This is a genomic window from Streptomyces sp. NBC_00887, from assembly GCF_045207585.1.
Window position 1 is genome coordinate 5826896 of record NZ_CP108788.1, and the last position, 57671, is coordinate 5884566.

Annotated in this window: 55 protein-coding genes and 1 pseudogene (2 of these 56 running past the window's edge); 32 read left to right on the plus strand and 24 right to left on the minus strand. The window is 67.5% G+C overall.

Features of this window, described 5'->3' with window-relative positions; all coding sequences use genetic code 11:
* The 5 genes from OG844_RS26645 to OG844_RS26665 form a co-directional block, all read left to right on the plus strand.
* On the plus strand, positions 1–188 hold the 3' portion of the coding sequence (locus OG844_RS26645) for a phage holin family protein (protein WP_351173499.1). Its footprint begins 190 nt before the window's first position; 188 of the gene's 378 nt are visible here — the last part of the coding sequence; its start codon lies beyond the left edge, outside the window; its stop codon occupies positions 186–188.
* A 66-nt stretch (positions 189–254) separates the two neighbouring features.
* Positions 255–1379: a cystathionine gamma-lyase gene (locus tag OG844_RS26650; RefSeq protein ID WP_406393645.1), complete on the plus strand. Its 1125-nt coding sequence runs from the start codon at positions 255–257 to the stop codon at positions 1377–1379.
* Positions 1380–1662: 283 nt separating this feature from the next.
* A complete protein-coding gene (locus tag OG844_RS26655) occupies positions 1663–2559 on the plus strand; it encodes a LysR family transcriptional regulator (RefSeq protein ID WP_406396268.1) in 897 nt (298 codons plus the stop codon).
* A 52-nt stretch (positions 2560–2611) separates the two neighbouring features.
* Positions 2612–3091, plus strand: coding sequence for an NUDIX domain-containing protein (locus OG844_RS26660; RefSeq protein WP_406393646.1), 480 nt, complete (start codon positions 2612–2614; stop codon positions 3089–3091).
* Between the two features lie 108 nt (positions 3092–3199).
* On the plus strand, positions 3200–3685 hold the full coding sequence (locus OG844_RS26665; protein ID WP_406393647.1) for a DUF2269 domain-containing protein: 486 nt from the start codon (positions 3200–3202) through the stop codon (positions 3683–3685).
* Between the two features lie 81 nt (positions 3686–3766).
* On the opposite strand, the gene OG844_RS26670 is transcribed toward OG844_RS26665, so the two are convergent.
* Complete coding sequence (locus OG844_RS26670; protein ID WP_406393648.1) at positions 3767–4186, minus strand: heme-binding protein; 420 nt, start codon at positions 4184–4186, stop codon at positions 3767–3769.
* A 98-nt stretch (positions 4187–4284) separates the two neighbouring features.
* Positions 4285–5496: an MFS transporter gene (locus OG844_RS26675; protein WP_406393649.1), complete on the minus strand. Its 1212-nt coding sequence runs from the start codon at positions 5494–5496 to the stop codon at positions 4285–4287.
* A gap of 139 nt (positions 5497–5635) precedes the next feature.
* On the opposite strand from OG844_RS26675, the gene OG844_RS26680 reads away from it, so the two are divergent.
* Genes OG844_RS26680 through OG844_RS26690 form a run of 3 tightly spaced genes read left to right on the plus strand, consistent with a single transcriptional unit; the run spans position 5636 to position 7766 of the window.
* Positions 5636–6094: a MarR family transcriptional regulator gene (locus OG844_RS26680; protein ID WP_351173517.1), complete on the plus strand. Its 459-nt coding sequence runs from the start codon at positions 5636–5638 to the stop codon at positions 6092–6094.
* A gap of 27 nt (positions 6095–6121) precedes the next feature.
* Entirely contained in the window at positions 6122–6574 is a 453-nt protein-coding gene (locus OG844_RS26685) for a GNAT family N-acetyltransferase (RefSeq protein ID WP_406393651.1), read from the plus strand.
* A gap of 28 nt (positions 6575–6602) precedes the next feature.
* Complete coding sequence (locus tag OG844_RS26690) at positions 6603–7766, plus strand: winged helix DNA-binding domain-containing protein (protein WP_406393652.1); 1164 nt, start codon at positions 6603–6605, stop codon at positions 7764–7766.
* A gap of 50 nt (positions 7767–7816) precedes the next feature.
* On the opposite strand, the gene OG844_RS26695 is transcribed toward OG844_RS26690, so the two are convergent.
* A complete protein-coding gene (locus tag OG844_RS26695; RefSeq protein ID WP_406393653.1) occupies positions 7817–9196 on the minus strand; it encodes a serine hydrolase domain-containing protein in 1380 nt (459 codons plus the stop codon).
* A gap of 98 nt (positions 9197–9294) precedes the next feature.
* Positions 9295–9879, minus strand: a complete 585-nt coding sequence (locus tag OG844_RS26700; RefSeq protein WP_406393654.1) for a dihydrofolate reductase family protein — start codon at positions 9877–9879, stop codon at positions 9295–9297.
* Positions 9880–10026: 147 nt separating this feature from the next.
* Here OG844_RS26700 and OG844_RS26705 point away from each other — a divergent pair, with 147 nt between their 5' ends.
* A complete protein-coding gene (locus OG844_RS26705) occupies positions 10027–10608 on the plus strand; it encodes a TetR/AcrR family transcriptional regulator (RefSeq protein ID WP_406393655.1) in 582 nt (193 codons plus the stop codon).
* A 24-nt stretch (positions 10609–10632) separates the two neighbouring features.
* Here OG844_RS26705 and OG844_RS26710 read toward each other — a convergent pair whose 3' ends face one another.
* Both OG844_RS26710 and OG844_RS26715 read right to left on the minus strand, forming a co-directional pair.
* The gene (locus tag OG844_RS26710; RefSeq protein WP_406393656.1) at positions 10633–11733 is read right to left on the minus strand and encodes an NADAR family protein; all 1101 of its coding nucleotides are present in this window, start codon (positions 11731–11733) and stop codon (positions 10633–10635) included.
* 96 nt (positions 11734–11829) lie between these two features.
* A pseudogene (locus OG844_RS26715) lies at positions 11830–12485 on the minus strand (maleylpyruvate isomerase N-terminal domain-containing protein).
* Positions 12486–12881: 396 nt separating this feature from the next.
* Between OG844_RS26715 and OG844_RS26720 the strand changes: the two are divergent.
* From OG844_RS26720 to OG844_RS26730, 3 genes are all read left to right on the plus strand, one after another.
* The gene (locus tag OG844_RS26720) at positions 12882–13052 is read left to right on the plus strand and encodes a hypothetical protein (protein WP_406393658.1); all 171 of its coding nucleotides are present in this window, start codon (positions 12882–12884) and stop codon (positions 13050–13052) included.
* 231 nt (positions 13053–13283) lie between these two features.
* On the plus strand, positions 13284–13691 hold the full coding sequence (locus OG844_RS26725) for a YciI family protein (RefSeq protein ID WP_406396270.1): 408 nt from the start codon (positions 13284–13286) through the stop codon (positions 13689–13691).
* On the plus strand, positions 13688–14833 hold the full coding sequence (locus tag OG844_RS26730; RefSeq protein WP_406393659.1) for an RNA polymerase sigma factor: 1146 nt from the start codon (positions 13688–13690) through the stop codon (positions 14831–14833). The genes OG844_RS26725 and OG844_RS26730 overlap by 4 nt, the downstream gene beginning before the upstream one ends.
* A gap of 100 nt (positions 14834–14933) precedes the next feature.
* Here the strand turns inward: OG844_RS26730 and OG844_RS26735 are convergent, their stop codons facing one another.
* Positions 14934–15374, minus strand: coding sequence for a hypothetical protein (locus OG844_RS26735; protein ID WP_406393660.1), 441 nt, complete (start codon positions 15372–15374; stop codon positions 14934–14936).
* A gap of 72 nt (positions 15375–15446) precedes the next feature.
* On the minus strand, positions 15447–16922 hold the full coding sequence (gene dnaB, locus OG844_RS26740) for a replicative DNA helicase (RefSeq protein WP_329209064.1): 1476 nt from the start codon (positions 16920–16922) through the stop codon (positions 15447–15449).
* A gap of 458 nt (positions 16923–17380) precedes the next feature.
* On the opposite strand from dnaB, the gene OG844_RS26745 reads away from it, so the two are divergent.
* Complete coding sequence (locus OG844_RS26745; RefSeq protein WP_406393662.1) at positions 17381–18718, plus strand: MATE family efflux transporter; 1338 nt, start codon at positions 17381–17383, stop codon at positions 18716–18718.
* Positions 18719–18865: 147 nt separating this feature from the next.
* Here the strand turns inward: OG844_RS26745 and rplI are convergent, their stop codons facing one another.
* The 4 genes from rplI to rpsF form a co-directional block, all read right to left on the minus strand.
* On the minus strand, positions 18866–19312 hold the full coding sequence (rplI, locus tag OG844_RS26750; protein ID WP_329209068.1) for a 50S ribosomal protein L9: 447 nt from the start codon (positions 19310–19312) through the stop codon (positions 18866–18868).
* Positions 19313–19330: 18 nt separating this feature from the next.
* Entirely contained in the window at positions 19331–19567 is a 237-nt protein-coding gene (gene rpsR, locus OG844_RS26755) for a 30S ribosomal protein S18 (protein ID WP_003967857.1), read from the minus strand.
* A gap of 43 nt (positions 19568–19610) precedes the next feature.
* On the minus strand, positions 19611–20240 hold the full coding sequence (locus OG844_RS26760) for a single-stranded DNA-binding protein (RefSeq protein WP_406393664.1): 630 nt from the start codon (positions 20238–20240) through the stop codon (positions 19611–19613).
* A gap of 74 nt (positions 20241–20314) precedes the next feature.
* Positions 20315–20605 (minus strand): 30S ribosomal protein S6, encoded by a 291-nt coding sequence (gene rpsF / locus OG844_RS26765; RefSeq protein ID WP_006604399.1) that lies wholly within the window; start codon positions 20603–20605, stop codon positions 20315–20317.
* A gap of 285 nt (positions 20606–20890) precedes the next feature.
* Between rpsF and OG844_RS26770 the strand changes: the two genes are divergently transcribed.
* From OG844_RS26770 to OG844_RS26780, 3 genes are all read left to right on the plus strand, one after another.
* Positions 20891–21211, plus strand: coding sequence for a hypothetical protein (locus OG844_RS26770; RefSeq protein ID WP_351173555.1), 321 nt, complete (start codon positions 20891–20893; stop codon positions 21209–21211).
* Positions 21212–21339: 128 nt separating this feature from the next.
* Positions 21340–22458, plus strand: coding sequence for a peptidoglycan bridge formation glycyltransferase FemA/FemB family protein (locus OG844_RS26775; protein WP_356423141.1), 1119 nt, complete (start codon positions 21340–21342; stop codon positions 22456–22458).
* A gap of 76 nt (positions 22459–22534) precedes the next feature.
* Positions 22535–23566 (plus strand): alanine racemase, encoded by a 1032-nt coding sequence (locus OG844_RS26780; RefSeq protein WP_406393665.1) that lies wholly within the window; start codon positions 22535–22537, stop codon positions 23564–23566.
* A gap of 42 nt (positions 23567–23608) precedes the next feature.
* On the opposite strand, the gene OG844_RS26785 is transcribed toward OG844_RS26780, so the two are convergent.
* Together OG844_RS26785 and OG844_RS26790 are read right to left on the minus strand one after the other, a co-directional pair.
* The gene (locus tag OG844_RS26785) at positions 23609–25111 is read right to left on the minus strand and encodes a glycosyltransferase family 87 protein (protein ID WP_406393667.1); all 1503 of its coding nucleotides are present in this window, start codon (positions 25109–25111) and stop codon (positions 23609–23611) included.
* A 145-nt stretch (positions 25112–25256) separates the two neighbouring features.
* Positions 25257–27947 carry a transglycosylase domain-containing protein gene (locus OG844_RS26790; protein ID WP_406393668.1) on the minus strand — a complete coding sequence of 897 codons (2691 nt, stop codon included), beginning with the start codon at positions 27945–27947 and terminating at the stop codon, positions 25257–25259.
* A gap of 387 nt (positions 27948–28334) precedes the next feature.
* Here OG844_RS26790 and OG844_RS26795 point away from each other — a divergent pair, with 387 nt between their 5' ends.
* From OG844_RS26795 to OG844_RS26805, 3 genes are all read left to right on the plus strand, one after another.
* The gene (locus OG844_RS26795; protein ID WP_406393670.1) at positions 28335–29036 is read left to right on the plus strand and encodes a helix-turn-helix transcriptional regulator; all 702 of its coding nucleotides are present in this window, start codon (positions 28335–28337) and stop codon (positions 29034–29036) included.
* A 59-nt stretch (positions 29037–29095) separates the two neighbouring features.
* Entirely contained in the window at positions 29096–30178 is a 1083-nt protein-coding gene (locus OG844_RS26800) for an inositol-3-phosphate synthase (protein WP_406393672.1), read from the plus strand.
* 122 nt (positions 30179–30300) lie between these two features.
* Entirely contained in the window at positions 30301–31590 is a 1290-nt protein-coding gene (locus tag OG844_RS26805; protein WP_406393674.1) for an MFS transporter, read from the plus strand.
* 101 nt (positions 31591–31691) lie between these two features.
* Here OG844_RS26805 and OG844_RS26810 read toward each other — a convergent pair whose 3' ends face one another.
* The gene (locus tag OG844_RS26810) at positions 31692–33134 is read right to left on the minus strand and encodes a CCA tRNA nucleotidyltransferase (RefSeq protein WP_383174791.1); all 1443 of its coding nucleotides are present in this window, start codon (positions 33132–33134) and stop codon (positions 31692–31694) included.
* Positions 33135–33313: 179 nt separating this feature from the next.
* On the opposite strand from OG844_RS26810, the gene OG844_RS26815 reads away from it, so the two are divergent.
* The 7 genes from OG844_RS26815 to trxA all read left to right on the plus strand — a co-directional run bounded on the left by OG844_RS26815 (position 33314) and on the right by trxA (position 42762).
* Positions 33314–35611, plus strand: coding sequence for a DUF6049 family protein (locus OG844_RS26815; RefSeq protein WP_406393676.1), 2298 nt, complete (start codon positions 33314–33316; stop codon positions 35609–35611).
* 49 nt (positions 35612–35660) lie between these two features.
* Positions 35661–37820 (plus strand): murein biosynthesis integral membrane protein MurJ, encoded by a 2160-nt coding sequence (gene murJ / locus OG844_RS26820; RefSeq protein ID WP_406393678.1) that lies wholly within the window; start codon positions 35661–35663, stop codon positions 37818–37820.
* Positions 37821–37950: 130 nt separating this feature from the next.
* A complete protein-coding gene (locus OG844_RS26825) occupies positions 37951–39651 on the plus strand; it encodes a serine/threonine protein kinase (RefSeq protein ID WP_406393680.1) in 1701 nt (566 codons plus the stop codon).
* A gap of 25 nt (positions 39652–39676) precedes the next feature.
* Positions 39677–40372 (plus strand): RNA polymerase sigma factor SigM, encoded by a 696-nt coding sequence (gene sigM, locus OG844_RS26830; RefSeq protein ID WP_406393682.1) that lies wholly within the window; start codon positions 39677–39679, stop codon positions 40370–40372.
* Positions 40369–41283: an anti-sigma factor family protein gene (locus OG844_RS26835; RefSeq protein WP_406393684.1), complete on the plus strand. Its 915-nt coding sequence runs from the start codon at positions 40369–40371 to the stop codon at positions 41281–41283. The genes sigM and OG844_RS26835 overlap by 4 nt, the downstream gene beginning before the upstream one ends.
* A gap of 126 nt (positions 41284–41409) precedes the next feature.
* Complete coding sequence (gene trxB / locus OG844_RS26840; RefSeq protein WP_406393686.1) at positions 41410–42381, plus strand: thioredoxin-disulfide reductase; 972 nt, start codon at positions 41410–41412, stop codon at positions 42379–42381.
* 48 nt (positions 42382–42429) lie between these two features.
* Positions 42430–42762: a thioredoxin gene (gene trxA / locus OG844_RS26845; protein ID WP_329209101.1), complete on the plus strand. Its 333-nt coding sequence runs from the start codon at positions 42430–42432 to the stop codon at positions 42760–42762.
* Positions 42763–42881: 119 nt separating this feature from the next.
* Here trxA and OG844_RS26850 read toward each other — a convergent pair whose 3' ends face one another.
* From OG844_RS26850 to rpmH, 9 genes are all read right to left on the minus strand, one after another.
* On the minus strand, positions 42882–43499 hold the full coding sequence (locus OG844_RS26850; RefSeq protein WP_406393689.1) for a GNAT family N-acetyltransferase: 618 nt from the start codon (positions 43497–43499) through the stop codon (positions 42882–42884).
* A 304-nt stretch (positions 43500–43803) separates the two neighbouring features.
* On the minus strand, positions 43804–44904 hold the full coding sequence (locus OG844_RS26855) for a ParB/RepB/Spo0J family partition protein (protein ID WP_406393691.1): 1101 nt from the start codon (positions 44902–44904) through the stop codon (positions 43804–43806).
* Positions 44901–45977 (minus strand): ParA family protein, encoded by a 1077-nt coding sequence (locus OG844_RS26860; protein ID WP_406396271.1) that lies wholly within the window; start codon positions 45975–45977, stop codon positions 44901–44903. The genes OG844_RS26855 and OG844_RS26860 overlap by 4 nt, the downstream gene beginning before the upstream one ends.
* Positions 45978–46280: 303 nt before the next feature.
* Entirely contained in the window at positions 46281–46997 is a 717-nt protein-coding gene (gene rsmG / locus OG844_RS26865; RefSeq protein ID WP_406393693.1) for a 16S rRNA (guanine(527)-N(7))-methyltransferase RsmG, read from the minus strand.
* Between the two features lie 108 nt (positions 46998–47105).
* Entirely contained in the window at positions 47106–47615 is a 510-nt protein-coding gene (locus OG844_RS26870) for a R3H domain-containing nucleic acid-binding protein (protein WP_329209109.1), read from the minus strand.
* A 14-nt stretch (positions 47616–47629) separates the two neighbouring features.
* On the minus strand, positions 47630–48883 hold the full coding sequence (yidC, locus tag OG844_RS26875) for a membrane protein insertase YidC (protein WP_406393696.1): 1254 nt from the start codon (positions 48881–48883) through the stop codon (positions 47630–47632).
* Between the two features lie 3 nt (positions 48884–48886).
* Positions 48887–49246 carry a membrane protein insertion efficiency factor YidD gene (yidD, locus tag OG844_RS26880; RefSeq protein WP_406393698.1) on the minus strand — a complete coding sequence of 120 codons (360 nt, stop codon included), beginning with the start codon at positions 49244–49246 and terminating at the stop codon, positions 48887–48889.
* Positions 49243–49614 (minus strand): ribonuclease P protein component, encoded by a 372-nt coding sequence (rnpA, locus tag OG844_RS26885; RefSeq protein ID WP_356430094.1) that lies wholly within the window; start codon positions 49612–49614, stop codon positions 49243–49245. The genes yidD and rnpA overlap by 4 nt, the downstream gene beginning before the upstream one ends.
* A gap of 18 nt (positions 49615–49632) precedes the next feature.
* Positions 49633–49770: a 50S ribosomal protein L34 gene (rpmH, locus tag OG844_RS26890; protein ID WP_078850492.1), complete on the minus strand. Its 138-nt coding sequence runs from the start codon at positions 49768–49770 to the stop codon at positions 49633–49635.
* 382 nt (positions 49771–50152) lie between these two features.
* Here rpmH and dnaA point away from each other — a divergent pair, with 382 nt between their 5' ends.
* The 6 genes from dnaA to gyrB form a co-directional block, all read left to right on the plus strand.
* Positions 50153–51949, plus strand: coding sequence for a chromosomal replication initiator protein DnaA (gene dnaA, locus OG844_RS26895; protein ID WP_406393701.1), 1797 nt, complete (start codon positions 50153–50155; stop codon positions 51947–51949).
* Positions 51950–53006: 1057 nt separating this feature from the next.
* Positions 53007–54137, plus strand: a complete 1131-nt coding sequence (gene dnaN, locus OG844_RS26900) for a DNA polymerase III subunit beta (RefSeq protein ID WP_329209120.1) — start codon at positions 53007–53009, stop codon at positions 54135–54137.
* A gap of 132 nt (positions 54138–54269) precedes the next feature.
* Positions 54270–55148, plus strand: a complete 879-nt coding sequence (gene gnd, locus OG844_RS26905) for a phosphogluconate dehydrogenase (NAD(+)-dependent, decarboxylating) (protein ID WP_018553877.1) — start codon at positions 54270–54272, stop codon at positions 55146–55148.
* Between the two features lie 52 nt (positions 55149–55200).
* Positions 55201–56331 (plus strand): DNA replication/repair protein RecF, encoded by a 1131-nt coding sequence (recF, locus tag OG844_RS26910; RefSeq protein ID WP_406393705.1) that lies wholly within the window; start codon positions 55201–55203, stop codon positions 56329–56331.
* Positions 56328–56906, plus strand: coding sequence for a DUF721 domain-containing protein (locus OG844_RS26915; protein ID WP_406393707.1), 579 nt, complete (start codon positions 56328–56330; stop codon positions 56904–56906). Before recF ends, OG844_RS26915 begins: the two co-directional genes overlap by 4 nt.
* A gap of 403 nt (positions 56907–57309) precedes the next feature.
* Positions 57310–57671: the 5' portion of a DNA topoisomerase (ATP-hydrolyzing) subunit B gene (gyrB, locus tag OG844_RS26920; RefSeq protein ID WP_406396272.1), read on the plus strand. 1708 nt of this gene lie beyond the right edge of the window; the window shows 362 of its 2070 coding nt (coding positions 1–362); it begins with the start codon at positions 57310–57312; its stop codon lies off the right edge, out of view.

Sequence of the window (57671 nt, forward strand, 5' to 3'; positions counted from 1 at the left end):
TGTTCATCCTGACCCTCGGACTGATCACCCTGGTGGTCAATGCCCTGATGCTGATGCTGACCTCGTGGCTGGCCGGTGTCTTCGACCTGAGCTTCCATGTCGAAGGCTTCTGGACCGCTGTCCTCGGCGGCCTCATCATCTCGGTCGTGTCCTGGGCACTCAACGTCGTCCTGCCCGACAACGACTGATCGGCCCCTTACTGAAAGAGTGCGGACAGGACCGGTGTGGCACCGGGGAGAGAAACGAGGGAACAGATGAGCACCACGGGCGACGGGACACGCGCCGTACGAGCGGGACTGCCCGAGCCGGAGCAGTACGAACCCACGCTGCCCGGGCCCGTCTTCGCAGCCCACTTCCATCTGTCGGGCGAGCCCGTCGGCCCCTACACCTACGGCCGCGAGACGAACCCGACGTGGACGCATCTGGAGCGGGCCATCAGCGAGCTGGAAGCACCGGGGGAGAGGGCCGAGACCACTGTCTTCGCCTCCGGAATGGCGGCCGTCTCAGCCGTTCTGCTGTCCCAGGCCCGCACCGGGGACATCGTCGTGCTCCCTGATGACGGCTACCAGGCGCTCCCCCTGGTACGGGAGCAGCTGGAGGCATTCGGCGTCGAGGTACGGACCGCGCCGACTGCGGGCGACGCCCAGCTGGAGGTCCTCGAGGGGGCGAAACTCCTGTGGATCGAGACCCCGTCGAACCCGGGGCTCGATGTCTGCGACGTTCGCCGGCTCGTCACTGCGGCACACGCGGCGGGTGCTCTGGTCGCCGTCGACAACACGCTGGCCACCTCCCTCGGCCAGCGCCCCCTGGAACTGGGCGCGGACTTCTCCGTCGCCAGTGACACGAAAGGGCTGACCGGGCACGGCGACATCCTGCTCGGCCACGTGACCTGCCGGGATCCGCACCTGTCCGCAGGCGTACGGCGCTGGCGCAAGGTCGTCGGCGCGATTCCCGGCCCCATGGAGGCCTGGCTCGCGCACCGCTCCCTGGCCACGCTGCAGCTGCGGATCGACCGGCAGTGCACCACCGCCCTGGCCCTCGCGGAGGCGCTGGCCGAGCGGGTGGAGGTGACCGGGCTGCGCTACCCCGGGCTGCCCACCGACGCCTCCTACCCGAAGGCCGTGCGGCAGATGCGGCGCTTCGGCTCCGTGGTCTCGTTCACGCTGGCTGACAAGGAGACGGCCGAACGCTTCCTGGCCGGGCTGCGTCTGGTCGACGACGCGACGAGTTTCGGCGGCGTTCGCTCCACGGCCGAACGCCGGGCCCGGTGGGGCGGCGACGCTGTCCCGGAAGGCTTCATCCGTTTCTCGGTCGGGGCCGAGGATCCTGCCGACCTCCTGGCCGATGTGGAACGCGCGCTCGACGAGGCCGCTCGCTGACCACCTGCGGGACACGAACCGAAGGCACTTCGCGGTCCGGCAGGACCGGCCCAGGACAGGCGTCCCCGTCCACCTGGCCGGTCCTGCTCGGGACGGGTGGTCCGAGCCTCCCCCCTCTTGGCTCGGACCACCCCGGCTCCTTGCGCGAAGAACCGCTTGCACAAGGCTAATTGACTCTGCGTCAGTGTCCAATCACAGTAGCGACAGCTGCCTATCGACATATTTATAGTTGTGCGGGCCGGCTGTGCCGTTCCGGAGCGTCGCGAGGGTGGAGATGCAAGCCATGGACCTGGCCCTGTTACGCACATTCGTCACCGTGCACCGGGCCGGATCCTTCACCCGGGCCGCCGCGCTGCTCGGGCTGTCCCAGCCCGCTGTCACCTCGCAGATACGCACGCTGGAGCGCCAGCTCGGCCGCCCGCTCTTTCTGCGAGGGGCCCGCGGCGTCACCCCGACCACCATCGGCGACGAGCTCGCACACCGGGCTTCGCCCCATCTGGACGCACTGGTCGAGATCGCCGGGGCCGGACTCGACGAGGAGCCGGGGGTGCGCACCCTCCATCTGGCCGGTCCCCCGGAGTTCACCGCCGTACGCGCGCTTCCCGCGCTCACTCCGCTGATCTCCCAGGGTCTCGCGCTGCGCAGCACGTTCAACGGGAAGGCCGAGGACACGCTGGAAGGACTGGCCGCCGGACACCACGACCTGGCCGTCACGACCACTCGTCCGCGGGGAGGGCTGTTCACGTCGACGACCCTCTGCGACGAGGAGCACGTCCTGGTCGCGGCGCCGCGCTGGGCCGGGCGGCTGGGGCCCGGAACGCTGCGGCACAAGGGCTCGGTGGTCCTGGAGCAGCTTCCGGTGGTCGAGGTCCACGAGAGCCTCCCCCTGGTCTCCCGGTACTGGGCCGCCGTGTTCGACAGCAGACCCGCCGCTTCCGCCACGGTGATCGCGCCGGATCTGCGCGCGGTCCTGCAGTGTGCGGCCGCGGGCGCCGGTCTCGCCGTACTGCCCCGCTATCTCTGCGAGGACGCGCTGGAGCGGGGCGAAGTCGTGGCGCTGCTCGACCCGCCGGTGCCGCCGCTGCGGACGTACTTCCTCGCCGTGCGGACCGGCACACTGCCCCTCCCTCACATTGCGCGGGCGCACGAATGCCTGGTGCGTGCAGCCGTGGACTGGTGACCGGGCCTCCTTGAGGAGTTTCAGATCGCGTTTCATGGGCCACTCTCTTGCCATGACCGAACGTCCTGTGGTCAAGCGCACCGCACGCGCCGTCCTCCTCGACGGCGATGACCTCATCCTCATCAAGCGCACCAAACCTGGGGTGGATCCGTACTGGCTCACGCCCGGTGGCGGCGTCGAGCCCGAGGACGCCACCGTCGTCGACGCCCTGCACCGCGAGGTCGACGAAGAGCTCGGCGCCAAGATCGTCGATGTCGTGCCCTGCTTCGTCGATACCGTGGAACACATCGCGGGTGGCGGCGTCAAAGGTGTGAAGGTGCAGCACTTCTTCGTCTGCCGACTGGAATCCATGGATCCGTCACGACGGCACGGCCCTGAAATCGAGGACCCCTGCGGGGAGTACGAAATCGTGCGGGTGCCCTTCAGCCGGGTCGGAATCGCAGCTGTGCACCTGGTACCGCTGTCCTTGCGCCACTACCTGGACGGCAACATCGAGGGCGTACGGGCGATGCATGCGCCCGACCTGGGCTGAAAGGCTCCAGCGCGCCGGTCCCACGGCCGTTCGTACGCCGAGGCCAGTACATGCGGATACTCCCGCCGTCAGATGACCGCTCGCTCCACGCTTGACACCGTGTTTCACGTGAAACCACTCAAGCGCCCTGTTCGCCGGAGCCTCCTCGTCGCCCATGTCGCCGTTTCCGTGAGCTGGCTGGGCCTCACGGTCGGACTGCTGACCCTCGGCCTCGCCGCGTTCCTCACCGGTGACACCTCGATGGCGGAGGCGGCCACCCGTTCCATGAAGGTCTTCGGCGACTGGCTGGTCGTGCCGGTTGCCCTGCTCTCGCTCCTGAGCGGCCTCGTACTGTCACTCGGCACCCCGTGGGGCCTGGCGAGGCACCGCTGGGTCTGGACGAAGTTCTGGCTGACTCTGGTCACGGCAGGGCTGTCGATCTTCTCGCTCCGCCCCGGTATCGATGAGGCCGCCGCCCAGGGTGTCGCGGACGTCAATCTGGTCATCGCGCCCTCGGTGGCAACGGCCACCTACCTCTTCATCACCGCGATCTCGGTACTGAAGCCGTGGGGACCGACCCGGCGAGGTCGGCGTCTGCGTGCCTCAAAGAGCTGACGCGCGCCTCGAGGGCCCGCGATACGCGAGCCCCCGAGGGCGGTGTGGACAGCGTTGCCGGTGTTCGCGCGGCAGGAATCCTCAGACGAAGGACTCGGCTGCGACGGTCGCGAACCCATGGTCCTGCTCGGGGGCGCCGCCACCGACGCCGACGGCACCGATGAGCCGACCGTCGCGATGGACCGGGACACCGCCGGCGATGAAGAGCAGCGGGCGGTCGAGTGCGGTCGGCAGCGTGTGGAAGAGGCCGCCGGGCTGGACGGCGTCCACCAGGTCGGCCGTGGGGGTGTTCAGCTGGAGGGCGGTGTACGCCTTGCGAGTGCTGGTCTCTCCAGCGATGAGAACGGCCCGGTCGTCGCGACGGAAGGACAGCAGATGACCGCCCGCGTCCAGGACGGTGACAGCGACGTTCACGGCGACTGCCTCGGCAGCACGACGAGCGGTGTCCACGAGCGCTTCGGCGTCCTGGATGGTCAGCGGGGCGAAGGTGGCGGTGCTCATGGGGGACGACTCCTTGATGCGGGGGGGGTGCGGGGGTGCGGGGTGCTTCTGGATGTGGCGGGCGGCTGCGGTGCCGGGGCCGGTGGTGACAGCGGGTGTCAGTGCCTGCTGGGGGCGACGGCCACCGGCTCGGGGGCGTGCTCGGCAACGAGTCGGCCACGGGTGACCGTGCGGCGCTCGATTGCGCCGGAGACGATGGCGAGGACCAGCGCCGAGGCCGCGAGAACGGCGCCGACCCCGTTGGGTGCGGTGTATCCGAACCCGGCAGCGATGACCATCCCGCCGAGCCACGCCGACAGCGCGTTCCCGAGGTTGAAGGCTCCGATGTTCACGGCGGAGGCAAGGGTGGGAGCACCCGCGGCCTGATCGAGAACGCGCTTCTGGAGTGGCGGCACGGTCGCGAAGCCGAGCCCTCCGATGAGGACGATCGTGACGGCGGCAGCCGTCCTGTCGTGGGCGGTCAGTGTGAACAGCGCCAGGACCACGGCGAGGGCGCCGAGTGATACGTACAGCAGCGGCATCAGGTGGCGGTCGGCGAACTTGCCGCCGAGCAGATTGCCGCCGACCATGCCGAGTCCGAACAGGACCAGCAGCCAGGTGACGGAGGACGGCGAGTAGCCGGCGATCTCGGTCATCATCGGGGTGATGTAGGTGATCGCCGCGAAGACACCGCCGAAGCCCAGAACCGTCATCGCCATGGCGAGCAGCACCTGCACATTACGGAAGGCAGCCAGCTCGTGGCGGATCCTGACGCCCTCGGGCCTGGGCTGCTCGGGCACGAGCTTCGCCACGCCGAGAAGGCCGAGGACACCGAGTCCGGCAACGATGAAGAACGTGGTCCGCCAGCCGACACTCTGGCCGATGTGGGTGCCCAGGGGGACCCCGACGACGTTGGCGACGGTGAGCCCGGTGAACATCATGGCGATCGCGCCGGCCTTCTTCTCCGGAGCGACCAGGTCGGCGGCGACGACCGATCCGATACCGAAGAAGGCTCCGTGGGCGAGCGAGGCGATGACTCGTCCGGCGAGCATCACCCCGAAGACGGGGGCAAGTGCGGACACCACGTTGCCCACGACGAACAGGCCCATCAGCAGCATCAACATGCGTTTGCGGGTGACCCTGGTGCCCAGCACCGTCATCAGCGGAGCGCCGAGAACCACTCCCAGGGCGTAGCCCGTGACCAGAAGGCCTGCGGTGGGGATCGAGACCTGGAAGTCCGCCGCAACATCGGGGAGCAACCCCATGATCACGAACTCGGTGGTTCCGATACCGAATGCCCCAATGGCGAGGGCGAGGAGCGCGAGCGGCATGGGTTCACCTTCCCTGAAGATTGCGTCTGCGCCTTACGAGCGTCAACAATAATTGCTAGCGCGGGTTAATTGCAAACGCGGGCTATTGCGTATGTGCCCTATCCTGGGATGCACGCAGCTCCGCACGGAGGAGAGACACATGACCGCGACAGATCCCGCACTGACCGCCCTCTCCCAGGGCTGGTGCGCCCTCTCGCTGCTCCACGGCAAGATCGAGGCCCACATCGAGCGGGCCCTGCAGTCCCGCCACGGCCTCAGCGTGCGTGAGTACTCGCTGCTCGACGTCCTGAGCCGCCAGCACAGCGGCACGGGCGGCCATCTTCAGATGAAGCAGGTGTCCGACGCCGTCGTGCTGAGCCAGAGCGCCACCACCCGGCTGGTCACCCGTCTCGAGGACCGCGGCCTGCTGACCCGCTATCTCTGCGACACGGACCGGCGAGGCATCTACACCGATGTCACCGAAGCCGGCCTGGCGCTGCTCGACGAAGCCCGGCCGACCAATGACACCGCGCTGCGTGCCGCCCTGGACGAGGCTGCGAAGAACCCGGAGCTCGCCCCGCTGGTCAGGACCGTCGAAGCCCTCAAGGTCCCCGCCTGACCGGGTGAGTTGCGTAGTCTGCCGATCATGAGCGATATCGCAATACGTCCCGCTGTCCTCACCGACATCCCGGCCATCGTGGCCATGCTCGCCGACGACCCGCTCGGCGCGCAGCGCGAGTCACCGGACGACCTCGCCCCGTACGACTCCGCATTCCGGCGACTGGCCGACGACCCCCATCAGCATCTCGTCGTCGCCGTGCGCGAGGAGCGCGTCGTGGGGACGTTGCAACTCACCGTGGTCCCCGGCCTGTCGCGGCGTGGTTCGACCCGCTCGATCATCGAAGGCGTCCGCATCCACGCCGCTGAGCGCGGCAGCGGTCTCGGTACTCAGCTGATCCAGTGGGCGGTCGACGAATCCCGGCGTCAGAAGTGCCGGTTGGTGCAGCTGACGTCCGACGCCTCCCGTGAGGACGCCCATCGCTTCTACGAGCGGCTCGGCTTCACCGCGAGCCACGTGGGCTTCAAGCTCGCCCTCTGAACCGGATCGTCTCCACCCCAGGGGAGCCATGCATCGCATCGATGACAACCAGCGTCGGATCAGGCTCGGCAGACGGCATCTACTGGCCCCGTCCGTGCGGGCCGACTCCGCCGTGGCCGCTGCCGACGCCGTCGTAGCCCTCCACGCCACCGACGCCGCCACGGTCTTCCTCTCCGCGTGCGCCCGGCTGTCCGACGCGAGCGCAGGGGCAGTGGAGCGCGCACTCTACGAGGACGTCTCCCTGGTGCGACTGCTCTCCATGCGGAACACCCTGTTCACGATGTCGACGGACGTCGCGCCTGCCATCGACGCGTCCAATGCACGGGCCGTGGCGGCCAAGGAGCGCCGCACCCTGCTCAAGCACCTCCGGGAGGACGGCAACGGGCTGGACGAAGCCTGGCTCTCCGCGACCGAGCAGGAGACGCTCGCCGCTCTGACGGCGCGCGGCCACGCCTCGGGGAGCGAGCTCTCCGCCGCTGTACCGGCCCTGCGCACCAAGATCACTGTCTTCCCGGGCACGAAGCAGGAGGCGGTGCAGGGAGTCGCCTCCCGGGTCATCCGCGTCCTGGCCGCCGACGGACGCATCCGCCGGGGCCGCCCCCGTGGTTCCTGGACCTCCAGCCAGTTCCGTTGGACGCCCGCTGATCCCTGGCCCACATCCGCAGTCGCCGACGCACAGGCGGAGGTAACCCGGCGCTGGCTCCGCGCGTACGGTCCCGCGACCGAAGCCGACCTGAAGTGGTGGACGGGCTGGGGCCTCCGAGAGACGCGTAAGGCGCTGGCCGCCGCCGACGCGGAGGAAGTGCTCCTCGACAACGGGGCCTCCGGCTGGGTCGCGCCGGGCGACGTGGCTCCGGAACAGCCCCTGGAACCCTGGGCGGCACTACTGCCCAGCCTCGACCCGAGCGCCATGGGCTGGTCCGACCGCAGCTTCCACCTTGCGGCCGGCCACCGTCCGGCGCTCTTCGACCGGGCCGGAAACATCGGCCCCACCGTGTGGTGGAACGGCGAAATCGTGGGCGGCTGGGCTCAGCGAGCGGACGGCGAGCCGGTGTGGCGACTGCTGTCCGACGTCGGCCGGGACGCCTCGGGCCTCATCGAGACAGAGGCATCGCGGCTGTCGGCCTGGGTGGGCGAGGCTCGGATCACACCGCGCTTCCGTACCCCGCTGGAGCGCGAACTGACGGCCTGAGCCGCCTGTCGTCGGATTCGGTGTTCCACGTGAAACACCGAATCCGAAGCTCAGAGGGCAAGTCCTCGCCAGCCGCCCTCGGCCACCCCACCGGGCACCGCTGCCCCCTTGTCGTAGGGCTCCCGTGTGAAGGCGAACGATCCGAGGTCGAGATGATCCACGGTGCCGTCGTCGGCGCGCACGACCCGAAGCGTCTCCCCCGCGTAGTAACCGTTGAGGCCGGTCCACGTGCCGTCCGGACATGCGCGGAATCGGGCACTGCGTCCGGCACCGCGCAACGGCTGAAGCTCGACGCCGCGCTCCGCAGCCAGTTTCAGGACGTAGGCATGGGTGCCCCAGTACCAGGGGCCGGCCAGCGCCAGGAGCTCTTCGTCGACGTCGGGCAGCGGACGCCAAGGCTCCGGCATCCTCGGCTCCGCTTCGGCGACGATCTGCACCAGGTCCGCGGCGACCGTGCCCGTGAGCGGGCCGGAGGTGGCATTGGTGAGCACCACGGCGGCCACATCGTCCTCGACGCTGAACCACAGGGCGGCAAGAAAGCCCGGAAGCGAGCCCGAATGACCGAGGAGCGTCCGGTCCTCCCGTCGTACGGCCTGCAGGCCGAGGCCATACGTGCCTGCCCAGTCGCCCGCCTCGGGCGGAGCCGAGGGCGTGCGCATCTCCTCGACGGACGAGGCGCGGAGAACGCGGTCGTCCCCCCGCGCCAGGAAGGAGGCGAACCGGAGGAGGTCAGTGGTGGTCGACCAGAGCTGACCGGCCGGCGCCATCAGGCCGAGGTCCTCGGTCGGCTCAGGCAGCATGACATCTGCCCAGGGGTGGACCGCCCAGCCTCCCGCATGCGGGGCCCGCGGCTGCGGAGTCGTGCGGTCCATCCCCAGTGGTTCCAGGATCTCGCGGTGCAGTACCTCGGCCCAGGGAGCACCGCGCAGCGCCTCGACGAGGGAACCGAGCAGCGTGTAGCCGGGGTTGGAGTAGTGGTGGCTGCGCCCGGCCGGGTGCAGCTGCGGCCGCTCGCCCAGAACGTCGGCGAGCTCGGGCCTGACAGTCCCCGGTGTCCGCTCCCACCAAGGTGCGGGCGTTTCCGCGGCCAGACCTGCGCTGTGGCCCAGCAGTTGAAAGATGGTCGCCTTCCCCGCTCCTGTACCCGGGACGTGCTTCTCCAGCGGGTCGTCCAGATCGAGCAGGCCCTCGTCGCGCAGGCGTAGCACGAGCACAGCGGTGAACGTCTTGGTGATGGAGCCGATTCTGAACTGTGTATCGGCATCGGGGGCATGCCCGTCGACACAACTGCGCGAACCGTTCCAGGCGATCTGCCCGTCCCGCAGAACTGCTGCGACCACTGAGGGGGTACGCCCTTCGGACTGCGCGGTGGCAATGCGGTGGAGCAGTGCACGCCGGGTACTGGGGAGCAAGGCTTCGGGTGAGGTCATGGCACTAGGACTACCCGCACCGGCACCGCCGGGCGAATCCTTATCGCTGCACGGCCGACGCAGCCCCGGCGCACATGGCACCGGGGCGCACCGACGCGTCAGCGCTTGCGGCTGTACGTCCTCACCAGCGACCCGTTTTCGAAGGTGCGCACGCCTTCCAGGGTGAAGTCGGCAGTCGCGAAGTCCGATCCGAACATCGGCATTCCGGACCCGTACACCTGCGGATAGGTTTTGATGACGAGTTCGTCGACCTCATCGATCAACTCGCCCGCAAGGCTGGATCCCCCGCAGAGCCAGATGCCCAGTTCGCTCTCCTCCGCCTTGAGTTCCCTGATCCGCCCGACCAGGTCGTCGGCCACGAGCTCCACATTCGGATCGGGGGACTCCCGCAGAGTCCTGGAGGCAACCAACTCCCGCAGGTGGGAGTACGGGCTGGTGATCCCGGCGTCCACGGCCAGCTGGTAACTGCCCCGCCCCTGGATCACGGTGTCGAAGTGCTGGTTCTTGGCGTCCTTGAACCCCAGCGCCTCACGCCCCTGCGCCGAGATCGTCTCCGGATACTCGGACGTGAGGAATCCGAGGAACTCCTCACTGACGAAGGCCATCATCGATGCCGCGTCGCCGTTCGGATCGCCGATGAATCCGTCGATCGAGCACGCTACGAAGTAGGTGAGTTTTCGCATCTGATCCCCGTTCTGCACAAGCCTATTGGTCATGGAAGAGAAGCGGCTGCGGCCCGACTGCCCCACGGCGCAACCACTTCGACTAGAGTGCTTCACATGTAGTGGTAGCGCAAGCCTCTTTCCGAGGCAGACGGAGGGAGACGACTCATGGCCAGGAATCCGGAGCGCAGAACGGCGCTCGTCGACGCAGCCATCGACGTGCTGGCCCACGAAGGTGCCCGCGGACTCACCTTCCGTGCGGTGGATGCCCGGGCGGGGGTTCCCGTCGGCACGTCGTCCAACTACTTCGCGAGCCGGGACGACCTGTTCATGCAGGCGGGCTCGCGCATCAACCACCGCATGACACCGGACGCGGCCGAGGTCGAGCACGCGATGCGCCCTGAGCCCTCGCGCGAGCTGGTCACGTCACTCATGCGCTGGCTGGTCCAACGCATGACCGATGACCGCACCGGCTATCTGGCCATGCTCGAGCTCCGCCTCGAGGCCACACGCCGCCCGGCGCTGCGGGCCCGCCTGACCGAGACCGTACGCGCCGAGTTCGACCGGAACCGTAGCCTCTACCAGGACGCGGAACTGCCGGGCGACGCCCACACCTTCCTCGCGCTCCACCTGGCCATGACAGGCCTTCTTCTGGAGCACCTCACCCTGCCCGGCGTGCTCTCCGACACGACGCTCGACCACCTGGTGGACCTTGTGGTCACCGGTGTCGTGCCCGATCACCGCGCCTGAACACTTTCGCCGTAACGCTGTCCTTCAGCTCAGCAGCGCCTGTCGGGCGACGAGCCCGGAACGGATCAGCTCGAGCAGGCGGCCCACCCAGTTGCGCCCCCGGCCGTCGCGGGCGTCACGCCAGAAGGGGGAGTCCGAGTGGCCTGTGCAGCTGATCACGCTGTCCCCGGTGGAGAGGAGGATCTCGGCGAGGTCGGGGTGCTGGGTGAATTTCGCTTCCATCAAACCGCCCATGACGGCGAGTCGGATCCCGGGCCAGTCCGCTCTGCGCTCTGCCCGGCCTCCCCTGTCCTGCGCCTCCCGCCCGCTCGGCGCATCGCGGATCTGATCGTGTTCGGAAGCGTCGGCCGCTGACAGGGCCCAGTAGCCGTGGAGTACGGAGGAGTAGGTCTCCCCGGCGAAGACCACCGGCGCCGGGAACTCGTTGCGCAGCACGAACAGTCCGAGTACTTCCGGCCAGCCCTGCGGAAAGAGGGTTTCCTGCGAAGTGAAGGCCGCCTCGCCAGCCGTGACCGGATCGTCAGCATGCTGGACAGCCCGATGCTCCTCCTGCCGCGCGAACCCCTCCTCACCCTGGTTGAAGTAGTCCAGGACCTCCGCGTGCATCTCCGAGGTCACCACTGGACCGTCCTCCTCGACAGCGGCACCCACATCGGTCAACAGAATCCGCAGGGGACGGTCCTGACGGTCCATGTCACCGAGGACGTAGATACGGAGGTGGGGTGGAACCGCCAGGTACGCCTCTCGGAGCAGGACGCGGTTCGACTCACTCGGGTCCTGCTGGAACCGTCCGATCGCATCCCAGCAACGCCGTCCGGCCGTGGGTCGTCCGTTGAGCTCTTCGACCTTGTCGGCCACGTCGAGGAGGAAGCCCTCAGGGGTCACCGGCTCACCGGCTCTGGAGAGCCACTTCGACTGCTCTTCAGGACGCTTCGAAGCCCCCGGCTCCGTGACCGAGATCGCACCTGATGCCAACCGCTTCTCCAGGCCGCGCAGGTCGGTCCGCTCCTCGCACCTGACTGCCCCGTCCGCGTAGACGATCAGATCGTCCAGGAAGTACTCGTCGTTCCAAGGGCTCCGCAGCCAGACGTGGCACCAGACCCCTTCGATTCTCTCGCCGTCCACTGTCCGATACGTCGGCCCCCGCCATGTCATGCGTGCACGCCACCGTTCGAGAGAGACCACGGCCACGCAAACGGCCGGCCCTCGCAGGACTGACGATCACCCCAGGACGAGCGGGAGTCTCGCGGCCAGGTCGCCCAATTCAGCCTCCTCCGCGCCGGTCGGGGCACGCCGTCCGGTACCGACCAGCAGCGCGTCCTTGTCGGAGAACGACGCGGGGAACGCGGCCCGTGCAATCCGCTCCAGCATCTCGCGGGACCGGGCGAGCACTTCCGTGGGCGGTCCCGCCGTGTCCGGAAGGTGCGCGATCAGGTCGAGGTGGTGCAGCGTCCACTCCAGGACGTACGCGGAGAGGTAGTCGCCTGCGGTGAGGACCTCGTCGCGGGTGCCGACCCGGAGGTCCGGGTCGGCACGTTCGGCGGCGCGGCCGGCGGTGGCGCCGATGACGTCGAGGTGGATTTGAGCAGCCGAGGGTCCTCGTGGGCGACGGCCAGCCGTACGGTGAGCGCGTCCAGCGGGTCATCGCCGGTCGGAGGCGTTCCGGCGACGTCCCAGTGGGTCACCGCGTCGCGGGTCGGTTCCTCTTCGGCGGGGGTCACGAAGGTGATCAGGACGTCCTGGGCGTCGATGACCAGATGGCACACCAGGTCCCGCACGAGCCGGCCCGCACCGCCGGAGGGCTGTACGAAGTCCTCGTCCGGAAGTTCGGCGACCGCCGTGCGCAACTCCTCCCATGAGCGTGAGAAGAGATCCACGTCGGCACGGCAGCGCGGCGGTGCGACGGCGGACAAGCACGTGCGGACAGGGCCGCGGCAGCTGCATGGCTACTCGAACAGTCCGTCGGGAGCGACGGGCTTCTTCCCGGAACGAGTCGTGAGTCGCCACCGTCGAGCGCGCAGGCCCGATGGGACGCTGGGTGGACCGGAAGGTCCACATCGGGAGGGGACAGCCGTGCGACCGGACGAAATCACCGAGGCTCTGAACCGACCGATCGGCCAGGAACCGCCGGCCCGCGACCTGACCCGCCGGCCTGCGTCGCCAAGGACGGCACACCCCGAAACGTTCCGATCGGGTTCACCTGGAACGAGGCCTAGCCGGATGTCGTCGACGGCATCCCGGACGAGTATCCCGAGGCGAGCGGCACCTACCGGATGACGCCCGAGCAGCGGGCCGACCGGGAGGCCGAGGTGCGTTCGCTCTACGCCGGCATAGGCCGGATCGTCGTGACCCCGACGTGGGCGAAGCTGATCGACTTCGAGACGACTCTGCCGAGCGCGGTCGAGGAGCGGGTCCGGCAGCGGGACGAGCGACGGCGCGCCTGAGCGCCACGTGGACGACCGCGTCGGGTGGATCAGCCGCGTCAGGTGGATCGCCCGCGCCTCGACCCCACTGCGGGTGCGCGGAGTCGTCGAATGCCGCGGCGTCGACGGCTTCGACGTCCACATCCGAAATCCGCGAGGAAATTTCGTCGTGGGATGTCGAGAACCCGCGCACGGCTCCGTCCCTGGAGCGAACACGGCCACAATGGGCCGTACGTCACCGAGGAGAACATGATGGCCAAGTACCTGCTGCTCAAGCACTACCGAGGCGCGCCGGCAGCGGTCAACGACGTGCCGATGGACCAGTGGGAGCCGGAGGAGGTATCGGCCCACATCCAGTACATGCGTGACTTCGCCGCTCGGCTCGAAGGCACCGGCGAGTTCGTCGACGCCCAGGCGCTCTCCCCGGAGGGCACGTTCGTCCGCTACGACGGCGAGGGGCGTCCCCCGGTCACCGACGGACCGTTCGCGGAGACCAAGGACCTGATCGCCGGCTGGATGGTGATCGACGTCGAGACCTACGAGCGGGCGCTCGAACTGGCCGGAGAGTTGTCCGCGGCGCCGGGTGCGAGTGGGAAGCCGATCCACGAGTGGCTCGAGTTGCGCCCGTTCTACGCCGAGCTGCCCACGACCACCGAGTGAACGAGTCGCTGCTCCGGGAGCTCGTGCCCTCGGTGATCGGTGTCCTCGTCCGCCGCGGAGCCGACTTCGCGGCGGCCGAGGACGCCGTGCAGGACGCCTTGGTCGAGGCCGTGCGCGTGTGGCCGGACGACCCGCCGCGGGACCCCAAGGGCTGGCTGGTCACCGTGGCCTGGCGCAAGTTCCTCGACGCCGCGCGCTCCGATGCCTCCCGACGGCATCGCGAAGTACGCGTCGAGTGCGAGCCCGCGCCCGGGCCGAGCGAGGCGGTGGACGACCCGCTCCAGCTGTACTTCCTGTGCGCGCACCCGTCCCTGACACCGGCCTCGGCCGTCGCGCTCACGCTCCGGGCGGTCGGCGGTCTGACCACGCGCCAGATCGCGCAGGCCTACCTCGTGCCGGAGGCGACCATGGCCCAGCGGATCAGCAGGGCCAAGCGGACCGTCTCCGGCGTCCGGTTCGATCAGCCCGGTGACGTCGCCACGGTGCTGCGCGTCCTCTACCTGGTCTTCAACGAGGGCTATTCAGGCGACATCGACCTCGCCGCCGAAGCGATCCGGCTCACGCGCCAACTCGCGGCCGGGACCAGCCATGAGGAGGTCGCGGGCCTGCTCGCGCTCATGCTGCTCCACCACGCACGGCGCCCGGCGCGGACCGGCCCCGACGGCCGGCTCGTGCCCCTTGCCGAGCAGGACCGCAGCATGTGGGACACCCGCTTGATCGCCGAGGGCGTCGACGTGCTCCAGACGGCCCTCGCCCGCGACCGCCTGGGCGAGTTCCAGGCCCAGGCCGCCGTCGCCGCGCTCCACGCCGACGCCCGGACCGCCGAGGAGACCGACTGGGTGCAGATCGTCGAGTGGTACGACGAACTGGTGCGCCTCACCGACAGCCCGGTGGCCCGCCTCAACCGGGCTGTCGCGGTCGGCGAGGCCGACGGCCCGCGTGCCGGCCTGGCAGCCCTGGCGGGGCTCGACCCCGCCCTGCCCCGCCACACCGCCGTGGTGGCGTACCTGCACGAGCGTGACGGTGACCCGGTGACCGCAGCACGGCTCTACGCCGAAGCCGCCCGATCGGCGCCCAGCCTCCCCGAGCGCGACCACCTCACTCGACAGGCCGCACGGCTCAACTCCCGACTGCGCAGGTGATGGAGACCTGCGGAGGTTCGGGATCTCGGGCTCGACTCAAAGGGCGACGCTGCGACCTGCGACTTCTTCTGCCGTCGGCCATGCGCGCGAGCGTCCGCCGTCAGGAATGGCTCGCCCACCACGGTCGCCGGGGGCGTCCCCGTGAATGGGACGCTTCCGGCCGCCCTACGCTCCCGGCCCACGCGGGGTACCGCGGGAGCTCCACGCCACACCCGACGATCGGCTGCACGAGCACGTCGAAGTGCCCAGCAGCCAGACTTCCCCGCTTCATGATCGCTCGGGCCGCCGTGGAGATCGCGGCCAGGGCGTCTGAGTGCAGCCCGGCCAGGTGCGCGTCGAGCTCGGTGGCGCGAGGGAGAAGGGCGGTGCGGATCCGGTGGTCGAGTACGAAGTTCTCGGCGGCGGACGGCACCGCCGCCCGGCTCGCCTCCTTACCTCCTTCGGCGCGGAGGCCGACCATCCGATCGAACGGCGACGCGAGCGCTTCCGGCGACGGGGCGGTGGACGCTTCGACGAACCGCTCGGTCACGGCATCCAGCATGCGACCTCATCGAGTCGGCGATTCCGCGACGAGCAGTCGGGCCGCGAATTCCGAGTCCCCCACAAGGGTGACTCAGGTCTGCGCCATGTCCACGAAACGCGAGTAGTGGCCCTGGAAGGCCACGGTGATCGTCGCCGTCGGACCGTTACGGTGCTTGGCCACGATCAGGTCCGCCTCGCCCGCACGGGGCGACTCCTTCTCGTACGCGTCCTCGCGGTGCAGCAGGATCACCATGTCGGCGTCCTGCTCGATGGAACCGGACTCACGGAGGTCGGAGACCATCGGCTTCTTGTCCGTACGCTGCTCGGGGCCACGGTTCAGCTGGGAGAGCGCGATGACCGGAAGCTCCAGCTCCTTGGCGAGGAGCTTGAGGTTTCGGGACATGTCCGAGACCTCCTGCTGACGGCTCTCGGCACGCTTGGCACCGCCGGACTGCATCAGCTGCAGGTAGTCGATGACGACGAGCTTGAGGCCGTTTCGCTGCTTCAGACGACGGCATTTCGCCCGGATCTCCATCATCGAGAGGTTCGGCGAATCGTCGATGTAGAGCGGAGCTGCCGAAACGTCCGGCATCCGCCGGGCCAGCCTCGTCCAGTCCTCGTCGGTCATCGTGCCGGAGCGCATGTGATGGAGCGCCACCCGCGCTTCGGCGGACAGCAGGCGCATCGCGATCTCGTTGCGCCCCATTTCCAGGGAGAAGATCACGCTCGGCAGATTGCTCTTGATCGAGCATGCGCGGGCGAAGTCCAGGGCAAGCGTGGACTTTCCCATGGCGGGACGCGCCGCGATGACGATCATCTGGCCGGGGTGCAGGCCGTTCGTCAGGGAGTCCAGATCGGTGAATCCTGTCGGCACACCGGTCATCTCGCCGCTGCGTGACCCGATCGCCTCGATCTCGTCGAGGGCACCCTCCATGATGTCGCCGAGCGGCAGGTAGTCCTCGCTGGTGCGCTGCTCGGTGACGGCGTAGATCTCGGCCTGGGCGGAGTTGACGATCTCGTCGACGTCTCCGTCGGCGGCGTATCCCATCTGCGTGATCTTCGTACCCGCCTCGACGAGACGCCGGAGCACGGCCCGCTCGTGGACGATCTCCGCGTAGTACGAGGCGTTGGCGGCCGTCGGCACGGACTGGACCAGGGTGTGCAGATACGGGGCTCCGCCGACCTTGGTGATCTCGCCGCGCTTGACCAGCTCGGCCGCCACGGTGATCGGGTCGGCCGGCTCGCCCTTGGCGTAGAGGTCGAGGATCGCCGTGTAGACGGTTTCGTGGGCCGGACGGTAGAAGTCGTGGCCCTTGATGATCTCCACGACGTCGGCGATGGCGTCCTTGGACAGCAGCATGCCGCCGAGCACGGACTGCTCCGCGTCGAGGTCCTGCGGAGGCACACGCTCGAACCCGGACGAGCCACCGTCCCAGCCGCTCTCGCGCCCCCGGTCGTGCTGCTCGTCCCGCCCCTTGCCCTCACCGCGGCGCTGACGGGAAACGGGCAGGCGGTCGCTGGGACCGACATCGGCCCAGGGATCGTCCAAAGGCTCGGGAATGCTCACCGGGCCACCTCCTCCCGTCCGCTTCGCGGACCTAGCCATGCCACTCTTTCTTACGGCACGGCACCGACAAACAAGACGCCCGACTCCGGTTCCGGCGCGTCAAGTTCTGCGGACTTCCAAGCCGGAACGGAGTGCGGGCGCCGCCCAACGGTAGGCCGGTCCGCACCGTCAGCCAATCTGGTTATCCACAGGGCATGTGGACGACGGACCAGATGCTGTGGAGAACTCCACGGAACCTGTGCACGGACCGGGGGACAGCACTGTGGACAAACTCATACCGGCACCACCAAGGAGGCCCTGACCTGCACTTTCTCCATCCACCGGCTGTGGGGGAGAAAAACTTTTCTTCTCAGCGCAAGATCACTGCAAACCACGCACCAGAGAACCCCGAACTCGATCGAAAGTAAGGACCACTATCGCATTGCATCTCTTACCTGTGGAAGATTAGATTAGCCCCCATGACCCAGGCCCCCACGACCCGTCGATCCAGTCGCCGCCGGCACGACCGCGAGATCATCGCACTGGCCGTTCCGGCCTTCGGCGCGCTCGTTGCCGAGCCCCTCTTCGTCATCGTCGACAGCGCCATCGTCGGCCACCTCGGCACCTCCCAGCTGGCCGGCCTGGGAGTCGCCGCAGCCCTGCTGACGACTGCCGTCAGCATCTTCGTCTTCCTCGCATACGCCACCACCGCGGCGGTCGCCCGCCGGGTCGGTGCGGGAGATCTGCCCTCCGCGATCCGCCAGGGCATGGACGGCATCTGGCTCGCCCTGCTGCTCGGCGCCGTCGTCGTCGCCGTTACGCTCCCGTCAGCCCCCTGGCTGGTCGAGGCTTTCGGGGCATCGGACACCGCCGCGCCTCACGCCACCACATATCTGCGGATCTCCAGCCTCGGGATTCCGGCCATGCTCGTCGTGCTCGCCGCGACCGGCGTCCTACGCGGCCTGCAGGACACCCGCACGCCGCTCTACGTCGCCATCGGCGGGTTCACCGCCAACGGCGCACTCAACGTGGTCCTGGTCTACGGAGCAGGCCTCGGGATCGCCGGCTCCGCCTGGGGAACTGTGATCGCCCAGGTGGGAATGGCTCTCGCCTATCTGATCGTCGTGGTGCGCGGTGCCCGTCGGCACGGCGCCTCCCTGCGCCCCGACGCCGCGGGCATCAGGGCCAGCGCACAGGCGGGTGTCCCCCTGCTGGTCCGTACGCTCTCTCTGCGCTCGGTCCTGATGATCGCCACTGCCGTCGCCGCCCGGCTGGGCGACACGGACATCGCCGCGCACCAGATCATCCTCTCGCTCTGGAGCCTCACGGCCTTTGCGCTCGACGCCATCGCCATCGCGGGTCAGGCCATCATCGGCCGCTACCTGGGAGCGAACGACGCGAAGGGCGCACGGGAGGCCTGCCGTCGAATGGTCCAGTGGGGTATCGCGTCCGGGGTGGTCCTGGGGGTACTGATCGTGCTGGCACGCCCCCTGTTCATCCCGCTCTTCACCGGTGACGATTCCGTACAGGACACCCTGCTGCCCGCCCTGCTGGTCCTGGCGGTCTCCCAGCCGATCGCCGGCGTGGTCTTCGTCCTGGACGGAGTGCTGATGGGGGCAGGCGACGGCCGGTATCTGGCCTGGGCCATGCTCCTGACCCTGGCCGTCTTCGCTCCGATCGCCCTCCTGGTCCCCACCTTCGGAGGAGGCCTCACGGCTCTCTGGTGGGCGATGACCCTGATGATGACGGTCCGGCTGGTGACACTCTGGATCCGGACCCGCTCGGGCCGGTGGATCGTTACCGGCGCCACTCGCTGAGCTGGACCGGGCCTGAGGCGCAGGAACCCGGGGCAGCCTTACTCCGCCCGGTTCCGTCGATGGCCGCCCCTTGCTGTTTCACGTGAAACGACGAAGGGCCGCACCCCCAGGGTGCGGCCCTTCACCTAGCTCAGCTGAGCTGTGCCCTTAGGCAGCAACGACCTCGATACCGAGCTTCGCGGCAACCTCGGGGTGCAGACGGACGGACACCTGGTATCCGCCGAGCGTCTTGATCGGCGAGCCGAGCTCGACGCGACGCTTGTCGACGTCCGGACCACCGGCAGACTTGATCGCCGTGGCGATGTCGGCCGGGGTGACGGAGCCGAAGAGACGGCCGGCGTCGCCGGAGCGAACAGCCAGACGGACCTTCACGGCCTCGAGCTTGGCCTTGATCTCGTTGGCCTGCTCGATCGTCGAGATCTCGTGGATCTTGCGGGCGCGGCGGATCTGCGCCACGTCCTTCTCGCCGCCCTTGGTCCAGCGGATGGCAAAGCCCCGCGGAACCAGGTAGTTACGGGCGTACCCGTCCTTGACGTCCACGACGTCGCCGGCAGCACCGAGGCCAGTGACCTCGTGGGTGAGGATGATCTTCATGATTCGGTCACCCTTCCCTTATCGCGCGGTGGACGTGTAGGGCAGCAGCGCCATCTCACGGCTGTTCTTGACTGCCGTGGCGACGTCACGCTGGTGCTGAGTGCAGTTGCCGGTGACGCGGCGGGCACGGATCTTGCCACGGTCGGAAATGAACTTCCGCAGCATGTTCGTGTCCTTGTAGTCCACGTACTGGGTCTTGTCCTTGCAGAATGCGCAGACCTTCTTCTTAGGCTTGCGCACAGGCGGCTTCGCCATTGTGTTTCTCCTGTGTGATCAAGAAGTGGGGGTACGAGCAGCCCTAGAAGGGAGGCTCGTCCGAGTAGCCGCCGCCGGAACCACCGGAGCCGCCGGAGCCGCCGGAGCTTCCGCCCCAGCCACCCCCGCCGCCCTGCTGGCCCCCGGCCGACTGGCCGCCGGCCGGCGCGCTGGTGGCCCACGGGTCGTCGGCGGGAGCACCGCCGCCACCCTGCTGGCCGCTGCCACCGGAACCGCCGCCCCAGTTGCCGCCGCCCTGCTGGCCACCGCCGCCGTATCCACCCTGGCCACCGCCCTGACCACCGCGACCAGTGGTCTTGGTGACCTTGGCCGTGGCGCTCTTGAGACTGGGGCCGACTTCCTCGACGTCCAGCTCGTAGACCGTGCGCTTGACGCCCTCACGGTCCTCGTAGGACCGCTGCTTCAACCGGCCCTGCACGACGACGCGCATGCCTCGCTGGAGCGACTCCGCGACGTTCTCCGCCGCCTGACGCCAGACCGAGCAGGTGAGGAACAGGCCTTCGCCGTCCTTCCACTCATTGGTCTGCCGGTCGAAGATGCGGGGAGTGGACGCGACACGGAACTTCGCGACCGCCGCACCGGACGGGGTGAAGCGCAGCTCGGGGTCGTCGACGAGATTGCCGACGACCGTGATGACGGTCTCGCCTGCCATGGGTGAACCTCTCGGCGGGGATTGCTTCTGGCTGCTTGCTGCTACTCGAACCCGATGACCACTGAGCTAGAAGCTCAGTGGGTCTCGGGACGGAGGACCTTGGTCCGGAGGACCGACTCGTTCAGGTTCATCTGTCGGTCGAGCTCCTTGACGACTGCGGGCTCGGCCTGCAGGTCGATGACCGAGTAGATGCCCTCAGGCTTCTTCTTGATCTCGTAAGAGAGACGACGACGGCCCCAGGTGTCGACCTTCTCAACCTTTCCGTTGCCCTCACGGACAACGGAGAGGAAGTTCTCGATCAACGGGGAGACTGCTCGCTCCTCGAGATCGGGGTCGAGGATGACCATCACCTCGTAGTGACGCATGTGGAACCCACCTCCTTTGGACTCAGCGGCCACGGTCGTTCCGTGGCAGGAGGGTCGTGATGCGTAAGCAACAGTGTCTCCGAGTAAAACAGCCGCCACTGACAACGCCCATCGTCGAAATCCGAGGGGGGCTGCTGTGCTGGCTCAGGGCAGACACCGGTGCAGACCGTACAGACTACCCGCAGACAGGCTTCCGGTTGAAATCCGGTGCCGAGGAGACGCAATCTGTACACATCGGTTGTGAGCGGCGCTACAGTGCACCGCCTTCCGGCCAGGAGGTTCTCCATGGCACAGACAATGCGACCCCGTCCCCGCCCGCCCGTTTCCCTCTTCGCCACGGACGGCAGACCCCATCCCCTCCAGGACACCCTGGTGGCGGTGACTCTGGTCCTCGGCGCTCTCGCCTTCGTGACGGCGATGTTCCACAACCTGCATCTGATCAGCTCGTGGGCCGGGCTGATCGGGATCCTGACCGGCGCATACGGACAGTACGTCTCGGTGACCACGCGTGAGCGGTTCCCGTTGATCCTGGGGCTGGGCGCATCCGCGATCGGGTTCTTCCTCGGCATGGCCCATGGCGGCCTCTTCGGCGGCGTGATCAGCTGAGGGTGCCCCCCGGGCGCCGTTCCCGGTCGCCCGGGGTCCAGACGGGGCACTCCTCGGTCACAGTAGGCTTCGGCGCGAGAGCCGGAGCCCCTGACCGATGGGGACACACCTGCCGAGGAGCGCCCCGCATGAGCCTGACCCTGAGGACCATCAGCCGAGAGCAGCATCTGGCGTACGTCCAGAACCTGCCTTCGGCCAGTCACTGCCAGGTCCCGGCGTGGGCGGATGTGAAAACCGAATGGCGCTCGGAGAACCTGGGATGGTTCGACAAGAACGGCGAGATGGTCGGCGCCGGCCTCGTGCTGTACCGCCAGCTGCCCAAGATCAAGCGCTATCTGGCGTACCTTCCCGAAGGCCCGGTCATCAACTGGTACGCCCCGAACCTGGACGACTGGCTCCAGCCGATGCTCGCCCATCTGAAGCAGCAGGGCGCCTTCTCCGTGAAGATGGGCCCGCCCGTCGTCATCCGGCGCTGGGACTCGGCCGCCATCAAGTCCGGTATCCAGGATCCGGACGTCAAGCGCCTGCGTGATGTCGAGGCCACCCACATCGAGCCCCGTGCCTTCGAGGTCTCGGACCGTCTGCGCAAGATGGGCTGGCAGCAGGGCGAGGACGGCGGCGCCGGCTTCGGTGACGTCCAGCCCCGCTACGTCTTCCAGGTACCCCTGGCCAACCGCTCCCTGGAAGATGTCCTCAAGGGCTTCAACCAGCTCTGGCGGCGCAACATCAAGAAGGCCGACAAGGCAGGCGTCGAAGTCGTCCAGGGAGGCTACGAGGACCTCGCCGAGTGGCAGAGGCTGTACGAGATCACGGCAGTGCGTGACCACTTCCGGCCGCGCCCCCTGTCGTACTTCCAGCGCATGTGGACGGTGCTCAACTCCGAGGACCCGAACCGCATGCGGCTCTACTTCGCCCGGCACAACGGCGTCAACCTCTCCGCCGCCACGATGCTCGTGGTCGGCGGGCACGTCTGGTACTCCTACGGCGCGTCCGACAACATCGGCCGTGAGGTCCGGCCCTCGAACGCGATGCAGTGGCGGATGCTCCGCGACTCCTACGCGATGGGCGCGACCGTGTACGACCTGCGCGGCATCAGCGACTCGCTGGACGAGACCGACCACCTCTTCGGCCTCATCCAGTTCAAGGTCGGCACCGGCGGCGAGGCCGTCGAGTACGTCGGCGAGTGGGACTTCCCCCTCAACAAGCTGCTGCACAAGGCACTCGATATGTACATGTCGCGCCGCTGACACTGCCCGAAGGCACTTCACTAAGCTCCGCATACCTCTGATACACCGCAGCCACCAGAAAGGTTCCGGGCCGGCCATGGCGCTCTCCCTCTACGTCGACACCGCGCGCTGGCGGGCGCACCAGAAGTCCGTGCTCGACCAGTTCCCCGGTCTCGTTCCTGTCTGCAAGGGCAATGGCTACGGCTTCGGCCACGAACGGCTCGCCGACGAGGCGATCCGTTTCGGTTCCGACACGCTTGCTGTCGGAACCACGTACGAAGCCGCCCGCATCAAGGACTGGTTCAGCGGCGACCTGCTCGTCCTCACGCCCTTCAGGCGGGGCGAGGAGCCCGTACCGCTGCCCGACCGTGTCATCCGTTCGGTCTCGTCGGTGGACGGTGTGCACGCCTTGGTGGGCGCACGGGTCGTGATCGAGTGCATGAGCTCGATGAAGCGCCACGGTGTGAAGGAGGAGGAGCTGGGGCAGCTGCACGCGGCCATCGAGGACGTACGTCTCGAGGGCTTCGCCCTGCACCTCCCGCTGGACCGCACGGACGGTTCGGACGCGGTCGAGGAGGTCATCGGCTGGATGGACCGCCTGCGCGCGGCCCGGCTGCCTCTGCACACCATGTTCGTCAGCCACCTGCGGGCCGAGGAACTGGCGCGGCTGCAGCAGCAGTTCCCGCAGACCCGCTTCCGCGCACGCATCGGCACGCGCCTCTGGCTCGGGGACCACGAGGCGACGGAGTACCGCGGCGCCGTGCTCGACGTCACGCGCGTCGTCAAGGGGGACCGGTTCGGCTACCGCCAGCAGAAGGCCGCCTCGGACGGCTGGCTGGTGGTCGTTGCCGGGGGTACGTCCCACGGCGTCGGTCTGGAGGCCCCCAAGGCCCTTCACGGTGTGATGCCGCGCGCGAAGGGTGTCGCCCGGGCCGGGCTGGCCACGGTCAACCGCAATCTGTCGCCGTTCGTGTGGGCGGGCAAGCAGCGCTGGTTCGCCGAACCGCCGCACATGCAGGTGTCCATCCTGTTCGTGCCTTCGGACGCCCAGGAGCCGAAGGTCGGTGACGAACTGGTGGCCCACCTGCGCCACACGACCACCCAGTTCGACCGCCTCGTGGACCGCTAGGCCCTTCGCCCGAACCCAGGCCACGCGGGGTCCGGCAGCCCCTCAGTCGGCCGCTCCGCCCGTCGTGCCCCACTCCACCCGCGGTCCTTCGACCGCGGGTGCCGCGTGCCGTCCGTGGTGGTGCACCGCCCGCCCGAACGCGACCGCGTCCGGAGCCCCGTCGAGCACCCCGCCCGACGGGTCGTCCGACCCGTCGCGCCGCACGGTGTCCCGCTCCGGCAGGAGGATGTCGCGGACCACAAGGGCGCACAGGTACAGCGTTCCGAGGAGATGCAGGGCGATCGCGACCTGATAGCCCTCCTGCGGCAGCCCCTGGTGCTTGTCGCCGCTCGTCGTGTACGCGAGGTACAGCCAGATCCCCAGGAAGTACATGACTTCGCACGCCTGCCAGACGAGGAAGTCCCGCCACCGCGGCCTGGCCAGCACGGCCAGCGGGATCAGCCAGAGCACGTACTGCGGTGAGTAGACCTTGTTCGTCAGGATGAAGGCGGCCACCACAAGGAACGCGAGCTGAGCGAACCGGGGCCTGCGCCGAGCGGTCAGCGCCAGCCCCGCGATCCCCGCGCACAGCACGATCATCAGCAGCACCGAAGCCGTGTTCACGGTGTCCACGTCGATGGGCCTGCCGGTGCGCTGGGTGATGATCAGCCAGAACGAGCCGTAGTCGATCTGCCGTTCCTGGCTGAACGTGTAGAACTTCTTCCACCCCTCGGGGGCGTACGCCATGACGGGCAGGTTCACCAGCAGCCAGGCCGCCGCCGCGCCGAGCATCGCCGACCCGCACTCGCGCCATTTCCCGGCCCGCCAGCACAGCACGAGGAGCGGCCCCAGAAGCAGCACGGGATAGAGCTTGGCGGCCGTCGCCAGGCCGATGAGGATACCGAAGGCAAGTGCCCGTCCACGGGACCACATGAGCATGGCGGCGGCCGTCAGTGCCACGGCGAGCAGATCCCAGTTGATCGTCGCAGTGAGGGCGAGTGCCGGTGCGAGGGCGACCAGCAGGCCGTCCCACGGTCGTCGCCGGTGCGTCCGCGCCACGCACACGACCATGATCACGGCGCAGATCATCAGCATGCCCGCGTTGACCATCCAGTACATCTGCTCGCGCTGCTGCACGGGATCGCCGGCGGGCGTCAACGTCAGCCAGGACGCGACCTGCATGAACAGGCCCGTGAGGACGGGGTACTCGAGGTACTCCATGTCGCCGCTGAGCCGGTCGAAGTACGGCACGAGGCCCTCGGCGAAGCCGCGTCCGAGATAGAGGTGCGGGATGTCGGAGTAGCACGCGTGCGTGTACTGCGAGCTGGTTCCGCGGAACCAGGCCCAGTCGTAGCAGGGCAGCTTCTGCACCATGCCGAGCGCGAACATTCCGATCGCCACGAGCGCGATGACGCGGACCGGCGTGAGCGGCCCGGCACCGAGCCGTGCCCAGCGGCCCACCGGTCCACCGATCAGCTCGCTGCCCGCCGCGGCGATCTCGTCCTGTTGCGTGGGCCGAACGACGGGCCGCTCCTGGTGCACGCTCGTGTCTTCTGCGCTTGGCATGCCGCACATCCTGCCGTACGGCGCTGTGGGCGGGGGTGTGCCGCCCACAGGACGCGGAGAGGGCCGCCGGCACCTGGCAGGTGCGGGCGGCCCTCGTCACGCTTCTCCGACGGTCACTCGTCGGGGGTCCGGCGAGCGGTGGGCGCTATCCGCCGCCGCCGAAGAACCCGCCGGCCGCGTTGTTCCCGTTCCCGTTGCCGTTCGTACCGTCCGTCGTTCCGTCGGTCGTACCGGTATCGGTCCCGCCGTCGGTCGTACCGGTATTGGCACTGCCGTCGGTCGTTCCCGTGTTGTCCCCGCCATCGGTGGTGCCGGTGTCGGTGCCACCGTTGTTGCAGTCCCAGTCGAACGTTCCGCACGACTTGCTGGGTGTGGGGGACGGCGAGGACGGGGTGGGCGACGGCTCCGTCGACGGTTCACTGGACGGCGTCTGCGAAGGCGTCGGGCTGGGCGTCGGCGAGGGACTCGGGGCACCGCCGCCGTAGAGCGTCTCGCCGTACGGCTGCGGCTCGGGGAAGTTCTTGACCTCTTCGCCCTCCATCGCCACTGCCATGTAGTCGTGCCAGATCTGCGCGGGGAACGAGGCGCCGTGGATCTTCTCCTCACCGCCCGTGCCGAACATCTTCAGGAACTCGCGGTTCTTGTTCTTCTCGTCGTCGTCCATCCGGAACATGCTCACCGCGGTCGACAGCTGCGGGGTGTAGCCGACGAACCAGGCCGACTTGTTGCCGTCCGTGGTTCCCGTCTTCCCTGCCACGTCCCGGCCGGGGAGCTGGGCAGGTGTTCCCGTCCCCTTCTCGACGACGTTCTTCAGGACGTCGGTGACGTTGTCGGCGACGATGCTGGGGAAGGCCGGCTTGGACACCGTCTCGTGCTGGTAGATGACCTCGCCCTTGAGCTTGACCTCGGTGACCGAGAAGGGATCGCGCTGCTGGCCACTGGTGGCGAAGGTGGCGTACGCGCCGGCCATCCGGATGGCGCTCGGGGAGGACGTGCCAATGGAGTACGAGGGGACCTTCGCGTCCGCCATGTAGTCGTCGTCACGCAGCCCCGCGGCGAGCGCGGCCTCCTTCACCTTGTCCGTGCCGACATCCATGCCGAGCTGCACATAGGGGGAGTTGGCGGACTCCTGCATGGCGGTTCGCAGGTCGATGGGGCCGTAGTTGTGCTGTCCGTCGTTGGTCTGGAGCCACTCACCGCCCTTCGCGTTCCGCCAGATCTCGCCGTTGTACTTCTTGATCTTCAGCTTGTTGTCGCCGTTGTAGACGCTCTTGGGCGAAACCGGAGTGCGTTCCGAGGCACTCTGTTCAGCACTGAGTTCCGGGTCACGCTTCCCGTACTCCATCGCCGCTGCCAGAACGAACGGCTTGAACGTCGAACCGACCTGAGCACCCGTCACATCGGCGTTGTTGGTGTAGTGCTTCGTCGCGTCCTGACCGCCATAGGTGGCGACGATCGCACCCGTCTTGGTGTCCACCGACGCGCCGCCGAACTGGACGTGCGAGTCCAGCTCCGGACGCGCCTTCTCGTCGATCTTGTCGGCGTACACCTTCTTGATCGACTTCTCGAGCTGCTTGACCTTCTTCTGGTTGAAGGTCGTGTGGATCTCGTACCCACCCTGCGCCAGCTGCCGCTCGGTGATGCCCCGGTCGTTGTTCGCGAGGAAGTACTTCGTTGCGAGGTCCACCAGGTAACCCGTCTGGCCGCCCAGCTTCGCGTCCTTCCTCGGCTTGTTCGGCATGGGGAACGTCGTGTACTTGGCACGTTCCGCCTTACTCATCCGGCCGTCCTTGACCTCCTCGTCGAGGATCCACTTCCAGCGCAGAATCGCGCGCTCGGTGTTCTTCGCCTTGGTGGCCTGCTCCGGGTCGATATCGGGAGCACCCTCCGGGTCGAAGTAGGTGGCCCCCTTGAGCAGGGTCGCCAGGAAGGCGCATTCGCTCGGGTCCAGATCCGTGGCGTCCTTGTCGTAGTACGCGCGTGCCGCCGCCTGGAGCCCCGACGCACCCCGGCCGTAGTAGGAGACGTTGAGGTACCCCTCCATGACCTTCTTCTTGCTCTCCGTCTCGCCGACCTTGAGCGTGATGAAGAGTTCCTTGACCTTCCGGCTCAGGGTCTGGTCCTGAGAGAGCATGGAGTTCTTCACGTACTGCTGGGTGATCGTCGATCCGCCCTGGGTCTCGCCTCCCCGGGCCATGTTGTAGACAGCGCGTCCGATACCCATGGGGTCGATGCCCCTGTCCGTCTCGAACGACTTGTTCTCCGCGGAGATGACGGCGTTACGCATCGCCACGGGGATCTGCGCGTAACCGATCGACTGGCGGTTGACGGAACCGCCTGTGGCGACCATCGGGGTTTCGTCGTCCCAGTAGTAGACGTTGTTCTGCGCCGTGGCGGTGGCTTGCATGTTCGGCGGTACCACCAGCGCGTACGCGATGCCGGCCGCGCCCATCATGAGGCCGAGGAAGCTCAGGCACAGGCCGGAGACGAGCTTCCACGACGGCACCCAGCGGCGTGCGCCGTACTTTCCGGCCCGCGGGTAGTCGATGAGGCGCTTCTTGCCGGAACGGGCGTCGGCCCGGCCCCGGCCACGGCCTTCGTGACCACCGGTGTCGCCGGCTTCACGTCGTCTCCCACCGCCGCCACGCTGGGCGGCGCGACGGGCCTCGGCCCGGCCACCGTAGGAGGCTTCCTCGCCGTAGGCGTCGGAAGGTGATGCTGAAGTTGCTCTGCGTGACGACTCCGTGCGGCGTCCGGCAGGCTGTTGGGCGGCTCGTCTGGCCGCGGCACGCCCTCCACCTTGCGGTTGCGGCGTTTTGCGACGGTGCTCGCTCATCGAACGACTACTCCTCGGGCAGGCAAGAGCGCCTGGAAGCGGCAGTTGAGATCCGGTCCCCCCGAATTACGGACGAGCCCTGCGGAAGGCTCATCCGCAGTACATCCGGCAGTCCGCGATGACTGACGCATGGCGGCGTCACACGGTTCCCGGTGGTCTGCATGCCGCACAGACTACGCAGGGTCAAAAACCCCCTAGAGCCGAACTTCACCCCAAATAACGCAAGTCACTCCCTAGGAATTGTCGATGTGACGCCGCTCACGAACCCTCCCCTTGTCGAACACCACGCGCCGATCTATCGTGCTGATGTATCGAGTCGATACATCAGCACGGCATAAGGTGGGCCCAAGGGCTCCGCGGGAGCACTCGGAGAAGGAGGAGGCGAAGGTGAGCAGACGCTCAGGCATCCTCGAATTCGCCGTACTCGGCCTGCTCCGCGAGTCCCCGATGCACGGGTACGAGCTGCGCAAGCGCCTCAACACGTCGTTGGGTGTCTTCCGCGCCTTCAGCTACGGCACGCTCTACCCCTGCCTCAAGACGCTGGTTGCCAGCGGCTGGTTGATCGAGGAGCCGGGAACCACTCCGGATCTTCCGCCGGTCGCCGGCCGTGGGGTCGCTCCCACGTCCTCGCTCACGGGTCGCCGCGCCAAAATCGTCTACCGGTTGACGGCAGAAGGTAAGGAGCACTTCGAGGAGCTGCTCTCGCACACCGGCCCGGACTCGTGGGAGGACGAGCACTTCGCCGCTCGCTTCGCCTTCTTCGGACAGACGGAGCGCGATGTACGGATGCGCGTGCTCGAAGGACGCCGCAGCAGGCTCGAGGAACGCCTCGAGAAGATGCGCGCCTCCCTTGCCCGCACCCGCGAACGACTCGACGACTACACACTTGAGCTGCAGCGACACGGCATGGAATCCGTGGAGCGCGAAGTGCGCTGGCTGAACGAGCTCATCGAGAGCGAGCGGTCGGGACGGGATCAGCGACGATCCTCGCCCGAGGGCTCCGCTCAGCACGACACATCAGGAGAGACGGGCGGCCTGCCCCGGCACCGGGACAACACCCGGCCGGATCCGTCCGACGACACCAAGTGAAGCCTCCGCAGATCCGCAAGGTTCCACGGGGAACACCGAGAACACAGGGAGCAATCGGCATGGGTTCGGTTCGCGTAGCCATCGTCGGCGTGGGCAACTGCGCCGCCTCGCTGGTGCAGGGCGTCGAGTACTACAAGGACGCCGATCCGGCCGGCAAGGTGCCCGGCCTGATGCACGTTCAGTTCGGCGAGTACCACGTGAGCGACGTCGAGTTCGTCGCCGCCTTCGACGTCGACACGAAGAAGGTCGGCCTCGACCTCGCGGACGCCATCGGCGCCAGCGAGAACAACACCATCAAGATCGCCGACGTGCCGAACACCGGCGTGACGGTTCAGCGTGGCCACACCCACGACGGTCTGGGCAAGTACTACCGCGAGACGATCGAGGAGTCCGCCGAGGCCCCGGTCGACATCGTCCAGATCCTCAAGGACAAGCAGGTCGACGTCCTCGTCTGCTACCTGCCCGTCGGTTCCGAGGTTGCTGCGAAGTTCTACGCGCAGTGCGCCATCGACGCCAAGGTCGCGTTCGTCAACGCTCTCCCGGTGTTCATCGCCGGCACCAAGGAGTGGGCGGACAAGTTCACCGAGGCCGGTGTCCCGATCGTCGGCGACGACATCAAGTCCCAGGTCGGCGCCACCATCACGCACCGCGTGATGGCGAAGCTGTTCGAGGACCGGGGCGTCGTCCTGGACCGCACGATGCAGCTGAACGTCGGCGGCAACATGGACTTCAAGAACATGCTCGAGCGTGAGCGCCTCGAGTCCAAGAAGATCTCGAAGACGCAGGCCGTCACCTCGCAGATCCGTGACCGCGAGCTCGGTGCGGACAACGTCCACATCGGCCCCTCGGACTACGTGGCTTGGCTGGACGACCGCAAGTGGGCGTACGTGCGCCTCGAGGGTCGTGCCTTCGGTGACGTTCCGCTGAACCTGGAGTACAAGCTCGAGGTCTGGGACTCCCCGAACTCCGCCGGTGTCATCATCGACGCCGTGCGCGCAGCGAAGATCGCCCTGGACCGCGGCATCGGTGGCCCGATCCTCTCGGCTTCCTCGTACTTCATGAAGTCCCCGCCGGTCCAGTACTTCGACGACGAGGCCCGCGAGAACGTCGAGAAGTTCATCAGCGGCGACATCGAGCGCTGATCCGGCCGACCACGGCTGCAGCCTCACCAGGGTGACGAGCGGAAACGCTCCGTCCCCTCCACACGTTGGGGGTCCCCGGGCAATCCGCCCGGGGACCCCCAACGTGTGTGACCCTTGCCCACATGCCTGTCGTGCGTGATCTACGCATACTCCTGCGCTTTCGGAACTTCCGTCACCTTCTCGCCGTGCGGCTTCTCTCGCAGTCGGCTGACGGCGTCTACCAGGTCGCGCTCGCCACGTACGTCGTCTTCTCCCCGGAGGGTCAGACAACGCCGGGCGCCATCGCGTCCGCCATGGCTGTGCTGCTGCTGCCGTACTCCTTGATCGGCCCGTTCGCCGGCGTCCTGCTGGACCGCTGGCCGCGCCGACAGGTGTTCCTGTACGGAAATCTGCTGCGGGCCGCCCTCGCCTGCTGCACAGCCCTGCTGCTCCTGAGCTCCGTACCCGCGTGGGCGTTCTACGCTTCCGCCCTCTGCGTCACCGCGGTCAACCGCTTCGTCCTGGCCGGGCTGTCAGCGGCTCTCCCACGCGTGGTAGACACCGACCGGCTCGTCGTCGCCAACTCCCTCTCCCCGACGGCCGGAACGCTGGCCGCGACGGCCGGTGGAGGGCTCGCCCTGGCCATGCAAGTCCTGACAGACGGGTCCGACGCCGCCGTGGTCATGCTGGGGGCGATCCTCTACCTCCTCTCGGCCCTGACCTCCCTGACCCTGCCCCGAGGCCTCCTGGGTCCGGATGAGGACCTGCACCACGTGCGGCTACGGGAAGCGCTCACCACGACCGCACGTGGCCTCGTCTCCGGGTTGCGCCATCTGGCCGAGCGGAAGGACGCCGCACGGGCTCTGGCCGCCATAACGGTGATCCGCTTCTGCTACGGGGCCCTGACGGTGATGGTGCTGATGCTGTGCCGCTACGCGTGGTCCGACAGCGAGTCCGACGGACTGACGCTGCTCGGCTTCGCGCTGGGAGCCTCCGCTGCGGGGTACTTCGTGGCCGCGGCGATCACACCGTGGGCCGTGGGGCGCCTCGGCCGGTACGGCTGGATGGCGGTGTGCGCGGGTACGGCAGCCCTCCTGGAGCCGGCGCTGGGGTTGTCGTTCGCACCCACTCCCATGCTGGCGGCAGCGTTCGTCCTCGGACTCGTGACACAGGGAACAAAGATCGCAACGGACACCGAAGTCCAGACGTCGGTCGACGATTCATTCCGCGGCAGGATCTTCTCGCTCTACGACGTGCTGTTCAACGTTGCCTTCGTCGCTGCCGCGGCACTGTCCGCCCTCGCGCTTCCGGCTGATGGTCGGTCCGTTGTCGTAGTGATCGTCGTGGCCGTGCTCTACGCCCTGGTCTCAGTAGCGATGTTCCGCCGGCGGCACGTCAGCCTGGCGCTCCAGCGCGCCCGCCTCAAAGAGTGAGGGCGTTGTTTCACGTGAAACCACGTGAAACAACGCCCTCACTGGATCCCGCTCCCGAATCGCGCGTCGTGTTTCACGTGAAACATGACGCCCACCCGGCATCAGTCCTGAGCGGCCCACCACTCCTTGAGGGCTGCGACGGCAGCATCGTGTTCCATCGGCCCGTTCTCCAGCCGCAACTCGAGCAGGAATGCATAGGCCTTACCGATCACAGGCCCGGGTGCGACCCCAAGGATCTGCATGATCTCGTTGCCGTCCAGGTCGGGCCGGATCGCGTCCAGCTCCTCCTGGCTCTGCAGCTCCTCAATGCGCGCCTCGAGCCCGTCATAAGTTCGCGACAGCGCATTGGCTTTGCGCTTGTTGCGCGTCGTGCAGTCCGAGCGGGTCAGCTTGTGCAACCGGTCCAAGAGCGGTCCCGCATCCCGCACGTACCTGCGCACGGCGGAATCGGTCCACTCACCGTCGCCGTAGCCGTGGAAGCGCAGATGCAGCTCCACGAGCTTCGACACGTCCTTGACCATGTCGTTGGAGTACTTCAGCTCGGTCATCCGCTTTTTCGCCATCTTGGCGCCCACCACCTCGTGGTGGTGGAAGGAGACACGGCCGTCCTTCTCGAAGCGCCGCGTCCTCGGCTTGCCGACGTCGTGGAGCAGGGCCGCGAGCCGGAGCACGAGATCCGGCCCGTCCTCCTCCAGATCGATGGCCTGTTCCAGGACGGTCAGGGAGTGCTCGTAGACGTCCTTGTGACGGTGATGCTCATCACTTTCCAGTCGCAGGGCGGGGAGCTCGGGAAGCACCCGGTCCGCCAGACCGGTATCCACCAGCAGCCCCAGCCCTTTGCGGGGGTGCCCGGACAGCAGCAACTTGTTGAGCTCCTCACGGACCCGCTCGGCCGAGACGATCTCAATACGTCCGGCCATGTCGGTCATCGCCGTGACGACCTCAGGGGCGACCTCGAAGTCCAGCTGCGCGGCAAAGCGAGCGGCACGCAGCATCCGCAGCGGATCATCGGAGAAAGAGGCCTCAGGGGTGCCCGGTGTGCGCAGCACGCGCTCGGCCAGATCATCGAGACCTCCGTGGGGGTCGATGAACTCCTTCTGCGGCAGAGCGACAGCCATGGCGTTGACCGTGAAGTCACGTCGCACGAGGTCTTCCTCGATGGAGTCGCCGTAGGAGACCTCGGGCTTGCGGGAAGTCCTGTCGTACGCCTCCGACCGATACGTCGTGACCTCGATCTGGTAGCCGTCCTTCTGCGATCCGACCGTGCCGAACGCGATTCCGACCTCCCACACGGAGTCTGCCCACGGACGGACAATCTTGAGTACGTCCTCCGGCCGGGCATCGGTCGTGAAGTCCAGATCGTTCCCGAGCCGGCCGAGCAATGCATCGCGGACCGACCCTCCGACCAGGGCGAGGCCGAATCCGGCTTCCTGGAATCGGCGGGCGAGGTCGTCGGCGACCGGGGACACCCGCAGCAGTTCACTCACTGCGCGGTGCTGCACCTGGCTCAGTGCACTGGGGCTGTCTTCGTTGGCGTTCGGCACAACAGAAAAGGGTACGTGCACCGACCGGCCCCGGCGTCATCGTTTACGAGGGCCCTGCGAGACTCTCCGATCATGTGGCGCAGTCCCCGGCACTCAGCCATCGGGCACATCGTTACCATGCGGGGACGCAGAGACCGGCAAGACCGACACCAGCTGACGACTAAGAGGGACGGGTACGCGTGGCCGAGGCGGCAGACATCCAGGGGACAAATCCCTCCCCTGCCCGCCGGTGGCTCCGGCGCACAGCCTCCTTGATCGTCGGGGCGCCGTTGCTCGCCGGGCTCCTGACGGGTCCGGCAGCGCCCGCAGCGCAGGCCGAGGGGATCGCCAAGGCCCCGACAGGCTCACGCACCATCGATGTGTCTCTGGACACGCTCAGCCCCAGCGCACCGGTCGAGGGGGACACCCTCACGGTTTCCGGCACCCTGACCAACAAGGGCAAGAAAGCGGTCACCGAAGCCGAGGTCGACCTCCGCGTGGGGCCGACGCTCTCCGGCCGGTCCGCAATCGATGACGCCACCAAGCGCACGGGATACCTACCGGGCAGCGACCCGGCCAGGCTCGGCGGTAAGTACACGCTGAAGATCCCGAGGCTTGCTTCCGGCGTCAGCCAGGACTTCACCCTCGCTGTTCCCGTCGACAAGCTGGGCCTCGACGCGGAAGGCGTCTATCAGCTCGGCGTCTCCGTCACGGGCCGGACTGCCGATGCGGGCTACGACCAGGTGCTCGGCATTCAGCGGACCTTCCTGCCCTGGCAGCCCGAGGACGCCGACAACAAGACCGACCTGACCTTCCTCTGGCCGCTGATCGCCTCGGCACACGTCACCGCCGAGACGGGCTCCGACGAACAGCAGACCCCTGTCTTCGCCAACAACAAACTCGCCCAGGAGCTCGCTCCCGGTGGCCGACTGGAGCAGCTGGTGTCGCTGGGCAGTCAGCTTCCGGTGACCTGGGTGATCGACCCGGACCTGCTGGCCTCCGTCGACGCGATGACAAGGAACTATCGCGTCAGGGTCGGAGACACCACCGTCGCGGGGACGAATCAGGCCATCGCCAAGCAGTGGCTCACCGCACTGGAAGCGGCCGTCAAGGACGGCAAGGTAGTGGCCCTGCCGTTCGCCGACCCCGACCTTGCCTCCATCGCCCACCGCGGCAAGAACGTCTCGGGCACGCTCAGCCACCTGCAGACGGCAACCGAAGTAGCGGGACCCACGGTCGAGACCATCCTCCACGTGAAACCGTCCACCGACTTCGCCTGGCCGGTGGACGGTGCGATCGATCCCTCGATCGTCGACGTCGCCACCTCTGCCGGCGCCCACAAGGTGATCGCCCGCAGCGACAGCCTCGAGGAAACCGGCGGTCTGCCGTACACGCCGACAGCCGCCCGGCCGATCGGGGGCGGCACCACCGCGGTCGTTGCCGACTACCGGCTGTCCACCGCCTTCAGGGACAGCATGGCCAGGGCCGGTGACTCGACGCTCGCTGTGCAGAAGTTCCTGGCCCACACACTCGCGCTGACCGAGCAGGCCCCGAACAAACCGCGCAGCATCGTCGTCGCACCGCAGCGGACGCCCACGGCGACGCAGGCACAAGCCATGGCCGCTGCCCTGCGCGCCCTCTCGGACGAGCACTGGACGCAGCCCGTCGACCTGGTGGCGGCGGCCGAGGAGAAGCCCGACACCCAGGCCACCACGAAGGTGCCGAGGGCCTCCCAGTACCCGAAGAAGCTCCGCAGCCAGGAGCTGCCCACCCAGGCTTTCCAGGACATCAGGACGACACAGGACTCGCTGAACAGCTTCCAGGTCATCCTCACGGCGCCCGACCGGGTGGTGACACCCTTCGGCAACGCGATCAACCGCTCCGTCTCCACATCGTGGCGCGGCAGGCCTCTGGAAGCGCAGCAGTACCGTGACGCGGTCCGCACCTACCTGCAGAGCCTCACCAACGAAGTGCAGCTCATCGCGAAGTCCGACGTCACCCTGTCGGGCCGCAGCGCAACGATCCCTGTCACCGTGCAGAACAAGCTCGTGCAGGGTGTGGACAACCTCGTGCTCCGCCTGACGTCGGGCAACTCGACACGGCTCAAGCTCAATGACGGCGCAGCTGTGGCCGAGCAGCCGATCAAGATCGCGGGCGGGCACAGCCAGTCCGTGAAATTCGACGCATCGGCCAATGCCAACGGACAGGCACAGGTCACCGCACGGCTCTTCACCAAGGACAACACACCGTACGGCGAGGAGATGACCTTCACCGTGAAGGTCTCCGAAGTCACACCGACGGTACTCCTCGTGATCGCCGGCGGACTGCTCCTGCTCGTCCTGGCAGGTATCAGGATGTACACGCACCGCAAGCGCGCCGTCGCGAACGGCGCAGCGGGGAACGGCGGCGGCGAACCCGAGCAGCCGAGTGACCCGACCCCGGACACCGGTCCGGAAAGCGGGGACCCGTCGGGAACGGGTGAGAAAGTGGACCGTTGAGCGATGTCTGTCGGGGCCGGTCGGCCGGGGACGATGAGGTGGGGTTTCGATGAACGCGCCGTACGACGGTGACCGCGCCCAGGGCGCGGGCGGAGCTGGATCATCCGGCGGGCCGCCGGTGCCGTCGGACGCAGGTCAGGACGGGGGCACACCGGACCCCTACCTGCAGCATGCCTACGACCACGATCCCTACCGGTCTCAGGACCTCGCCGCCCAGGATCCGGTGGCCGAAGCCCTCTACGACCGCGCTGCCCACCCTCCGCCGCCCCCTGGCACCTACCAGGAGCCGCACCCGCTCTACCAGCAGCCTCCCTCGGCTCAGTACGCCCCCGACCCCCGCATCTGGGCCCAGACTCCGCCACCGGAGCCTGCAGGTCCTTCGCGGCACCTGCCGTACGGAGACAACGCGGCGACCACCCAGTACGTAGGAGTGGACGACCTGGTGACACAGGCATCCGACGGCCGCGAGGAGCCGGACGCCTTCGCGCATCTCTTCCGCGACCAGGAGGGATCCGGACGGCCCCAGGGCCCCGCAGCCGAGCCGGAGGCCGCTCCGGCTCCCGTCCCGCCGAAATCCGGCGGCCGTGCCTCCGGGATACTGAAGTCCAGCGCGCTGATGGCGGCCGGCACCCTGGTTTCCAGGCTCACCGGCTTCGTACGCAGTCTGGTGATCACCGCCGCGCTCGGTGCGGCAATGCTCGGCGACAGCTTCACCATCGCGTACACCCTGCCGACGATGATCTACATCCTCACCGTCGGCGGGGGCCTCAACTCGGTCTTCGTACCCCAGCTCGTCCGGTCCATGAAGGACGACGAGGACGGCGGCGAGGCTTATGCCAACCGCCTGCTGACACTGGTCATGGTGGCATTGGGCCTGATTGTCCTGGTGGCGGTATTCGCCGCTCCCCAGCTGATCCACCTGATGTCGAGCACCATCGCGAACGAACCGGCGGCAAACAACGTTGCCGTGACCTTCGCCCGCTACTGCCTGCCGACCATCTTCTTCATGGGTGTCCATGTGGTCATGGGCCAGATCCTCAACGCCCGGGGCAAGTTCGGCGCGATGATGTGGACCCCGGTCCTCAACAACATCGTCATGATCTTCACCTTCGGCCTCTTCATCTGGGTCTACGGCACGTCCGGCGAATCCCTGATGGGCGTCGAGACGATCCCGCCGGAGGGCGTCCGGCTGCTGGGCATCGGAACGCTGCTCGGCCTCGTCGTCCAGGCCCTGGCCATGATTCCGTACCTCCGCGAGGCAGGCTTCCGCTTCCGCCCCCGCTTCGACTGGAAGGGGCACGGGCTCGGAAAAACGATCAAGCTCGCCAAGTGGACCGTCCTGTTCGTGCTGGCCAATCAGGCCGGCGTTCTGGTCGTCACCCAGCTGGCAACTGCGGCGGGCAACCTCGCCGACAAGGACGGCACGGGCTTCCTCGCCTACTCCAATGCCCAGCTCATCTGGGGCATGCCGCAGGCGATCATCACCGTCTCGGTCATGGCCGCTCTGCTGCCGCGTATCTCTCGCGCCGCCCATGACAACGATCCCGGGGCCGTCCGCGACGACATCTCCCAGGGGCTGCGCAACTCGGCCGTAGCGATCGTGCCCGTCGCCTTCACGTTCCTCGCGCTCGGTCTGCCCATGTGCACCCTGCTGTACGCATCCAGCGGCACCGAGGCTGCGCGGTCCATGGGCTTCATCCTGATGGCGTTCGCCCTCGGACTCATCCCGTACTCCGTGCAGTACGTCGTACTGCGCGGCTTCTACGCGTACGAGGACACCCGCACGCCTTTCTACAACACGGTCATCGTCGCGGCGGTCAACGCCGCGGCTTCCGCCCTCTGCTACGTAGTCCTTCCTGCCCAATGGGCAGTCGTCGGCATGGCCGCCTCCTACGGCCTGGCTTACGCCGTCGGCGTCGGCATCGCCTGGCGACGACTGCGCAACCGGCTCGGAGGAGATCTCGACGGCGCCCGCATCGTGCGCACCTACGCCCGTCTGTGCCTGGCCGCGATCCCTGCGGCCATCGTCGGCGGCGGAGTGGGCTTCGCCCTTCTGGGGGCTCTCGGGGACGGCGCCGGCGGCTCCGTGGTGGCCCTGGTCTGCGGCAGCGTCGTCCTGCTGGGCATTTTCTTCGTCGCTGCGAAAAAGATGCGCATTGAAGAGCTCAACGGCATGGTCGGCATGGTCCGGGGACGGCTCGGGCGCTAAAGAGGGCTCTGATCCGCACAACCATCGCCGGACACCGCGTGTCGTGCATAGCGCCGGAGTGTGGGCACAATTGGCGGGACTGTGCAGTGCTGGCTGGCATCGCGCAACGAATGGGGAGGCAGGAACGACGGTGGCGGAACGTAGCACGGCTGCTGTCGACGTGGCCGACAACGGCGGCGACGAGCCGCTGGCCGCCAAGGCGGACGAGGCCACGACCGACGGGACGGAACAAGCCGAGGACACGGCGGGCGCTGGCCCGAAGAGCGCGGACGGCGGGCAGGAGAAAGCGGATACCGTTCCGGCGACGCCCGATCTGCACAGCGGTCACAAGCTCGCCAAGCGCTATCGGCTCGAAGAGTGCGTCACCCGTCTGGACGGATTCAGCAGCTGGCGGGCCGTCGACGAGAAACTTCGCCGCGCGGTGGGCGTCCATCTGCTCCCCGCCGACCATCCCCGCGCACGCTCGGTGCTGGCTGCCGCCCGCTCCTCGGCGCTGCTGGGAGACCCGCGCTTCGTGCAGGTCCTGGACGCCGTGGAAGAGGACGACCTCGTCTACGTCGTCCATGAGTGGCTCCCTGACGCCACCGAACTCACGGCACTGCTCGCTTCAGGACCTCTGGAAGCCCACGACGCGTACCAACTCGTGAGCCAGGTCTCCCAGGCCATGGCCGCCGCCCACCGGGAAGGGCTCGCGCACCTGCGGCTCACCCCGGGTGCGGTGCTGCGCAGCTCGACCGGGCAGTACCGGATCCGTGGCCTCGCTGTGAACGCGGCCCTGCGAGGCATCTCCGCCGACCAACCGCTGCGCACGGACACGGAGGCCATCGGCGCACTGCTCTATGCCGCGCTGACCCGCCGCTGGCCCTACGAGAGCGATGCCTATGGTCTCTCGGGGCTTCCCAAGGGCGTGGGGCTGATTCCCCCGGACCAGGTACGGGCCGGCGTCCATCGCGGCCTCTCGGAGCTCGCCATGCGCGCGCTCGCCAACGACGGCGCCACGGCCTCACGCCAGGAACAGCCGTGCACCACACCGGACGAGCTCGCCAAGGCTGTTGCGGCCATGCCGCGCATCCTTCCCCCGGAGCCCGTATTCACCGGGCCGCCCGAGTACCAGCGGACCACCTACCAGCAAGGCACGTACGGGCGCCCGTCGGCGCATCCGAACCAGGTCACGCAGCCCGTCATCGCTGCGCCGCCACCCCCGCTGCAGAGTCGTACCGGCAAGGCGCTCAAATGGGCCGTGTCCGCGCTGCTCATCGCCGCACTGGGCCTCGGAAGCTGGCAGCTGGCCGAAACCGTCCTCGACCGAGGCAAGGACTCCGACGAGCCCGCCAACACACAGACCACCGAGAACGAGGGCGACGACAACAACACCGTCGAGCTCAGCAAGCCGGTCACCATCGCCGGCGCCCAGGACTACGATCCGCTCGGCGGGGACGGCTCCGAGAAGCCCGCAACCATAAGAAACGTCCACGACAAGGACACTGGCTCGTACTGGTCCACGGACGGCTACTACACCGCCGACTTCGGGAAACTGAAGGAGGGTGTCGGAGTCGTTCTCGACCTGGGTAAGGTCCAGCAGGTCGGAACCGTCGACGTGTCCTTCCTCGGTGGCAGCACCTCGGTCGAGTTGAGAACGGCAGACGGATCGTCCGTTCCTCAGCTGCCCGGTGGCTTCACCGAGGCCGCGAAGGGATCCGGAACAAAGGTGTCCCTCAAGCCCGACAAGCCGGTGCAGGCGCGGTACGTTCTGGTCTGGCTGACCAAACTGCCGCTGGGTGACGACGGCCGCTACAGGGGCAAGGTCTCGGATATCAAGATCACCAGCTGACGGCATCAGGGGAGGGGGCTCACCGTTGAACGACGCCAGATTCGCCGACACCAGCGACCAGGATCTCCTGGCGCAGCATGTCGCAGGCGAACCGTACGCCTTCGGTGAGCTCGTGCGACGACACCGTGACCGGCTCTGGGCCGTGGCGCTCCGCACGCTCGGCGACCGCGAGGAAGCTGCTGACGCGGTACAGGACGCCCTCATCTCCGCATTCCGGGCCGCCCACACCTTTCGCGGCCAGTCGGCCGTCACGACCTGGCTCCACCGGATCACCGTGAACGCTTGCCTCGACCGTGCGCGCAAGGCCGCCTCGCGCAAGACGGCGCCGGTCGATGACGCGGAGCGGCTCGATCAGCTTCTGGAACCGCACGAATCTGCCGAAGCTCCAGCCGAAAGGCAGGACCTTCACCGCGAACTCCTGGCAGCGCTGTCCACTCTCCCCACAGAACAACGGGCGGCGCTCGTGCTCGTTGATATGCAGGCCTATCCCGTCGCCGAGGCCGCTCGCATCCTCGACGTACCGACCGGCACCGTGAAGAGCCGCTGCGCGCGGGGACGAGCAAGACTGCTCCCTCTCCTCACCCATCTACGCAGCAACAGCGGGGACGACGTCATGGAAAGGAACCGGACGCAGGGGACATCCGTCCCACCTGCGTCGGGACCAAGAGATGCGGGATCAAGCGATCCCGCCGCGGTGAAGGGCGGAGGTGGGCACGCATGACATCCACAGCCGAAGCAGCTCAGCACCCGGACGTCGAAGAGATTTCCGACCTCACCGAAGGGCTCCTCTCCCCCTCCCGCGCGGCAGATGTCCGCCGTCACATCGACGCGTGCCCGCAGTGCGGCGACATCCACGCCTCGCTGGAAGAGATCCGCTCGCTGCTCGGAACCCTGCCCGTCGACCAGCAGATGCCCGAGGACGTTGCGGCCCGGATCGATGCGGCGTTGGCCTCCGAAAGCCTCGCGCAAGCCGATGCGTCTTCCGGAGCTACCGGTCCTGTTTCACGTGAAACATACGAGCAGCCTGCGGAGCCCACCGTCGTGGACCGCCCGTCAGGCCGTCCCCGGGGTGCCACCGGCCCCGGTCGGCGTCCGGCGCGTCGCCGTCGCCGCACGGTCATTCTCGGAACCGCCTTCGGAGCCGCAGTCGTCGGCATGGGCGCCTTCCTGTTGCAGTCGGTCCAACCGGCCCAGAACTCCGCCGACAGGGCATCCAGCGCCGCCGAGGACAGCGGGCGGAACTTCTCCATGGACACGCTCGAAGGCCAGGTCCACCAGCTTCTCAGCGAAGCGGATGGATCGAAGACCGCAGAGACCGGCGAGACCAAGCCATCCGTCGACACCAAGTCATCCCCGCAGAACATGTCCCCCGACACCGGGACGCCCAGGAATCCACTGCGCACGCCCGTCGTCGACGTTCCCGCCTGCGTACAGCGGGGCACCGGCCGTAACGCCGCGGCGCTGGCGGTGGAGCAGGGCAGCTACCAGGGCACGGCGGCGTTTCTCGTCGTCCTGCCCCACGCGACCGACTCGAGCCGTGTACAGGCCTATGTGGTCGACGCAGCGTGCGTCGGGACCGCTCCTGCCTCAAAGGGTCGGCTGCTGCTCACTCACTCCTACGCACGCCCCTGAGCGCCGTGGCGGGAGTTGCTCCGGCATAGCGGGAATGCATGCCCCGTAGGATCCGTTGGGTGGGGTGAGAGTCGTGGAACCGACCCCAGTAGGCAGTGGCAGTCTGCAGAGACGAGGAAGAAACCCGTGAGCGACGTCCGTAATGTGATCATCATCGGCTCTGGGCCGGCTGGTTACACCGCCGCCCTGTATACCGCTCGCGCGTCGCTGAAGCCGCTGGTGTTCGAGGGTGCCGTCACTGCGGGCGGAGCACTCATGAACACCACCGACGTGGAGAACTTCCCGGGCTTCCAGGACGGCATCATGGGCCCCGAGCTCATGGACAACATGCGCGCCCAGGCCGAACGCTTCGGCGCTGAGCTGATCCCCGACGATGTAATCTCCGTCGACCTCTCCGGCGACGTCAAGACGGTCACCGACACCGCGGGCACGGTCCACCGCGCCAAGGCAGTCATCGTCACCACAGGATCCCAGCACCGCAAGCTCGGTCTGCCCAACGAGGACGCGCTTTCCGGACGTGGCGTCTCCTGGTGTGCCACCTGCGACGGCTTCTTCTTCAAGGACCAGGACATCGCCGTGGTCGGCGGTGGCGACACCGCGATGGAGGAGGCGACCTTCCTCTCCAGGTTCGCGAAGTCCGTCACGATCGTTCACCGTCGCGACACCCTCCGTGCCTCCAAGGCCATGCAGGAGCGCGCCTTCGCCGACCCGAAGATCAAGTTCGCCTGGGACAGCGAGGTCGCCACGGTTCACGGCGAGCAGAAGCTCTCCGGTCTGACCCTGCGCAACACCAAGACCGGCGAAACGTCCGAGCTCCCGGTGACCGGCCTGTTCATCGCGGTCGGCCATGACCCGCGCACGGAACTCTTCAAGGGCCAGCTCGACCTCGACGACGAGGGCTACCTCAAGGTCGAAGCACCCTCCACGCGCACCAACCTGTCCGGTGTCTTCGGCGCGGGAGATGTCGTCGACCACACCTACCGACAGGCCATCACTGCCGCTGGGACCGGCTGCGCCGCCGCTCTCGACGCCGAGCGCTTCCTCTCGGCCCTGGCCGACGAGAAGCTCGCCGAGCCGGAGAAGACCCCCGCAGTCTGACCGACGCCTCACCTCACCCCCACACCCCGCGAAGTTAAGGAGGCCGCCGTGGCCGGCGCCCTGAAGAACGTGACCGACGACTCCTTCGACGAAGACGTCCTGAAGAACGAGAAGCCTGTACTGGTGGACTTCTGGGCTGCCTGGTGCGGCCCGTGCCGCCAGATCGCCCCTTCGCTGGAGGCCATCGCAGCTGAGCACGGCGACCAGATCGAGATCGTCAAACTCAACATCGACGAGAACCCCGCCACCGCAGCGAAGTACGGCGTGATGTCCATCCCGACGCTCAACGTCTATCAGGGCGGCGAGGTCGCCAAGACCATCGTCGGCGCCAAGCCGAAGGCCGCGATCCTTCGCGACCTCGAAAGCTTCATCGGCGAGTAGTACCAACGACCCGCACTTGTTTCACGTGAAACGGGCCCACCCTTCGGGGTGGGCCCGTTCTGCATACTCCACGACATCCGTCGGGGATCATCACCCTTGCCGACCGAAGTCGACCACGGTTACAGCGGCCGTAGAGCCGGCTCCTTCTGAACCGCCCCCAGCAATCTGTCCAGCGCCAACTCGACGTCCTCCTTCCAGGAGAGCGTCGTACGCAGCTCCAGCCTCAGCCGCGGATGCGTCGGATGAGGTCGCACCGTCTTGAAGCCGACAGCGAGCAGGTGTTCCGCCGGCAGCACACAAGCGGGCTCCTTCCAGCGGGCATCGCCGAAGGCCTCGATCGCTTTGAAGCCCCGTCGCAGCAGATCCTTGGCAACCGTCTGGACCATGACCCGACCCAGCCCTTGGCCCTGGAATTCCGGCATGATCAACGCAGTCATGAGCTGTGCCGCGTCAGGGGAGACAGGGCTGGTCGGAAACGCCATCGACCCCGGGACATACGCAGGGGGCGCATAGAGAACGAAGCCGACCGGCACTTCGTCCACGTAGACGACCCGCCCGCAGGAACCCCACTCGAGCAGCACGGCGGAGATCCAGGCTTCCTTTTCCAGTTCAGGCTTTCCCGCCTTTACCGCAGCTTCCCCGCTGACCGGATCAAGTTCCCAGAAGACACACGAGCGGCAACGCCTGGGGAGATCCGGAAGGTTGTCCAGTGTGAGCGGTACAAGCCGACGCCCCATGAAGGCGGTCCCTCACTTTCTTCGCCCGCCGCATCACGTGCGGCTGCCAGCGCACTCCGTTCTTGGAAGAGGCTGCCGACAAACCCTCCGACAGCACCAAGCCCCAACCCGACTGTCACCAGGTGGCTGCGATTCACTGATCGCACTGCCCCCGCCTCCTCTGAGGTGGATCACGGTGGATACGCCATACCAGAACGAATCGTATCCACCCAGACGTGATGCGGATACCGAGAGCGAGCAAAGGGGCGGTCTGGGTTCCGAGAACTTCCGGAAAACAGACTGCCCCTCAAGCCTTCTTCAGGACTCAGCCCTCGTCGTTCTCTGCCGGCTCTTCGGAGAGATTCCGATCCAGCACACGTCCCTCACCAGGAGCGAGACTGCCGAGAATGCGGTCCAGATCCTCCATCGAGGCAAACTCGACGACGATCTTCCCCTTCTTCTGGCCCAGGTCGACCTTCACTCGCGTCTCGAAACGGTCCGAGAGCCGCGACGCCAGATCGGTGAGTGCCGGCGAGAGCCGCGTGCCGGCACGAGGCCCCTTCGGCTTGGCAGAACTCGTGGGCTCGGAACCAAGGAGATTCACGATCTCCTCGACCGCACGAACCGACAGCCCTTCAGCCACGATCCGGTGAGCCAACCGGTCCTGCTCATCGGAGTCGTCCACCGAGAGAAGCGCCCGCGCATGCCCGGCCGAGATGACACCTGCGGCCACCCGGCGCTGGACCGGGGGCGAGAGACGGAGCAGACGCAGGGTGTTGGACACCTGCGGACGTGACCGCCCGATCCGGTCCGCGAGCTGGTCGTGCGTGCACTTGAAGTCCTTCAGCAGCTGGTCGTACGCCGCTGCCTCCTCCAAAGGGTTCAGCTGAGCCCGGTGAAGGTTCTCCAGGAGCGCGTCGAGGAGCAGCTTCTCGTCGTCGGTGGCCCGGACGATCGCCGGGATCCGTTCCAGACCCGCCTCACCGCAGGCCCTCCACCGACGCTCGCCCATGATGAGCTCGTACCGGCCGTCCGCCACCGCACGCACGACGACGGGCTGCAGGAGACCGACCTCCTTGATGGAGGTCACCAGCTCGGCCAGAGCGTCCTCGTCGAATACCTCACGAGGCTGCCTCGGGTTCGGCGTGATCGAGTCCAGAGGAACTTCGGCGAAGTACGCACCGGCAGACGCAGCGGACCCCGGAACAGTCTCCCCTTCCGAAACCGGACCACTCGGCTCCGGCACCATCGGGCCAGAAGGCAGCGCAGTCACCTTCGCCGCGGCCACCCCCCGCTCGGCCGTCATCACCGGGAGCGCACCTCCCTGACCCGCCCCACCCCCGGGAGACGCCACCTGCTTCTCCTGCGGAGCTGCGGGGATCAGAGCACCGAGCCCACGCCCCAACCCTCTACGACGCTCACTCACCGCATGCCCTCCGAATTGCTCTGCTGGCTGTTCTGGCTGCCCGTATGGGCATGCTCGGCCTCGTAATGCATCCCCACGCCCCTCAAGGCGATCTCTCGGGCAGCCTCGAGATAGGAAAGGGACCCACTGGATCCCGGATCATAGGTCAGCACGGTCTGCCCGTAACTCGGAGCTTCCGAGATGCGAACCGAACGCGGAATGCTCGTCCGCAGCACCTCCTTACCGAAGTGGCTACGGACCTCCTCCGCCACCTGCGAGGCAAGCCTGGTCCTGCCGTCGTACATGGTCAGCAGGATCGTCGACACATGAAGATCCGGGTTGAGGTGCCCCCGTACGAGGTCAACATTTCGCAGCAACTGCCCGAGGCCCTCCAGCGCGTAGTACTCGCACTGAATGGGAATGAGCACCTCGGCTCCGGCAACGAGCGCGTTGACCGTCAGCAGCCCGAGCGAAGGCGGGCAGTCGATGAGGATGTAGTCCAACGGCTGCTCGTACGCCTGGATCGCCCGCTGCAGTCGACTCTCCCGTGCCACCAGTGACACCAGCTCGATCTCCGCACCGGCGAGATCGATGGTGGCCGGGGCACAGAAGAGACCTTCGACGTCCGGGACGGGCTGAACCACTTCGGAGAGCGGCATGCTCTCCACCAGGACGTCATAGATGGAGGGAACTTCGGCGTGATGGTCGATCCCCAGAGCCGTGGAGGCATTGCCCTGCGGGTCGAGGTCCACCACCAGGACACGGGCGCCATGGAGCGCGAGCGAAGCAGCAAGGTTGACCGTCGAGGTCGTCTTACCCACTCCGCCCTTCTGGTTGGCAACCACCATGACGCGCGTCTGGTCAGGGCGGGGCAGACCCTCGCCGGCGCGGCCGAGGGCCTCGACCGCCAGCTGGGCTGCACGACCGATGGGTGTGTCGTCCATGGGCGGCAGTGTTTCACGTGAAACACCATCCCCCGCGGACTCGGTTCGGGGACCGGGGACCGGATCGGTCATCGGTCCCGCGATGTTGGCGTCGGACCGCAAGGATTCACTCTCCTCGACTTCAGGCTCGCAATGAACAGAGCCTGCCATGCTTTCGGGGTCGTGAACCAGCGAGGCCGACTGTTCTGTGGATGAATCCACTTCTGTGGACAACTCGGTAGCCCGTACGGGCTTGCGGTCGCGCGGTGTGGCAGCCGCACGACCGCGGTCGATAATTCCCTGCAGCAGAGAGCGACGTTTCACGTGAAACACGATGCCTGCGCAGCGCAGCAGCGGACTCCCGACACTCCGCAGCAATCGCATATCACTGCTTTCGCGGAGCATCACCAATAAATAGCCCACATGCCAAAAACCGACCTAAACCGCCCGTCGCGGCAATGGTCCCGACGCGGTTCAGCGGCGTCGACGCACCCTGCCCGCCCTCGCCGCCTTGGCCCGCTTTGCGGCGAACCTCACACCGCCCGGGCTCTCCCCGACGACCACACGCACCACCGTGGACAACGGATCAACGACGCCTTCACCGGCATACAACACCTCGGTCTCCACCACGCCGAGCTTGCTCAGGGCAGCACGAGCCCCCTGGATCTCCTCCTCGGCCGTGCCTCCCTTGAGCGCCAGCATCTCCCCGTAGGGACGCAGCAGGGGCACACCCCAGCCGGCAAGGCGGTCCAGGGGAGCCACAGCTCGGGCGGTCACCACATGTACAGGCTGCAGCGTCCCGAGCACTTCCTCGGCCCGGCCGCGGACGACCGTCACATGATCCAGGCGCAGCAGCTCGACGACCTCCTGAAGGAAGTTGGTCCGCCTCAGAAGCGGCTCGAGCAACGTGATCTTCAGATCAGGGCGCACCAGAGCCAGCGGAATGCCGGGAAGCCCCGCCCCGGACCCCACGTCGCACACCGTGACGCCCTCCGGAACCACCTCGGAGAGCACCGCGCAGTTCAGCAGGTGGCGCTCCCACAGACGCGGAACCTCGCGAGGCCCGATCAGACCCCGCTTGACCCCCGCGTCCGCAAGCAGCTCCGCGTACCGGACAGCCTCTGGGAGGAACTCACCGAATACCGCCTGCGCCTCCATGGGCGCCTGAGGGAGTTCTGCTGCCTCCGTCACGGGGACCGTCCTTCCGTACCGCACTATCGCACTGTGGGTGGCTGACTATCAGGCTGACAAAGATCGGCCCCGCCTGCGAACAGACGGGGCCGACAGTACAAGGATCCCTCAGGCAGGGAGTACGACGACGAAGCGCTGCGGCTCCTCGCCCTCGGACTCACTGCGCAGACCTGCGGCCGCGATCGCGTCGTGCACGACCTTGCGCTCGAAGGGCGTCATCGGATCCAGTTTCACCGGTTCACCGGAGCTCTTGACCTCATCTGCGGCCTTGGCACCCAGAGCGGCAAGAACTTCCCGCTTCTTGGCACGGAAGCCGGCAATGTCCAGCATCAGACGGCTACGGTCACCGGTCTCCCGGTGAACAGCCAGGCGCGTCAGCTCCTGAAGCGCCTCCAGCACCTCACCGTCGCGGCCCACAAGCTTCTGCAGTTCGCGCGCCGAGTCGCTGATGATCGAAACCGCAGCCCGGTCCGCCTCGACATCCATGTCGATGTCGCCGTCGAGGTCGGCGATGTCGAGCAGACCTTCGAGATAGTCGGCCGCGATCTCCCCTTCCTGCTCCAGGCGGGTCAGAGTGTCGCTGCCCTCAGCGGCCGTGGTGGTGGTGCCTTCCGTCACGGATGGACTCCTTCTTACTTCTTGGACGGGTGCTTGGGCCGCTGCGGGCCCTTGCGCTGTCCGGACTTGGCTTGGCGTGAGGAGCCGGACGCGGGCTTGCCCGCCGGCTTCGGCTTGTCGTCCTGCTTCTCGAGCGACGTCTTGGGTTCCGGCTCGTCGGAACCGGAGTCCTTGGCCGCACCCGGATGCGTGGCAGCAGTCTGGCGCTTCGCCTTCGTCTGCCGCTTGGGCTGCTGCCGCTTCGCCGCGGCCCCGCCCTCGGCTTCGGCAACGGCGGTTTCGCTCTTCGTCACCGTCCCGTCCTCCTGAGCCGCGAGACCCAGCTTCGCCAGACCGGTGATGAACTTGCGCTCGATGTCGTTGCGGTCAGGACCCTTGACGACGATCCGCTTCACGGTGTTGCGCCTCGTCCTGCCGCGCACCTGACCATGAGCGGTCACGTTCTTCAGCAGACGGCCCAGGTACTGGTCCTGCGCCTTGCTGCCCGGCGTCGGGTTCTGGTTGATCACGTACATCTGCTGACCCATGGTCCAGACGTTGGTGGTCAGCCAGTACACGAGGACACCGACGGGGAAGTTGATACCCATGACGGCGAAGATCAGCGGGAAGATGTACATCAGCATCTTCTGCTGCTGCATGTACGGGGTCTTCACCGTCAGGTCGACGTTCTTCGTCATCAGCTGGCGCTGCGTGAAGAACTGCGACGCCGACATCATCACGATCATGATTGCGGTGACGACCCGTACATCGGTCAGCGAGGCGCCGAGCGCCGCGACCTCCGACGCGCTGTCGGTGAACGTCGAAGCCAGCGGAGCGCCGAAGATGTGTGCCTGCCGGGCACTGTCCAGCAGCGGCTGGTTGATGACACCGATCGTCTTGCCCGAGGCGATGGACGACAGCACGTGGTAAAGGGCGAAGAAGAACGGCGACTGCGCCAGGATGGGCAAGCACGAGGAGAGCGGGTTGGTACCCGTCTCCTTGTACAGCTTCATCATCTCTTCGGACTGACGCTGCTTGTCGTTCTTGTAGCGCTCCTGGATCGCCTTCATCTTCGGCTGGAGCACCTGCATGTTCCGGGTCGACTTGATCTGCTTAACAAAAAGCGGGATCAGACAGATCCGGATCAGAACCACCAGAGACACGATGGACAGGCCCCAGGCCCAGCCCGTGTCGTCTCCGAAGAGCGCCCCGTACAACTTGTGGAACTGGACGATGACCCACGAAACAGGTGTGGTGATAAAGCTGAACAGACTGGCAATCGTGTCCACTAATCAGGCTCCTTGAGCTTTGGGCGAGGTCTCTGTGGCCGGGCTCAGGGGTTCGGAGACCGACCCCCCGGAAGGCACATCGGCGGCGGAGTCCCCGCCCTTGCCACCACGCACATGGCTGCGCAGCAGTTCGTGCCAACGCGGACGTTTGCGTGGCGGTACGTGATCCACGCCGCCGGGTGACCACGGATTGCAACGGAGGATGCGCCATGCCGTCAGCGCGATCCCCTTGATCGCACCGTGCCGGTCGATCGCCGTATATCCATAGTGGGAACACGACGGGTAGTAGCGGCAGACAGGCCCGAGGAGTGGGCTGATCGTCCACTGATACAACTTGATGAGAGCCAGCAGCGGGTACTTCATCGCGCGCCCCCTCCCAGCAGCCGCTCCAGAGCGGCGTCCAGGTCTCGGGCCAGCTGTGCATGGTCGGCGTCACCCGATCCGGGCAGCGCTCGTACGACAACAAGGCTACCGGGGGGCAGCTGAGCCAGCCGATCGCGGACCAGATGGCGAAGCCTCCGCTTCACCGCGGTGCGCACGACCGCTCCACCCACGGCTTTGCTGACAACGAAACCCGCACGCGGCGGGGAAGCACTCTCCCCAGTCACGTGCGGGTCCGTGGCACCGCTGCGTAGATGTACGACGAGTAGCGGGCGTCCGGCCCGACGTCCTCGGCGTACCGCGGTCGCGAAGTCCTCGCGCCGCCTCAGCCGATTCTCGGTAGGCAGCACGTCATGACCTGGCCGCGATCAGGCGGACAGGTTGGTGCGACCCTTGCCACGGCGGTTCGCGAGAATCGCGCGGCCGGCACGGGTACGCATGCGAAGCCGGAAGCCGTGGGTCTTGGCGCGACGACGGTTGTTCGGCTGGAAGGTGCGCTTGCTCACTCGGGGGCTCCAGAAATGATTCGTGTGTTGGCGGGACATCGCCTGGCTGTCACCGTGCGCCCACGAGGAACTCGCGTAAACGCCTTAGTGCACCGCTTCACAATCACAGATCGTGATCTTTGCCCATCGGAGGCAGGCGGCAGCAGCCATCGACAACTCGACCTGGTCACGGTACGCGCGGCTACGCCATCCGGTCAAACCGGCTCCGCGGCACCCCTTGTCTATACACAGCCTGTGGACAACAACTTGAACCGTGCGGGTCGCCCTGACTACCGTGGCTGAACTCCGGTTCCTTTCCTTCCCACCTGCCGGGCCTCACCCGACCCGACCCATCCCGTCCCGAGAACCACACATTCGTGGGACATGCGAGAGAGCGTGCCTTGTGGCTGACGTACCTGCCGATCTTGCCGCAGTGTGGCCACGAGTGCTGGAACAACTCCTCGGGGAGGGCCAGCAGGGCATCGAGCCGAAGGACAAGCAGTGGATCGAGCGCTGCCAGCCGCTGGCACTCGTCGCCGACACCGCACTGCTGGCCGTACCCAACGAATGGGGCAAGCGCGTCCTGGAGGGCCGGCTCGCGCCGCTCATCAGCGAGACGCTCACCCGTGAGTGCGGCCGGCCGATCCGGATCGCCATCACCGTCGACGATTCCGCGGCCGAACCCTCCGGCCCGCCCGCACCCCCGATGCACCAGTCGCACCAAGGCCAGCAGTCCCACCGCTACCAAGGGCCACAGCGCGACGACCCCTCGCACAACGACGGGTACGACAACTACGGCCACCGTCCCTCCGACGACGGCATGCCGACAGCCCGTCCCGCGTACCCGGACTACCAGCAGCAGCGCCCGGAACCCGGCGCCTGGCCCCGCTCCCAGGAGGACCTCTCCTGGCAGCAGCCCCGGCACGGCGGGTACCAGGACCGCGATCCGTACGCGAGCCCCCGGCCCCAGCAGCCTCAGCACGACTACCGGCCGCAGCCGCCCGAGCGTCAGGGTTACGAACAGCAGCGGGACGCGCGCGACCGCCATGATCTTCAGGACCAGCAGCCCCAGCACCGTCAGGGCGGACCCGGCCCCGGACGTACCGGTGGCGGCGGCCCCGGCCCCATGGGTGCCCAGCCCGCACCCGCACCCGGTCCCGGTGAGCCGCACGCCAGGCTGAATCCCAAGTACCTCTTCGACACCTTCGTCATCGGCGCTTCCAACCGCTTCGCGCACGCGGCGGCGGTAGCCGTGGCCGAGGCCCCGGCGAAGGCGTACAACCCCCTCTTCATCTACGGGGAGTCGGGGCTCGGCAAGACCCACCTGCTCCATGCCATCGGGCACTACGCGCGGAGCCTCTACCCGGGTACCCGGGTGCGGTACGTGAGCTCCGAGGAGTTCACCAACGAGTTCATCAACTCGATCCGCGACGGAAAGGGCGACACGTTCCGCAAGCGGTACCGCGACGTGGACATCCTTCTGGTCGACGACATCCAGTTCCTGGCGAGCAAGGAGTCGACCCAGGAGGAGTTCTTCCACACCTTCAATACGCTCCACAACGCCAACAAGCAGATCGTGCTGTCCTCGGACCGGCCGCCGAAGCAGCTGGTGACGCTCGAGGACCGGCTGCGCAACCGCTTCGAGTGGGGCCTCACCACCGACGTGCAGCCGCCCGAACTGGAGACGCGTATCGCGATCCTCCGCAAGAAGGCGGTCCAGGAGCAGCTCAACGCACCCCCGGAGGTCCTCGAGTTCATCGCTTCCCGCATCTCGCGCAACATTCGCGAGCTCGAGGGGGCGCTGATCCGTGTGACCGCCTTCGCCAGCCTCAACCGGCAGCCGGTGGATCTCGGCCTGACCGAGATCGTCCTCAAGGACCTCATCCCGGGCGGCGAGGACTCGGCGCCCGAGATCACCGCTCCGGCCATCATGGCGGCCACCGCCGACTACTTCGGTCTCACGGTGGAGGATCTCTGCGGATCCTCCCGCAGTCGCGTGCTGGTGACGGCGCGCCAGATCGCCATGTATCTGTGCCGCGAGCTGACGGACCTCTCGCTGCCCAAGATCGGCGCCCAGTTCGGCGGACGCGACCACACGACGGTGATGCACGCCGACCGGAAGATCCGCGCGCTCATGGCGGAGCGGCGTTCCATCTACAACCAGGTCACCGAGCTCACCAACCGCATCAAGAACGGCTGACGAGCCCGGCCCGCCGCAGCGATCCCGGGGCGCCCCGCAAGGACCACAAGGAGTCCTCGCGGGGCGCCTTTCGTCATGTCCGGAAGCGGGACCGCGGCTGCCGTACGAGGGCGCCTGACCGACAGGGGCTTTCGGAGCCGGACCGCAGAGCTCGCCAGAAGGCTGCGAAACGCCTCCCTGAGACCGTCGGAAGGGACAGAAATGCCTCCGCGGAGGCCCTCCCGGACGTCCGCCGGGCCCGCGCGCACCCCGCTCCGAGCCGGGCCGCACCCTCACGAAGCGCTCCGCGTGTTCGAATACGGTCCGCGAACAGGCCCTTCTCCACAGGTCGATGAGGAAATGGGCATCCACAGCCTGGGGACTGTGAAGTTGTCCAGATTGCATCCACAGGGCGCGCTGCCGATACTCCATCAGGCCAGGTCACATGCCTGGGGATTTGTGTTCAACGATGATCCACAGCCTGTGGACAGATTTTTCGTCCACAGGGGACCGATGATGTTGTCCACCGTCGGCCCACAGGCTGGGCCATGTTGTCCCCAGCTTCTCCACACCCCTGTCCACTGTTCGGCAACCCAACACCCGCTTTCACTGCCGAGAGTGAAAGGCGTCACACCAAGGACCTCGGTTGGGCTGTGGGGAACCTGGGTAAAGCTGGGGACAGCCCTGGGGAGAAGTCGCCCCCACCTGTGCATCGGGTGTGCAGAACTTTCGGGTGTCCACAGAAACCCCAAGTTGTCCACCGGTGCCGCCCACAGGGTCGGTGGACAAAAAATGGGCACTGACCTGCGGAAACGACGTTATCCACGGTTTCCACAGGCCCTACTACTACTGCCACTCAGAGTTAGCCAGGAATCCGCTTCGAAGTGGGGCCTGTGCACAACTTGGGCCGGGAGCTCCGAGGACCGCTTGTCGCGACTTGACCCCGAGCAGCAACGAGTGTCGGTGCCGTACGTCAGACTGGACCCCGGCGTCCTCCCCTCAGCCCTTCGGCAGGGAGACCCCGAATCAGACGACGAAGGCCAGCAGGGCGAGCGAGCAACAGCAGGAGGCGGTTCCGGTGAAGATCCGGGTGGAGCGCGATGTACTCGCGGAGGCGGTGGCCTGGGTGGCCCGCAGCCTCCCGGCCCGTCCGCCGGCGCCCGTTCTTGCGGGCCTTCTGCTGAAGGCCGGTGACGGCGCCCTCAGCTTCTCGAGCTTCGACTACGAGGTCTCGGCCAAGGTCTCGGTGGACGCCGAGATCGAGGAGGAAGGCACGGTGCTCGTCTCCGGCCGGCTCCTCGCCGACATCTGCCGCGCCCTTCCGAACCGGCCGGTGGAGATTTCCACCGACGGTGTGCGGGCCACCGTGGCGTGCGGGTCCTCGCGATTCACCCTCCACACCCTGCCTGTGGAGGAGTACCCGGCACTGCCGCAGATGCCGACCGCGACCGGCACCGTCCCGGGTGAGGTCTTCGCCTCGGCGGCGGCCCAGGTCGCCATCGCTGCCGGCCGTGACGACACGCTGCCCGTCCTCACGGGCGTCCGGATCGAGATCGAGGGCGACACCGTCACCCTCGCCTCGACCGACCGCTACCGCTTCGCGGTCCGTGAGTTCCTGTGGAAGCCGGAGAACCCGGACGCCTCTGCCGTCGCCCTGGTGCCCGCGAAGACGCTCCTGGACACCGCCAAGGCGCTGACCAGCGGCGACACGGTGACGCTGGCGCTGTCGAGCTCGGGTGCCGGTGAAGGCCTCATCGGTTTCGAGGGCGCGGGCCGTCGCACGACGACGCGGCTCCTCGAGGGCGACCTGCCGAAGTACCGGACTCTCTTCCCCACCGAGTTCAACTCGGTCGCGGTCATCGAGACCGCCCCGTTCGTGGAGGCCGTCAAGCGTGTGGCCCTCGTCGCCGAGCGGAACACTCCGGTGCGGCTCAGCTTCGAGCAGGGTGTGCTGATCCTGGAGGCGGGTTCCAGCGACGACGCACAGGCTGTGGAGCGCGTCGACGCCGTGCTCGAGGGTGACGACATCTCGATCGCCTTCAACCCGACGTTCCTGCTGGACGGGCTCAGCGCGATCGACTCCCCGGTCGCCCAGCTCTCCTTCACGACGTCCACCAAGCCCGCCCTGCTCAGCGGCCGCCCCGCCGTCGATGCCGAGGCGGACGACGCGTACAAGTACCTGATCATGCCGGTCCGCCTCTCCGGCTGATCCGGCGATCGTTCCTGTCACGGCAGCTTCCGGAGGGCACGCTCAGCGCCGAGCAGGCCCTCCGCGCTGCTCCCAGGCCGGGCGTAGGCTCGGTCCCGGGTACGAATCGGCACAACGCTTAAGGAATCTCTGATGGAGCTCGGTCTCGTCGGCCTCGGCAAGATGGGCGGCAACATGCGCGAGCGCATCCGCCGCGCAGGCCACACCGTCATCGGTTACGACCGCAACCCGGACGTCGCCGATGTCCACAGCCTCGAAGAGCTTGTGGGCAAGCTCAAGGGTCCGCGCGTCGTGTGGGTGATGGTTCCGGCGGGTGCCGCGACCCAGTCCACCATCGATGAGCTGGCCGAGCTGCTGTCCCCGGGCGACATCGTCGTGGACGGCGGAAACTCCCGCTGGACCGATGACGAGAAGCACGCCGTGGAGCTGGGAATCAAGGGCATCGGCTTCGTCGACTGCGGTGTCTCCGGTGGCGTCTGGGGCCTCGAGAACGGCTACGCCCTGATGTACGGCGGCGACGCCGAGAACGTGGCGAAGGTCCAGCCGGTCTTCGACGCGCTCAAGCCCGAGGGCGACTTCGGCTCCGTCCACGCGGGCAAGGTCGGTGCCGGCCACTTCGCGAAGATGGTTCACAACGGCATCGAGTACGCCATGATGCAGGCCTATGCCGAGGGCTGGGAGCTGCTGGAGAAGGTCGACTCCGTCACGGACGTGCGTGAGGTCTTCCGCTCCTGGCAGGAGGGCACGGTCATCCGTTCCTGGCTGCTCGACCTGGCGGTCAACGCACTGGACGACGACGAGCACCTCGACAAGCTCCGTGGTTTCGCCGCCGACTCCGGTGAGGGCCGGTGGACGGTAGAGGCCGCCATCGACAACGCGGTGCCGCTGCCCGCGATCACGGCGTCCCTGTTCGCCCGGTTCGCCTCGCGGCAGGACGACTCCCCGCAGATGAAGATGATCGCCGCGCTGCGCAACCAGTTCGGCGGGCACGCGGTCGAGAACAAGAAGTAGTAGTACGCAGCACGGCAGAACACAGAGCACGAAGTCGGAAAGGTCGGCGACCATGCACGTCACGCATCTCTCGCTGGCCGACTTCCGCTCGTACGCCCGGGTCGAGGTTCCTCTCGACCCGGGCGTCACCGCGTTCGTGGGGGCCAACGGTCAGGGCAAGACCAATCTGGTGGAGGCCGTCGGCTATCTCTCGACGCTCGGTAGCCATCGGGTGTCGTCCGATGCCCCCCTGGTGCGGATGGGTGCGGAGCGTGCCGTCGTCCGGGCCGCGGTCACTCAGGGCGAGCGGTCACAGCTGATTGAGCTCGAGCTCAATCCGGGCCGTGCGAATCGCGCCCGCATCAACCGGTCGTCGCAGGTCAGGCCCCGTGACGTGCTGGGGATAGTGCGGACCGTGCTGTTCGCTCCCGAGGATCTGGCCCTGGTGAAGGGCGACCCGGGTGAGCGTCGGCGCTTCTTGGACGAGCTGATCACGGCGCGTTCGCCGCGCATGGCGGGTGTCCGGTCCGACTACGAGCGCGTGCTGAAGCAGCGCAACACCCTGCTGAAGTCCGCGGCGATGGCCCGCAGGCACGGTGGCCGGTCGATGGATCTGTCCACGCTGGACGTGTGGGACCAGCATCTGGGCCAGGTCGGGGCCGAGTTGCTTGCCCAGCGCCTGGACCTGATCGCGACGCTGCAGCCGCTCGCGGACAAGGCGTACGCGGACGTGGCGCCCGGCGGTGGTCCGGTGACCCTGGAGTACCGCAGCTCGGTCGGTGCCGACGTGGAGCCCGCGCGCACCCGTGAGCAGTTGTACGAGCAGGTGATGGCGGCGCTCGTCCAGGCCCGCAAGCAGGAGATCGAGCGAGGCGTGACGCTGGTCGGTCCGCATCGTGACGACCTGGTGCTGGGGCTGCGCGGGATGCCGGCGAAGGGGTATGCGAGCCACGGGGAGTCCTGGTCGTACGCGCTGGCGCTGCGGCTGGCCTCGTACGACCTGCTGCGCTCCGAGGGCAATGAGCCGGTGCTCGTGCTGGACGACGTGTTCGCCGAGCTCGACGCGCGGCGTCGTGAACGCCTGGCGGAACTGGTGGCCCCGGGCGAGCAGGTGCTGGTCACGGCGGCGGTCGACGACGACGTCCCGGGTGTGCTGGCGGGTGCCCGGTACGCGGTGTCCGCGGGTGAGGTGGAGCGGCTGTGAGCGGCCGGGCAGAGAACGGCGGGCGGGCGTTGCCGGATCCGGTGAGCGGTGCGGCGGCGAAGCAGCCCGAGGTGTCGGGTGTCGATCTGGCACGGGTGGCGCTGCGTGCGGCGAAGGAGCAGGCCCGCGCCCGCGGTGATGCGGCGCAGCAGAAGAAGCAGGCCAGGCGTGGTGGTGGGCTGAGGTCGGGCGCACGGTCCGACGGCCGTGATCCGTTGGCTCTGGGGTCTGCGATCAACCGGTTGATCACTGAGCGGGGCTGGGAGACTCCTGCGGCTGTGGGCGGTGTGATGGGGCGGTGGACGCAGATCGTGGGTGACGATCTGGCCAATCACTGTGTTCCGCTGCGGTACGACGAGGATCCGGCCGAGCGGGTGCTGACGGTGCAGTGCGATTCGACGGCGTGGGCGACGCAGCTACGGCTGCTGGCGCCGCAGCTGGTGGCCAGGCTGAACACGGATCTGGGCCATGGCACGGTGAGAATGATCAAGGTGCTGGGGCCTGGTGGTCCGCAGCGCAAATTCGGTCCGCTGCGGGCACCAGGGAGCACGGGCCCGGGGGACACGTACGGCTGAGCAGGCATTTTCCTGCTCCGGGTTCCTCCGGTCACGGCCGACGCCGGGGTTTCGCGAGGGGCGGACCGCCCTCTTCGGTGCCGTTGCGTGGGTTGTCCTTGTCCACCTGAATGAACGGTTGTGCGGTGATTCGCCCCGGGCGGCGAGTGTGAGGCGTCCCTCACCGTAGTGGGAGGTTGACAGGCCGAAGCGCTCAATGCCCGCGTGAGCCTCTCAGAGCCCCTTCCTGAATATGGGGAGTCGGCGGGCGCTCATTCAGGGCGGCACATGCGGACTCAGGTACCGGCAAACCCCCATTCATGTCGGCGCTACCGGTAGACTGGTGGACAATCCCGCTTCCGTGCGGGAGTCGTCGATACAAGCCGAACGACGCAGCCGCTCCCGCCTGTCCGGAGAACGGCCTGTGCTGTGCCAGAAAGGGCGCTTCGTGGCCGATTCCGGCAACCCCAACGAGAACAACCCGTCCACAGCCGGTGCGCACGGCGAGGTCACCGCCTCGTACGACGCCAGCGCGATCACGGTCCTCGAGGGCCTGGACGCGGTCCGCAAGCGACCTGGTATGTACATCGGTTCAACCGGTGAGCGCGGTCTCCACCACCTCGTGCAAGAGGTCGTCGACAACTCGGTCGACGAAGCGATGGCCGGGCACGCGGACACCATCGATGTCACGATCCTCGCGGACGGCGGGGTGCGCGTGATCGACAACGGCCGAGGCATCCCGGTCGGCATCGTGCCGTCCGAAGGGAAGCCGGCCGTCGAGGTCGT

Bases quoted from the DNA above. Each gene is read 5' to 3' on its own strand.
- OG844_RS26650 (WP_406393645.1), top strand. From the start codon at position 255: ATGAGCACCACGGGCGACGGGACACGCGCCGTACGAGCGGGACTGCCC.
- OG844_RS26655 (WP_406396268.1), top strand. From the start codon at position 1,663: ATGGACCTGGCCCTGTTACGCACATTCGTCACCGTGCACCGGGCCGGA.
- OG844_RS26660 (WP_406393646.1), top strand. From the start codon at position 2,612: ATGACCGAACGTCCTGTGGTCAAGCGCACCGCACGCGCCGTCCTCCTC.
- OG844_RS26670 (WP_406393648.1), bottom strand. From the start codon at position 4,186: ATGAGCACCGCCACCTTCGCCCCGCTGACCATCCAGGACGCCGAAGCG.
- OG844_RS26675 (WP_406393649.1), bottom strand. From the start codon at position 5,496: ATGCCGCTCGCGCTCCTCGCCCTCGCCATTGGGGCATTCGGTATCGGA.
- OG844_RS26680 (WP_351173517.1), top strand. From the start codon at position 5,636: ATGACCGCGACAGATCCCGCACTGACCGCCCTCTCCCAGGGCTGGTGC.
- OG844_RS26685 (WP_406393651.1), top strand. From the start codon at position 6,122: ATGAGCGATATCGCAATACGTCCCGCTGTCCTCACCGACATCCCGGCC.
- OG844_RS26690 (WP_406393652.1), top strand. From the start codon at position 6,603: ATGCATCGCATCGATGACAACCAGCGTCGGATCAGGCTCGGCAGACGG.
- OG844_RS26695 (WP_406393653.1), bottom strand. From the start codon at position 9,196: ATGACCTCACCCGAAGCCTTGCTCCCCAGTACCCGGCGTGCACTGCTC.
- OG844_RS26700 (WP_406393654.1), bottom strand. From the start codon at position 9,879: ATGCGAAAACTCACCTACTTCGTAGCGTGCTCGATCGACGGATTCATC.
- OG844_RS26705 (WP_406393655.1), top strand. From the start codon at position 10,027: ATGGCCAGGAATCCGGAGCGCAGAACGGCGCTCGTCGACGCAGCCATC.
- OG844_RS26720 (WP_406393658.1), top strand. From the start codon at position 12,882: ATGACGCCCGAGCAGCGGGCCGACCGGGAGGCCGAGGTGCGTTCGCTC.
- OG844_RS26725 (WP_406396270.1), top strand. From the start codon at position 13,284: ATGGCCAAGTACCTGCTGCTCAAGCACTACCGAGGCGCGCCGGCAGCG.
- OG844_RS26735 (WP_406393660.1), bottom strand. From the start codon at position 15,374: ATGCTGGATGCCGTGACCGAGCGGTTCGTCGAAGCGTCCACCGCCCCG.
- OG844_RS26745 (WP_406393662.1), top strand. From the start codon at position 17,381: ATGACCCAGGCCCCCACGACCCGTCGATCCAGTCGCCGCCGGCACGAC.
- rplI (WP_329209068.1), bottom strand. From the start codon at position 19,312: ATGAAGATCATCCTCACCCACGAGGTCACTGGCCTCGGTGCTGCCGGC.
- rpsR (WP_003967857.1), bottom strand. From the start codon at position 19,567: ATGGCGAAGCCGCCTGTGCGCAAGCCTAAGAAGAAGGTCTGCGCATTC.
- OG844_RS26760 (WP_406393664.1), bottom strand. From the start codon at position 20,240: ATGGCAGGCGAGACCGTCATCACGGTCGTCGGCAATCTCGTCGACGAC.
- rpsF (WP_006604399.1), bottom strand. From the start codon at position 20,605: ATGCGTCACTACGAGGTGATGGTCATCCTCGACCCCGATCTCGAGGAG.
- OG844_RS26770 (WP_351173555.1), top strand. From the start codon at position 20,891: ATGGCACAGACAATGCGACCCCGTCCCCGCCCGCCCGTTTCCCTCTTC.
- OG844_RS26775 (WP_356423141.1), top strand. From the start codon at position 21,340: ATGAGCCTGACCCTGAGGACCATCAGCCGAGAGCAGCATCTGGCGTAC.
- OG844_RS26780 (WP_406393665.1), top strand. From the start codon at position 22,535: ATGGCGCTCTCCCTCTACGTCGACACCGCGCGCTGGCGGGCGCACCAG.
- OG844_RS26785 (WP_406393667.1), bottom strand. From the start codon at position 25,111: ATGCCAAGCGCAGAAGACACGAGCGTGCACCAGGAGCGGCCCGTCGTT.
- OG844_RS26790 (WP_406393668.1), bottom strand. From the start codon at position 27,947: ATGAGCGAGCACCGTCGCAAAACGCCGCAACCGCAAGGTGGAGGGCGT.
- OG844_RS26800 (WP_406393672.1), top strand. From the start codon at position 29,096: ATGGGTTCGGTTCGCGTAGCCATCGTCGGCGTGGGCAACTGCGCCGCC.
- OG844_RS26805 (WP_406393674.1), top strand. From the start codon at position 30,301: ATGCCTGTCGTGCGTGATCTACGCATACTCCTGCGCTTTCGGAACTTC.
- murJ (WP_406393678.1), top strand. From the start codon at position 35,661: ATGAACGCGCCGTACGACGGTGACCGCGCCCAGGGCGCGGGCGGAGCT.
- OG844_RS26835 (WP_406393684.1), top strand. From the start codon at position 40,369: ATGACATCCACAGCCGAAGCAGCTCAGCACCCGGACGTCGAAGAGATT.
- OG844_RS26850 (WP_406393689.1), bottom strand. From the start codon at position 43,499: ATGGGGCGTCGGCTTGTACCGCTCACACTGGACAACCTTCCGGATCTC.
- OG844_RS26860 (WP_406396271.1), bottom strand. From the start codon at position 45,977: ATGGCAGGCTCTGTTCATTGCGAGCCTGAAGTCGAGGAGAGTGAATCC.
- yidD (WP_406393698.1), bottom strand. From the start codon at position 49,246: ATGAAGTACCCGCTGCTGGCTCTCATCAAGTTGTATCAGTGGACGATC.
- gnd (WP_018553877.1), top strand. From the start codon at position 54,270: ATGGAGCTCGGTCTCGTCGGCCTCGGCAAGATGGGCGGCAACATGCGC.
- recF (WP_406393705.1), top strand. From the start codon at position 55,201: ATGCACGTCACGCATCTCTCGCTGGCCGACTTCCGCTCGTACGCCCGG.